Raw genomic sequence first — 56,871 nt, 5'->3', positions numbered from 1 at the left:
CATCGCTAATTTAATCATATCCCATTGTTCTTCATCCACTGCATCTTTCAATCTATAGTCTATCCATTCTTTATCCATCTGTTTACCGATTTTTTCACCATTTTTTTTGAGATAACTTAGGCGACTGGTGCCGTATTTGGCTTCGGCGATAATGTAGGCGGGGTGAGCGTTGGGATTATAATAAATGCCATCTATGCCTAGATGTGTTTTATCATCTAGAGTTAAAACCATGTCTTTACTTATGCGTTCATACCCCATTTGTCGATAAATTTCATCTTGACTCATTTCTCCGTAATTACCTTTATTTAAGTTATTGATTAAAAATCGTCTTCGTTCATTAACGTCTATGACAATCTCTCTTTGATTATCAATCATTTCTTTAGTATGTATTTTTTCATAAACGGGATGATAATTTCTTGTTAATGCACGCTCATGCCATTCTTCCTTAGTAAAATATTCAATATAATTGTTTCTTTGAACTACTTTATCAATCGTTTTATTTTCTAAGTTTTTCAAATATAAACTTGCTTGATCTAATTGATTCAATTCATATTCATTTGAAACCAGTGCATTTTCTGGTGTTGTGACAATTGGATCATTTAATGACAAAGATTTAATAAATGCATTAGTTTTGTCTACAACTACTTTAGTTTTGTGAGATGTATCAATAATTGCTTCATCTATAAAATTATTGACATGACCTTTAAATGCTTCTGTTTGTTTTACTAAATGTTGATTAATATTTTGTAAACTTTCCTTTGATTGTTCTCCTAATCGTTTAAGATTTTGAGAAGTACTCTCGTTTAATACTTTAAAATTCAATTGATCAAAACTGCTTTTATTTAATAAAACTTGTTCTGATTTGGCTAAATATTTAGCAACAGGTAAAACATCAATAACACTTAAGCTAGCTCTTATAACACGTTCTGTATCATCTAATTCTCTACCTGTTGTCCAGTCTTGACCAGATAAAGATGAAGTCAACTCTAGACCTATAATAGTCGTACCTAATACTGCACCTGCTGGGGGACAAAAGACAGTTAATATAACAACACCTGCTGTTAAAACAATGTCTCGCCACATTTCTAATTCTTGTTGTTCATCTGTGTGCGAATGATAAACAAACGCATGGCTCAATAAACTTGAATGTAAATAATCTTGTTCTGATAACTTCTCACCAGTTACTTTTTTATACATTTGATAATTCATTTTTAATTGCTTTTGATATGGATTATCTAAATAGTAAATATCTTTTACCGTGATTGTTTCAGGACGTACTTTTCTAGTCATACCTGTGCCAGCAGAATAAACAACTTCAGTACGTTGATAACCAATTGTATTTTTAACAGTAAAATTGTTAATATTTAAAGCTTCTAATTTATCACCTACTTTATCCATAGCTTCTTTAAATGGTCTATCTATTTTATTGTCAACATACTGTTCTACATTAACTGCATAATGTTGTAATTTCCCTAATTTGTTTTGTAAGTCATTGGCGTAGGACACTTCATCATTCACACGATAATCACAAACGCCATCTGTATCTTCTGATTTTATGAGTGATTGAATTTCTTGTGACATTGTCACAATTTCATTAATACGATAAACATAATTAGGATAACTGATCACATGACTTAAAGCTTCATTTGCTTTACGCCATTTACTTGTATTCAAATCAACATTTTTCCCCATCATCTACCTCCTAACCATTACCTCTGTCTTAATTTTTGTAAATTGTTAATCAATGGACTAGTTGTCGTTAAACTACGATAAAATGTTTGTGCTAATTGTTGATCTTGTTCTAACCAACTTGTCATCACCACATAAATTTGATCACATGCTCGATGATACAATTCTCCTATTTCAGTCATCTTATTAAGTATTAGAGGATATTGTTCTAATGCTTTACCACCTTCTCCACCTTCATAATATCTAATTTGACCTAATTCATTCAAAGCAGGTGTAATAATTGTATCAAAAATAACATATAGATTGGTCATTTTGGTCATTAATTGTTCTAGTTCATTGACATTAATAAGAATTTCATTTGACATTAAAATGTGCCTCCTCAAAAGGAATATGTAACCAAGTATATACTTGTTTTAAAAAATAATGTTGACTGAATTGGTATAATTGATCATTTTTCACATCTTCACCTAACAATGTGCCCTTGTAATTAAAAAATAACCAACTATCATAATCTGATTTATCCCTATCATAATGATGAATTGCTGCAACTAAATTTACTTCATCCAATTGAGATTGAGAAGTCTGCTTTTTTAAAAAAGTCGTTTCATTCGTATCAGCTTGTCTAAGAAATAACTCTGGAAATTGTCGATTCATTAAATTTAATAATGCTAAAGGTAACAATCTGAATAACATATACTTATCATCAACTGTTGTCGCGATAACAATAGCTTCTTTATTAGTAAAAGCAATATTAAAATTATTAATAACTGTTAATTCTTTAGATAGATAATAAGCTTTTAATAATTCTATAACTACGTAACCATCGTAATTTAAATCACCGTTTTCATCTATTAAACCTTTAGCTAATAGTTCTTGAAATGCCTCTTGCCATATATCTGATGAAGGAATTTTCAAATCTTCTAAAGAAGGTAAACCTACTAAAATTTTACCATCAAAAGTACTTGCTAAAAAATATAATTCATAAATAGTAAATGTTTTTGTCATGTTATAATCCCCTGATTTCTTCTATTTCTGAAGAATTATTATAATTATCAATATTATTCTTTAAAGTGTCTAATGCTTCATTGTGTTGTTTCATAATATCATTAAATTGTTGATGATATTGTACAATTAATGATAAATAAGCTTGAAATGATTCTTTTGTTTGACCTTTCCATTGACTACTATTTAACATAGCTTGTAAATCTTGTGCTTCTTGTAATGCCTGTTCTAAATTATGATAAATAGTATTTGATAAGGTTATTGCTTGTGTCAATTCATTATTTTTAATTCTTAAGTCACCCATCTTAATTATCCTCCATCTCACGTTTTTTACGTGCTTCTAATGCTTTCATTTTGGTATCTTCTTCTACTTTATGACAATAATATAAATATCTATCATAAGCAGCCTCTTTCGCACAATTAATTTGACGATAATCAGATTTTTGATGATCAAGTATTGTTTCTAATTGAACTCTAACATGACGCTCACTTGATATAAAAATATCTTCTGGTATTACTGTGCCATCAAACATTGGCATACTATTACCATATGCTTCTAATGTTTCTTCTAATTTTTTTAACTCACTTTTAAACATATCTTGTTTTTCTTGTAATTGATCATAAAGTTGTTTATATCTCATCTTTTGTTGTTCATGATGTGTCGCCATTAAAGTTTCAAACATAACTAATACCTCTATATAATTTAAATATCTAATTATATATATTATAACTCAAAATACTTTGTTTGGGTGATATTTTGAGTTATAAAATACAAATATTTATCAATAATTAAAGAAAGAGAATGCCTAAGCATTCTCTTTTAATGTAAAAATTATAATTTATTATTAAAGTTATTTTTTCTGACCGTAATAAGCATTGGCACCATGTTTACGATAATAGTGTTTATCTAAAATGTATTGTGGTAATGGTGTTGCTTGTGGTGAGACTTGTTCAGTCACTAAAGCCATATGACAAATTTCGTCTAATACTAAACTGTTTTCAATTGCTTTTTGTGGTGTTGTACCCCATGTGAATGGGCCATGACCATGAACTAAGACACCTGGTACTGCTAACGGATCTAAGTTTTTCTCGTTGAATAATTCAACAATGACTTCACCCGTATTCACTTCATAAGCTTTGTCTACTTCTTCATTTGTTAAATAACGTGCTAATGGCACTGGTCCATAAAATGTATCTGCATGTGTTGTACCATATACTGGTAATTCTCTACCAGCCTGTGACCAACATACAGCATATTTACTATGTGTATGTACCACAGAATTAACATCTTTAAATTCACGATATAATACAACATGTGTTGGTAAATCTGATGATGGACGATATTCAGAATCAATTGGGTTACCTTCTAAATCTGTAACGACCATTTGATCAGCTGTCATCACACTATAATCTACACCACTAGGTTTAATAACAATCACACCTAGTTCACGATTAATTTCACTAACATTACCCCAAGTCAACTGTACTAATCCCCATTTAGGTAATTGTATATTTGCTTGGTAAACACGTTCTTTCATTTCTTGAATAATTTGTTCACGTGACATTAATAGCCCGCCTCCTTCAATATTGGTTGTAAGAATGCTTGTGCCTCTTTAATACGTTCTAACGGCTCAGCATCTACTTCACTCCACATTTCGATTAAGAAAGTACCTTCATAACCTAATCGTTTTAATGTTTTCAAACAACCTAAGAAATCGACATCACCTTCGCCAAAAGGTACATTTTTAAATTGACCAGCAAAAGTATCTGTTACATTTTTAGTATCTTTAATATGTACAGCAACAATATTTTCAATACCTAATTCTAATTCATATCCTGGATTATTTTCTGGCCATGCAGATAAATTACCTAAATCTGGATAAGCTTGTAACCATGGTGAAGGAATTTGTGACTTAATTTCTCTAAATTTTGTTAATGAATTAATGAATGGATCATCCATAATTTCAATTGATAACATAATTTGTTTTGCCGCTGCCATTTGTACAGCTAATTTTAAGTTTTCGATAAATCTTTCACGTGATAATACTGTTTTATCTTCATAGTAAACATCATATCCCGCTAATTGAATATTTCTTACACCTAATTTTTCTGCTAAATTAATAGCTTTTTGCATCATTTCTAAAGCAATTTGACGTTTTTCTGGATCTTTTGAACCGAATGGGTAACGTCTATGACCACTTAAACAAATTGAATAAATTCTAACGCCCGTTGTTTCCATCGTACGATTAACTTGAGCAATTTCTTCGTTTGTCCAATCTAATCGACTTAAACGTTCGTCTGTTTCATCAATTGACATTTCCACAAATTGAAAACCTAATTGTTGTGCATATTCTAAACGTTGTTGCCATGAAATATCTTTAGGTAGTGCTTTTTCATATATTCCAAAATTGACCATGTGCTTATCCCCATATTTCTCGAATTTTATCTTTAAACGCTCTTGCAGCTAATGCTGGATTTTCTGCTTCTGTAATACCACGACCTGCGATAAATGTATAAACATCAATACCTTTAAATAATTCTAATGTATCTACATCTAAACCACCTGTTACAGATACTCTGAAGCCCATTTCCACTAATTTTTTAACTTTAGCTAAATCTTTTTCGCCCCATGTTTCACCTGCTAACAGTGCATCACGACTTTGGTGATAAATCGCTTGGCTAATACCTGCATCTAACCATTGTTGTGCGTGTTCGTAAGTCCAGTCACCGTATAATTCTACTTGAATTTCTTCAACTTCTTTAGCAGCAACTTTCATTGTTGCAATTGTTGCTGAACAAATACATGTCATCCAGTTAGCACCACGTTGTGCACAGTTTTTTGCTACTGTACCACCTGCATCAGCACATTTTGTATCTGCTACGATAATTTTATCAGGAAATAGTCGACGTAATGTTGTTACAACTTCGCCACCTACTTCTAATAATAAAACTGTTCCAGCTTCGATAATATCAACTTCGTTACCTACTGATACAGCAGCTGCTACTGCATCAGGTGCATTAGAATGGTCTAATGCAACTTGTAAATTTGGAATACCCATGACACTAAGTCCTCCTATTGAATACCGTTTTCTGCTAATTTTTCTGTAATTTCTTTTTCTGATAATAAGTTTTGTAAACCAATTACTTTTGTATTTGGTAAATCTAAACCACTAAATACGTCTAATAATGATACTGAACAAAAAACAACGTCATAGCTTTTTGCTAATGATTTTGCTTCAGAAACTGCACAGTGGTGAATTTCTAATGGCACACCGATTTTTCTAAATACATTTGTAATTTTCATTTTAATAATTTGGCTTGAACCCATTCCGCTACCACATGCTGCTAATACTTTCATTATTGTTCTCCTTTTTTTATGTCATTTATAATTTGATTATACTATTAATTTGCATTTTTCGCTTCTAAATAAGCTTCATAATCTTCTGCTATTGTGAAATAATGTTGTTTATTTTTACGATATTGTAATTGTGGGATAATTAATAATGATACAAAGATAATCCCTAAACCAAGGTAACCTGCATGTTTCATTAATAAACCATAACCTACCCATAATGTATCCCAGTCAAAGTTACCGTGCCATCCACCGTAAGCTGCTAATCCGAATAGGAAAGCTGCTAAGGCACCACCTAATACTTGAATTACACCTGAGGCAAATGTTAATACTGTTGCTGCTCTTAAACCACCACGGTGATTTGCATAAACTGCGAATGTTGCATTATCGAAGAATACTGGTACGAAACCTGTAATAATTAATACTGGACTCTTGAATACTAATAACCCAATAATAGCCACAACTTGACCAAGTACCCCGAATAAGAAACCGATTGTTACAGCATTAGCTGGACCAAAACCATAAACGGCAGCACAGTCAATCGCTGGCATAGACCCTGGTAATAATTTATTAGAAATTCCATGGAATGATTCAGATAATTCTGATACGAACATTCTAATACCTAATTGTAAAATTTGGACATACACTGTAAATGTTAGTGCCACTTTTAAAATATAGAAGAAGAAATCATCTGTTTCTTTTAACGTTGCCATTTTAAGTGTTTTAATACCATTACCAATTTCTTGACCGTCAATTGATACTAAATAATCTTTACCTAATACAAATAGGATAATACCAAAGAAAACAACCATTAAAATAGATGTCGCAACGATACTTTCTTTGAAAATTGATAAGAAACCTGGTAATTCTAATTCTTCAATTTTTTTAGCTTTTTTACTAGAGAATTTACCTGCTAATTTATCAACAATCCATATACCAAACATTTGTTGGTGACCGATCGCAAAACCACCACCTTGTGTTAAATCTTGTGTCACTTCTACTGTTAAGTTAGATGCTACAGCCCAATATAGACCTAATAACACACCTAAAATTAATAAGAATAATGTATCTGCCATATTTGGTAATGTAAAAGCTAATAACCAAGTTGCTGTAGCAGATTGTTGTACCATGATGTGCCCCGTAATAAACACTGTTCTAACTTTAGTGTATTTGCGTAAAATAACTAAAAGTAAATTAGTTAAGAAAGCAACTAATAATACCATTAATGTTAAACTCGTTGCACGACCAGCATCTTTCAATGCTGCCTCAGCAGCTGCTTGACCAAAATAAGGGTCAATAACTGTTGCTGATAGTTTAAATCTATCACCTAAAGCAAATAGAATGGGACGAAAGTTATTTACTAATCCACCCGCTGCAACATTTAAAATCATATAACCTACAACTGCTTTTGTAAAACCAGCTAAAGCATCATACCATTTTTTACCTAATAGCAAGTAACCAATTAATACTAAGAAACCTACGAAAAATTCTGGTTTTGTTAAAATATTAGCTTGGAAAAATTGCCACACGCTAAGAATAAAACTCATAATATTAGTTACCTATTCCTTCCTGGATTTTTTCTAAATCCGCTTTACTGCGTGCATTAATAAATGCTTCTACAGTTTCTTCTGATTCGATTAATCCAACCAGTTCTGATAAGTTTACTAAATGTTTTTCGTTATCAGTTGATGCTAATACGAAAAACAAATGTGGTTGATATTCAGTTCCTGGACCAAAATCAACGGCTACTTCACAATTCATGAAACCAACAGCTGTTTCTTTTACCCCTTTACCTTCTTGTGCATGAGGGATACAAATTTCTGGTGCAATAACAATGTAAGGACCAAATTCATGAACATTGTTAATAATATATTGTGGATAGTCTGGTTCAATAATTCCTTTGTCTAATAATGGTTGACAAGCTTCACGAATAGCATCTTCCCAACTATCGAACTTCGTTTGAAAACTAAATAATTCTCTATCAATAATTTGTTTTAACATCGCTCTTCTCCTGTGATTAAATATTATAGGAATGATGGGAATGGTACATCATTTTCTTTACTAAATGCATCTTCAAAACCGCGATAGAAGTTAAATTCTAATTTGTTCGTATCTTGAGGATAGTTGTATTGACCACCTACTTGCCAAATAAATGGACGGAAGCCATATTGTAAACGATCTTTTTTCATTTTCCATAATTCAATAATTTCATCAGTATCTGCCATAAAGTTTGTCCAGATATCGTGGTGAACTGGAATAACTACTTTAGCATTTAAGCATTCAGCCATACGTAAAATATCTACTGATGTCATTTTATCTGTAATACCACGTGGGTTTTCACCAAATGCACCTAAACATACATCAATTTTATGTTCATTACCGTGTTTAGCAAACATATTTGAGAAGTGTGAATCACCTGCATGGTAAATGTTACCACCTGATGTTTTGAATAAGTAGTTTACTGCGATATCATCCATATCTTGTGGCATTTTACCTTTTAATTCGTACTCTGGGTCACCTTCCCAAGTGACTAATGCCGTACGGTCAAATGCTTCTAATGCAAGCACTTCAATATCTTTAATTTTAACACTTTCATTAGGACATAAAATAACTGTTTTATCTTCTGGCACACCCCATTTTAACCATGTTTCAACAACTGCTTTTGGCCCTACAAATTTTGCATCTGGACAATTTTTATATACTGCTGCTGCTGTGTTAATGTCTAAGTGGTCTGAGTGAATGTGTGTTACAACTAAAGCATCTACATTTTTAATTTCAAACGGATCTAATACAAAGGGTTGATTACGTAAGTTAGGTTGCATTTTATTTACACCACTCATACGCATCATTTGATGTCCTTGTTTCATATTACCACTACCATGTGTTCGTTTTCCAGTACCTGTCCATAAATCACATAAAATATTTGTATTTTGATCTGATTTAAGCCAAATACCTGTACAACCTAACCACCACATCGCAAAAGAATTTGATTCAACTTTTGCATCACGAATTTCTTCGTTTAACCAAGTTCCCCATTCTGGAAAAGTTTCTTTTAACCATGTATCTTTTGTTACATCTTCAATTGTTCTCATTTGATCTCCTCCTGATAAGTAATTTAAAATAATTACACTTATATCATATCTTACTTTTGTATCGCTTACAATACCGTTATACGTTCGTTTATTTAGTTTTTTATATTTTAAGTGCGTTTAATTTTCTATTGAAAAGTTTATACGGTCGTTTTATAATAAAAAGAACATATATAAGGAGTATTAAAAATGAAGCGTTCTATGCAAGAAGTCGAAAATCGTCGCCATAAAATTGTAATTTTATTAGATAATGCTTTAAACAAGCAATTATGCGTAGCTGATTTAGCATCAGCATTAAATGTATCCGTGATGACGATGCGTCGTGATCTAACACGTTTAGATCGCATGGGTATAATAGAAAGACTACACGGCAAAGCACGATTAATTAGTCAACCTAAAAATGAAGGTGACACAAATAACTATCATTTAGAACAGATTAAATATGCTATCGCTAAAAAGGCAGCAACTTTCATCAAATCAGATATGACTGTTTTTATGAACACAGGTAGCACCGCCTTAAACACCGTAGATTTTTTAAAAGAACTACCCGTGACCGTTATTACAAATAATTTAAATATGAGTCATAAACCGATGCATCCACGCTCAACAATTATTTTACTCGGTGGTGAAATACTATTTCCAAAAGCCGCCCTAGTCGGTGAACTCGCAGCCGAATCATTAAAACATATTCAAGCTAATATTTGTATTATGAGTTGTTCTGGTTTAAGTGTTCATGAAGGCATTACTACAGGTGATTTTCGAGAATCAAAAATCAATCGTTTAATGATTGAACGTTGTAGCGGACTAGTTATCGTCGTTGCCGATTATCGAAAAATAGGTACCAATGCTAATTTCTCCATTGCCGCCTTAAACGCCATCGACATACTCATTACAGATGTTTATGCCGATCCACAAATCATCAAACAAATAGAAAAACAAGGCATTAAAGTTATCCAAGTAGATTATCAAATGTAAAACACGCCCCCTGCCAAATACGGCAAGGGGCGTGTTGAATATGGGGAGTAGTTTGAATCTTTGACAAAGAGTGTTGATGAATAAAATTCGATAAGGTTTAGACATAATACATCATTTCTTTTAAATCTTCCAACAATTCGACATCTCCTGATATGCTATCTTCATATTTTTCAATAAAATAAGGATATTTATCTTTAGCTGTCTTCAATAAGTTTATTATAGCTTCTTTGTCTCTATCCTTTGATTTAAACATTGCTTTTAATAAACTATAATTTAAAATAGTTTCTTTTTTAAAATCTTCTGAATCTAATAATTTTAAAATATTATTTAAATCGTTTGACTCTAAATCATCCAAATTCAAATTCAAATCGAAATATAATTTTTTTCCATCATTCAAGATATTATTAATAAAGATTTCTTTATTACTAATTACATCACGATAGGATATATCACATTTATATTTTTCTTCCTGTATATATCCATAATCCATCAATTTATTTAATAACCTCATATTTTTATCCTTCGTATTTTCACTAATCATATATTCTTGAGCTGATTTATTATTTATTCTTATACTTTCTTCATAAAAATATTCTTCTAACTCCTGTTGTTCTTCAGAAGAATCTCTTTTAGATACATGATCACTTGTGTCATTTTCCGCATCGTAAATTTGTTTCTCACGTTCTTTTCTTTCTTCATTAATTCTTTCAAATTCTTGAATNTCTAACTCCTGTTGTTCTTCAGAAGAATCTCTTTTAGATACATGATCACTTGTGTCATTTTCCGCATCGTAAATTTGTTTCTCACGTTCTTTTCTTTCTTCATTAATTCTTTCAAATTCTTGAATTCTTTCTTCATTAATTCTTTCAAATTCTTGAATTCTTTTTTCATTAATTCTTTCAAATTCTTGATCAATCATTTCAATAAGTCTATCTATGGACTTATTAAAAATATGTTTTAAAGCAATTAAAGAAAATAAATTATTATTATCAAAATATTCATTTCTATAATTTACTGTAATTAATTGTTTTTTGTATACACAATATTCATTATATATATTATATATTGTTCTCATATCATCTATATATACACTAATTAAACGCAACAATTTTTTATCTATTAAATCTGATTCATTACTTTCTTGCTCTTCATGTACCATTTGATTTTCATTATTTGATTTATTAAACAATTCTTCAAATAAATCATAAGAATTTGATGCTGTTGCATGTGATATTACTGGTATAATTATATCAAAAAATTTAATTCGCTCTTTAGTACTTTCAAATAAATCATCGTGAATACAATAAATAAATTTAAAGTGTGTATTTTTTCTAGAAAGTTTATAGTTTAATTTAATATTTAATTCACGTAATTTATTAAATATATCTAATCGTTCAAATCTATCTAAATCCTCTATAATTAAAATTTCTTTTTGTGATTTTTCTAATAAGTAAATAACTTCATCTGCATATTTTTCAAATATTTCATCATTTTCATTATTTATTTCAGCTTCAATATTATTAGATTTTAAAGTAATTTTTGTAAACCTTACATATTTTAAAAAATAATATATACTGAAGAGAAAGGTAGAAAACATAACAAATAACGTACAAAAAAACATTGGTTTTACAAAGTTCATAATTTTTATTTTTTGTATTAAACTTATAAAGTATTGTATCGTAGAATTTACAAAATCTTCGTTTTTAAACAAAAAATATAAGATTATCATTGTAATTGTCACAAATATATTAGCCATTATATATTTTTCAAACCAAAAAAACTCTTTCTTTGTTTTAAAGTTTGTTAATGGAACCTTTTTTTCGTCAATTTGATACAAAATTTGATTGATAATATTCCGTTCGATATCAACTAAATCTTCTTTATTTTCTTCTATGCTTTTATTCGATTGTTTAAAATTCGCTAGTGAAACATATAAAACTTTATCTTTATAATCACATTTATCATGTTTAAAATATGTTTCTATAATAGAACTCTTCCCACTCCCATAACCACCTGATAAAGCAATATTTTTAATATTTTTATTTGATAAAGCTTGATCTAAAAATTCTCTATAATAAAATTTTTCATCTTTTATAATTATAGGTGATAAAGGATACAATTTTGATATAGTATTAGACATAAAAACCCCCAAAAGTATTTCAATAGTTATTTTAATAATCACTATAATATATTATGTTAAGATGTTCAATATAATAAACAAAAATAAAATAAATAATGATCTAAACCTTATCAAATTTTGTTCATCAACACGCTTTGACAAAGAACCATTAAAAGCACCTATGAATGTTTACCATTCATAGGTGCTTTTTACTTACTCTTCTTCTTGTTGTAAAATCTCTTGTGTGGCATTATCCACAGTGACTTCTTTTGTTTCTGTTGGGGTTTGTATAGTGATAAATGTTTGATCATTGCCACTGACTGCTGTCATATACCATTTAGTAATCTTGGCATTTTTATCATTTTCTATGGCTACTTCTTGTATGTGTTTTGAATTGTATATTGATGTGTCGTCTAGTGGGATGTAATATTCACCTTCCGCCACTGCTGCTTCTGATTCTTGTGTTAATTTTTGTGTGTGACTATCATAAATTAAATGATAAACCATTGTGTTATCAGAGGCTTCTATTTTATAAATTGGTTTTGTGATGTCATCTACTGCGATTTCACTAATGAATGCTGTGGGATAATTTTGTTGAAATACTTCTAATAAATTCTCCAATGTATGTTCATGTGCTTCATGCTGAGATGAAGTAACTTGTTGTACTTTTGAAGTGGGTTCTTTAGTCGCTTCACTATCAAATTTTATTGTTGAACAACCGACTAATGTTGTTGATAAAATGATAGATGCTGTAAGAATTAATGATTTTTTCATAGTTTCTCCTTTACAAATGTTGTAATAAAAAATCTGCAACTTGAATTTTAATATCTTGTTTGACGCGATGTCCTCGACCTGCTGTTTTATTAAATGTAATATCTATTTGTGAATTAACCTTTTGAATAAATTCTGCTGTTAAGTGATAAGGTACGACACGATCAAGACGATCATGCCAGAAAAATAATGACTTATGGCTAATCATCTCTAGATGTTGTGATAAATCGTATTTAGTAAGTTGGTACGTTAATTGTGTTAATAGCGTGTCTGGTAAAGTCGCCAATTGTTCGGCATTCGCTTTATCTATTAAATAATGTGAAAAGTTAACGAGTTGTGGTGAACCCATTAATATGGCGGCTGTTTTTATCCAATCATATTGTGTTAATGCGGCACAAGTAATAATGCCACCCATAGACATACCCGTAACAGCTATTCTATTTAAATCAATTAATTGTTGCTCATTTAAATAATCGACTAATTGTGGTAATTCTTGGACGGTTTGAATAACAATATCAAAAAAATCCTGTTCTGTAATTTGTGTTTCTTGACGTTCACCATGTCCAGTAACATCTGGTACAATCACACGATAACCTTTTTTAGCGATTTCATAAGCATCTATTAATTGCTCTTCTTTACTATTTTGCCAACCGTGATAAACAAAAACAGTCGGTAATTTATCTTGTATTAATGTATCATCTACGACTGTTAAATAAGGTATATTAGCTAAGCGATCATGTTTTATTATAATACCCATATTAACTCCTTCATACTTAATCTATTTCTTTAATTGACCATGCTGATAATTTGTGAGTGTTGGTCATAAATTGTCCGAAACCTTCATCATCAATAACAACTTCTTGTTCTACATGACCTAAATAATCAGCAAATAATTGTCCAGCATATTGTGTTCCTACAAACATACGCTTACTTGCTGTATCTGCTGTACTTATTAAAGCTACTAAAGGTTGTGAATGTGCTTCATCACCATGACGTACCCAACCGATACACTGGGCATCATCAAAATAGTCATCTTGTTGACCATAAGCATAATGAAGACGTAAGTATAATAATTTATCTAAAATAGTTTTAAAACTTTGTTGATAAAACTCACCTTCTATGCCAAAATAATCACCATAAAAAACACATGGTAAACCTTCTTCTCTTAATAAAATCAAGCTATAAGCAAGTGGTTTAAACCATTCTTCTACTGTTGATTGTAACGCCTGACCTCTTTGGGTATCATGATTGTCTACAAAAGTTACAGCACTAAGCGGTTGCGTTTGCATTAATGAACCATCCAAAATTTTACGTAAATCATAGTTATCTTGTTGACTTGCTGCAAAGAAATTATGATGTAGTACCACATCCACTAGATCAAATTGATAATTAGTGGCTTCTAAATATTGATCATTGGCGATTTCATCAGATTTCCAAAATTCACCAAATACATAAAATTCATCACCTTGTTGCTCACGAATATATTTAACAAATTCTTTAGTAAATTGTGAATCAATATGTTTAACGGCATCTAAACGAAAACCACAAATTTGTGTTGTTTCAATAAACCATTTTGCCCATGTATAAATATTTTCAACCACTTCTGGATGACGATAATCAATGTCTGCATACATTAAATAGTCATAATTACCGTTTTCACTGTCTACATTTTCATTATTAGCCCAACCTTTATTGTCACCTACAATCATGTAGATACCATTTTCATTGTTCGTTGCATCAAAATCAACACCTGTAAAATGATACCAATGCCAGACAAAATCATTATATTTACCTTGTCTACCTGGAAAATCAAATTTGGTCCAACTTTCGATTTCATACGGTTCTGATAAAGGTTGTTGACGATGATTAGGATCCATTTTTATTACCGTAAATGTTTCTTTATCATCCGCTCCACCTTTATGATTTAAAACAACATCTGCAATTGCATCAATTCCATGTGTTTTTAAAGTGTTGATTAACTCTAAATATTGTTGCTTAGTACCATATTTCGTTCTTACTGTCCCTTTTTGGTCAAATTCTCCGAGATCAAATAAATCATAAATGCCATAACCTACATCATTTGCACTGGTTCCCTTTGTTGCGGGAGGCAACCAGACTTTAGTAATACCTAATTGTGCAAGTTGTGGCGCGAGTGCGGTTAAATTTTGCCAGTGCGTACCATCATTTGGTAAATACCATTCAAAACATTGCATCAAACATTCATTTGTCATATTACACCTCTTTATTAATTAGTCCAAATTGATTCATCAGGGCCCATTGGCACAATTGCTTGTGCATCACTACCTAAATAATAACCACGTTTAATACTATCAAAATCAGTGGTACTACCGAAACCAGGAATGTGATATAAACGCTTAATATAAGCGAACAAATGTGGATAATCTATTAAACGTTTATAATTTGCTTTGTATAAAACATAATAAACCGCATCAAATCGAATTAATGTCGTATATAAACGAATATCTGTTTCTGTTAATTGTTCACCATGGAAAAATTGACGTGTTTGCATACGTTCATCTAATAATGCCATCATATCAAAAAATATTTGACAAGCTTGTTCGTAGTCTTGTTGTGTTTTAGCAAAACCAATACGATAAATACCATCATTAATAGCATAAGCAATACGTTCATTCCATTCATCAATTTCTTGATGTAATGCTGATGGATATAAATCAGGTGCTTGTGCTTTATGAAATGGTTTAAAAATCGTTGAAAAAGCTCTTAAAATGTCTGCTGATTCTTTATTCACAATTTTATTTGTTGTTGTATCTACTAAAACTGGTACAGAATATGGACCTTGATAATTGTTATCTGTTAATAAATAACTGTCTTTTAAATAAGAAACTTTTAATATTGGGTCAACACCTTCTTGATCTAAAGAAAATTCCCAACCATGTTCACTACGAACAGGATCAGTTGCTCCTACAGAAATAATGTCTTGTAAACCTAATAATTCATGACCGATTTTGGCACGATGTGCATAAGGACATACTGCTCCCCAAATTAAACGATATCTATTCGCTTCTGCTACTAAATTTTGTGGATGTGTAAAAGTTGACATAGTTAATACCTCCATGACAAACAGTGCCGTTTATTAATAATTGGCAATAAATTGTGAGATTTCTTGTAAATCTGATGAAAATAGTATATTTTGGCGATCAGTTAGGGATAAAAATCCACTTGTTACCATTTGATCATACATTAAACTTAATGGTTGATAATAATTAGCCACATTAAATAGAATACATGGACCTTCATTTTGGCCTACACGTGTCCATGAAATCATATCTGCAATTTCTTCTAATGTTCCTGGTCCGCCAGGTAAAGCAATAAAAACATCACCTAATTGTGCCATTTTATCTTTACGCTGTGACATCGTTTCTACAACAATTAATTCCGAAAGTTGTTGATGCGCTAATTCTCTATCTATTAAAAATTGAGGCATAACACCTATAACTTTACCACCATTAGCAAGCACTGTATCTGCAACTGTTCCCATTAAACCAACACTACCACCACCATAAACAAGTTCATGACCTTGGTCTACTATCCATTGCCCTAATTGTTTTGCAGCTTGTTGATATGCTTGATTATTCCCTAAACTCGCACCACAATAGATTGTAATTTTCATCGCTTACCTCCTAGTTATCAATACTCATACTTATTTTTACATTTTTATTAGCTTCTTCTATTAAAGTATTAACTTTCTGTTCTAAACCTCTAATTGCACCATAACCTAAGTATAGGCGTGTCGGAATATCTTCCATTGATGGTAAATCAACCAACACTTTTGCAACTAATTTTGGATCTCCTGATTGATTATGATTTAATTGTGATAAACTATCCATCGTTTGGTTAACAACATGATAGGCGCCTGATTCTTTTTCTGGACGTTTCATTGAACGATCATCTAAGAAATCTGTACGAATACCACCAGGACAAATAGCAGTTACATGAATATTAAATGAAGCGACTTCATAAGCTAATGCTTCACTCATCATGATTACAGCTGCTTTTGTTGCTGAATAAATACCTTGAGAAGGACCTGTTACTGTACCTGATATAGAAGCAATATTTGTAATTTGACCTGTACGTTGTTGACGCATATGTGGTAATACCGCTTGTGTCATCATTAATAAACCAAAGACATTGACATTGAAATTAGCATGTACTTCTGTCATTGACATCTCTTCTAATGGTCCTAAAATCGCATAACCTGCATTATTAACTAAAACATCGATACGACCAAATTTAGTGACAATTGCATCAACTGCATGATGGATACTTTCTTCATCAAAATTCATACTAATAGCCATAAATTTATCCATTAATTGAGGTACTTTTGTTGCTACTAGTTCTGTTAATTGATCAGCATTTCTTGACGTTCCTACAACATTATAACCACGTTGCAATGCTTCGATGACTGTGTCAAAACCTATCCCTTTTGATGCACCTGTCACAACAAATACTTTTTCATTTAAATTTAACATATAATAATCTCCTTCTCAATATAAATTATCATATCATAAATACTTAAATAGACACTATTAATAAGCCTTAATAAAAAAAGAAAGTACGTATACGTACTTTCTTTTTTTATTATCTTAAGGTAAAACGATTGTTTGACCTGCTTGAATTTCAGTTGAACTTAAACCATTTGCTTTCATGATTGCTTCCATGTAACGACCAGAACCATAAGCATTAACTGCAATTCGGTATAAATTCTCACCTTGTTGTACAACATGTGATTCATTACCTAAAGCTACAGAACTATCAATTGGTGTATCTGTATATGTACCCGATGCTGAACCATCTGTAGTTGTTGATGTTGTGTCTGCATTTGATGCTGATGACGTTGCTGATGCATCATCAGTGTTTGTTGCATTCGCTGCTACACCAGTATTTGAATCTGTTAACTTACTGTCAGATGTTTTTTCATTTGAAGTTTTTTCAGATGATGTTTTTTCTTTATTAGCTGATGTTACTTCTTTTTTACCTGATGTTGTTTCTACAGATTTTTTAACAACTGTTGCTTTAGCAGATGATGTTTTTTCATTTGAAGCTACTTGTGTTGTTGGTGCAACATTTGCAACTTTATTATTAGCCATACCATTACCTATTTTAAGACCAATAGTCACAACTAAAGGAATTAAACAAAGTAATAATAAGATTAAAATCGCATACATCCACGGTTTACGAGAAGCTGGTTCTTCTTCATCCTCGTATTCATCATCATAATATTCTTCTTCAACGAATTCTTCTTCGAATAATTCTTCATCGTAATCTTTTTTTGCCATTTTATCCACCTCTAATATTTATAGTTAAACTTACTATAATCTTAACATAGCACTCTTAATAAATGCAATATAATTATCTTTGTTTAATCATAATATTATCTATTTATTTTTATAAATTATACTGTAAAATGCTCTAACTTATCTTATATCTATTATAAAATATCTATGTCAATTTTTCACATTCGCACTATATTTTATGATAGAATAAGCATGACATTAACTACTAATTTTAGGAGGAGCTATGACACATACTGTTTTTACTGCGGACACACAATTACAACAACGTATTATGACACATTATCAATCCCATGCTATCTCACCTATGCAACACGCAAAATTCACCGCTCAATTACCTCATTGTAAAATTATTGTGTACAATTCTGGTAAAGTGATGTTACAAGGTAAGGGACATCAACAAGAAGCACAACTTTGGCAAACTACTGGAGAGAATGCTGTTCATGAAACCACACATCATCAATACAATCAAATGGCTCATATTGGTAGCGACGAGGCTGGATCAGGTGATTATTTTGGTCCATTAACTGCTGCAGCTGTTTTTATCAAACCACAACAAATCGCTTGGTTAAAAGAACTAGGTGTCAATGATTCTAAAAAAATAACCGATATTAAAATTAAAGAACTTGCACCTTTATTAATGCAAACCTTACCTTACAGTTTACTGATTCTTGATAATCCAAAATATAATACATTAGAGCAACAACAATGGACACAAGGTAAAATGAAAGTCATGTTACACTATCATACGATTCAAAATGTCATAAAAAAAATAAATGGTAATTATGAAGGTATCTTAATCGATCAATTTAGTGTTGAAAGCTCGTTCAATAAACATTTACGCTCTGAAAATTTAACACCTCATCCTAAAACTTATTTTGAAACAAAAGCTGAAAGTAAAAGTTTGGCTGTTGCTTGTGCGAGTATAATTAGTCGTTATGCTTTTATAGAAAAAATTCAACAACTTAGTACACATTATAAAATGGACATCAAAAAAGGTGCTGGACATCAAGTCGATATTGAAGCTGCAAAATTTGTTAAACGCTATGGTATCAACGAACTTGATCAAATTACGAAAAAACATTTTGCTAATCGTCAAAAAGTATTAAATTTATTAAAATAAACAATGCCTCAATTTCACAAAACAGAAATTGAGGCGGTTTATCTTTAATCAATTAAACGTTTAATTGTACTAATTAAGTGATCAATATCTTCAGTTGTCACTTGTAAACTAAAACTAATTCTAAAACTATGTGCTGCTCGATTCGTATCATACATCTCTGTAATAACATGTGAAGGTTCAACATTACCTGCTGTGCATGCAGAACCACTTGATAAAGCAATACCTGCTAAATCAAATTGAATTAAGGCTACATCGACTGTCAAATTTGGTAAATATAAATTGACAATATTTGGTGTATGGAAAGCTTGTGACCCATTAATTTCAAAAGTGATATTAGCTTGTGTTAATTGTGTTAGTAAATAGTCTTTTAACAATTGACAATGTTCAAAATGTGTTGCTTGCTCTGTTACAGCTTGTTGTAAGGCATAGGCTGTAGCATAAATAGCTGCTGTATTTTCTGTCCCTGCACGTTGTTTATTTTGTTGTTCTCCACCGACAAGTAAAGGGGTAAAAGCTGTACCTTGTTGAACATATAAAATACCTACGCCTCTTAAGCCACCGAATTTATGTCCTGAAAAAGTCATAAAGTTAACTTGCCAATCACGAATATCAATTGGAATTTTTCCTAATGCTTGAACTGCATCAACATGAAATAAAATGTGTGGATGATGTTCATTTAACCATTGTCCAATAGCTTTAATTGGCTGTACTGTGCCAACTTCATTATTAACTGCCATAATTGATACTAATACAGTTGTTGAAGTGATGGCTTGTTGTAAATCAATTAAAGAAACAACACCATTCTGGTCAACAGGTAAGTAAGTGACTTGATAACCCTCTTGTTCTAAACATTGACAAAGATGTAAAATCGAAGGATGTTCTATTGCCGAGGTAATAATATGACTACCTTTAGGAAACTGATATGCTTGATAAATAACTGTATTATTTGCTTCCGTAGCACTACCAGTAAAAATAATTTCATTAGTTGATACGTCCAAACTTTGTGCCACTTTTTGATGTGCTTGTGATAAATATTTTGAAGCTTGTTGTCCAATACGATGTATACTAGATGGATTGCCATAGGCTTCTGTTGTTAATTCTAAAAATAATTTTAATGCTTGTGGATGTGCCGGTGCTGTTGCAGCGTAATCAAAATAAATCATAATTCCTCCATTGAATTAAATATAAAACATATAATCATTTAATACTGTATGTTGTTCATCAATTAAATCTTGTAAAGTTGTACTGTCTAATACTTCTTTAATTACTTGTGTCATACGTTGCCATAAAATTTGTTGTTCGATAGGTTCATTTTCTAGTTGTGTCACAACTGCTATAGGTCCTTCTAATAGTCGAATAACTTGACCAACTGTAATTTCGTTAGCTGGTTTAGCCAATTTATAACCACCATGAGCGCCTCTAACGCTGACGACTAAGCCAGCATTTCTTAATGGACCAACTAATTGCTCTAAATATTGATCAGATAAATGATTGTCTTGTGCTATACTTTTTAATGAAATATAGCGTGCTTCTGAATATTTTTTAGATAAATGTAACATTAAAGTTAAACCATAACGTCCTCTTGTCCCTACTTTCATACGCATAACCTTTCTATATCTTTTACTCTATTATAGCTTTAAAAAATAAAAATTGCGAGATAGAATAGTCCATTCCTATTCTGTCTCGCATGAATCATTATTTTCTTTTAAAGAAATGATTTTAGAAATATCATCAACTTCAAGTGCATTAGCAATTTTTTCAATATGTTCTATATAGATACTTTCACGTTGACCATTAGCTAATTTATTTAATTTAGATGGGTCAATGGCTGCTTTTCTTGCTAATTCTCTCATTGATATATCATAATTTTCTGTGAGTTCTTTAATGTTTATTTTCACTTTATATGTTTTATAGTCCATTTTTATTAAAACCCCTATTGATTTTTATTCCAAAAAAGGGTATTATAATGATGTGGTGACCTTAAAGGCTACAATCGTGTGTAACATTATTAATTTTCTTTTGATTATCTTTTATAAAATCATTAAATATAAAATTATTAAATAAGCGTATTATTATAATATTAGGGGATATAGTAATACGACTATTCAAACATTACCAAATAAACTTAAATTAAGGGTTAAATTATCTCGTTTTGGTCTGTCTCGTCAATAGACCTTTATACTTAAACATTTAAACATTACATGACCATATTGTAGCTTTAGGGAACCACATTATTCATTTATTAACTAAATTATACCCAAAGATTTAGAGCTTCACTTTATTCTATACTATTTAAATTATGTAATCAATAGCCAACTAGGTGAATTCCACCTAGTATTTTTTATGCTTACAAACATTAAGTTAAATTTAAAGTGTTCATGACTTTTAGTCATCAACACTTTAAATCAGGTAACTGCTTAACCTACTGCGCCTTCCATTTCGAACGAAATTAAGCGGTTCATTTCTACAGCATATTCCATTGGTAATTCTTTTGTAAATGGTTCAATGAATCCCATAACAATCATACCTGTTGCTTCTTCTTCTGATAAACCACGGCTCATTAAATAAAATAATTGTTCTTCTGATACTTTTGAAACTTTTGCTTCATGTTCTAATGATACATGTGAATTTAATACTTCGTTGTATGGAATTGTATCAGATGTTGATAAATTATCCATAATTAATGTATCACATTCAATATTAGAACGTGCGCCAAATGCTTCTTTACCAAAATGTACTAAGCCACGATAGTTAACTTTACCACCATGTTTCGAAATTGATTTCGATACAATTGTTGATGAAGTATTTGGTGCTAAGTGAATCATTTTAGAACCAGCATCTTGTACTTGACCACGACTTGCTAAAGCGATTGATAAAGTCATACCACGTGCACCTTCACCACGTAAAATACATGCTGGATATTTCATTGTTAATTTAGAACCAATATTTCCATCGATCCACTCCATTGTACCACCTGCATCAACCATTGTACGTTTTGTTACTAAGTTATATACATTGTTTGACCAGTTTTGTACAGTTGTGTAACGACAATAAGCATCTTTTTTAACAAAGATTTCTACGACCGCTGAGTGTAATGAACTTGCACTATAAGTTGGTGCTGTACATCCTTCTACATAATGAATTGATGAACCTTCATCACAAATAATTAATGTACGTTCAAATTGACCCATTCTTTCTGAGTTAATACGGAAATAAGCTTGTAATGGTGTTTCTAATTTTACATTTGGTGGACAGTAAATAAATGATCCACCTGACCATACTGCTGAGTTTAATGCAGCAAATTTATTATCATTAGCTGGTACAGCTTGTGCCCAGTATTCTTTAAATAATGCTTCATTTTCTCTTAATGCTGAATCTGTATCTTTAAAAATAATACCCATTTCTTCGATATCAGCTTGCATATTATGATATACAACTTCTGATTCATATTGTGCTGATACACCAGCTAAGAATTTTTGTTCTGCTTCTGGAATACCTAAGCGTTCAAATGTTGCTTTAATTTCTTCAGGTACTTCATCCCATGAACGTTCTGTATTTTCTGATGGTTTAACATAGTAAACAATTTCATCAAAATCTAATTCTGATAAATCCCCGCCCCAAACTGGCATTGGCATTTTATAAAATTGTTCTAGTGATTGCAAACGAAAATCTAACATCCATTGTGGTTCATTTTTCATTTTTGAAATTGTTTCTACAATTTTAGGTGTTAGACCGCGTTCTGTTTTAAAGATAGAAACATCTTTATCGTGAAAACCATATTCATAGGTTTCACCTACTTGTTTTGCTACTTCATTAGCCACAGTAATTTTCCCCCTTTTGCTGTTTCTTTATTTATTATCACAATGATTAACTTGCATAGTTGCTTGTCCATTTTGCTTAACGCCTTTTTCTAAGGCTTTCCAAGCTAATGTGGCACATTTAATACGTGCTGGAAATTTAGCTACACCTTCCAAAGCTTGTGCATCACCTAATACTTCATAATCATGTTCATGACTTAACATCATGTCTGAAAAAAGTTGACTCATTGCAAGTGCTTCATCGATTTTTTTACCTTTGATTTCTTGTGTCATCATTGAAGCAGATGACATTGAAATTGAACAGCCTTCGCCATCAAATTTTGCATCTTTAATAATATCATTCTCAATGACTAAGGCAATATTTAATTTATCACCACATGATGGATTATTTAATTCTACAATAACATTATTCGTCGTTGATATACCACGATTACGTGGTGTTTTATAATGATCCATGATCACCTGGCGATATAATTGTTCTAAATTAGAATGGGACATCTTCAAAAAATTCCTTTGCATATTTAATTTGAGTGACTAAAGCATCAATTTCTTCTTTTGTATTATAAATATAAAAACTTGCACGTGCAGTCGAACCTTGTTGTAACCAACGCATTAATGGTTGAGCACAATGATGACCTGCTCGAATAGCAATACCTTTTGTATCTAATACAGTCGATAAATCATGTGGATGAATACCTTTCACATTAAAAGTAATTAACCCACCTCTTGGTTGATCTAATGGTGGTCCATAAATTTCTAAATCGTCAATTGTTGACAGCTGTTGGTAAGCATAAGCTGTTAATTCATCAATATACGCTTCAACATTTGCCATACCTATATCATTTAAATAATCAATAGCAGCACCTAGAGCAATGGCTTGCGCAATATTCGGTGTACCTGCTTCAAACTTAGTCGGTAATTCTGCCCAAGTTGATTGATCTAGTTCAACAATTTCAATCATATCGCCACCAAATTCAACAGGTGATAATCGTTCTAATAATTGTTTTTTACCGTATAACACACCGATACCTGTAGGTGCTAACATTTTATGACCACTAAAAGCTAGAAAATCGCAATCTAATTGTGTCACATTAACTACTTGATGTGGTACAGACTGTGCCGCATCAACAACGATATAAGCACCTACTGCATGTGCTTGTGCTGCTATTTGTTGAACATCATTAATCGTGCCTAGTACATTAGAAACATGTGCAATAGCAACTACTTTTGTACGCTCTGTCAATTGTGTTGCTATTGCTTCTGCTGTTAATTGACCATTTTCATCTAAATCAATATACTTTAATTTTGCACCTGTGCGTTTTGCTACTTCTTGCCATGGCACCGTATTCGCATGATGCTCCATTAAACTAATCACGATTTCATCATCTGCTTGTATTTCAGCTTCAAGCATTCTAGCTACCATATTTAAGGCAGTTGTTGTACTGCGTGTAAAAATAATTTCTTCACGATGTTGTGCATGGATAAATGCTTGAACTTTATCTCTTGCTGCTTCATAAGCTTCAGTCGATAAATTACCAAGCGTATGTACACCACGATGAATATTAGCATTATATTCACTATAAAACTTTATTAAACAATCAATGACCTGCTGTGGCTTTTGACTCGTTGCTGCTGAATCTAAATAGACCAGTGGATAATTATTGACTTGTTGAGTTAAAATAGGAAAATCTTGTCTGATATCATTGCTATTTAACATATTATGTCCTCCATACACATCACCATCTTATGCTTTTACTTTTAAATCAATAATTTGTGTTAATTGTTGTTGTACCGATTCAATTGGTAATGCTGTAACAACTGGTGCTAAGAAACCGTGAATAACTAAACGTTCTGCTTCACGACGACTTAAACCACGACTCATTAAATAAAATAATTGTAATGGATCTACACGACCTGCTGATGCAGCATGTCCTGCTGTTACGTCATTTTCATCGATAATTAAAATTGGGTTCGCATCTCCACGTGCTTTGTCTGATAACATTAAGACACGTGATTCTTGTTGTGCATCTGAACCGCACGCACCATTTTTAATATAACCTACACCATGGAAAATTGATTGTGCTTCTTCAGTCATTACACCATGTTTTAAAATATGTCCACGTGTTTTCAAACCGTACTGTACAATTTTTGATGTAAAGTTAATATGTTGATTACCACGACCTACTGTAACGATTTTAAGATCTGATTCTGAACCATCACCAATTAAATTCGTTAAGTTCTCATGAATCATATTACCTTCATCCATTAAACCTAATGCCCATTCAATATACGCACCATGTGCTGTAATTCCGCGATGATTAATATAACCATCAAAACCAACTGGTAAGAAATTAACTGCACCATACGTAATTTTAGCATTATCTTTTGGGAAAACTTCTGAAATAATATTGATTAAACCTTCACCTTTATCTAAAGATGATAAATAGTTTTCAACATAAGTCACTTTTGAATTTTCTTCAGCTAAGATTAATACATGATTAAATAATGATGTTTGAGCATCTGTTACATAAGTAATATATTGTACTACTTCTGATAACTCTACATTTCTTGGTACATATAAGAAAATCCCACCATTTAATAAGGCTGCATGTAAAGCCGTTAATTTATTTTCAGTTAAAGCCACTGCTTTAGTCATGAAATATTTTTCAACTAATTCACTATGTTCGCGCATTGCTGTAAAAATATCAGTAAAAATCACACCTTTTTGTTGTGCTTCTTGACTTAATTGAACATACACTGCATCATTATTGATTTGAACTAATAGTGTTGCATCTTCATTATTATCGATAATATCTAATACTTGTTGTGGCAATTGAGTACGTTCAGTTACTTTCTCTGCTGCTACATGATATTTAGGTATATCTGTAAAATTCCAATGTGCTATTTTTGTTTTATAAGCATCAGGTAATGGCAAACTTTCATATTGACGAAAACCTTCTTGTCGACGATCGAGTACCCATTGAGGTGCATTACCTAGATGACTTGCTATTACTTTATCAAATGTTTTTGATAATTCCATTGTCATACATTCTCCTCTTCGTTATTATTCAGTGATTTCGTCTTTAATCCAATCATAACCTTCCGCTTCTAAACGTTGGGCTAATTCTGCGCCACCAGATTTAACAACTTTACCATTCATCATCACATGAACGTAGTCTGGTGTAATATAGTTTAATAAACGTTGATAATGCGTAATAATTAAGCAACCGAAGTTTTCTCCACGCATTTTATTAATACCTTTAGATACTACTTTTAATGCGTCAATATCTAAACCAGAATCGATTTCATCTAAAATAGAAAATTTTGGTTCTAACATCATTAATTGTAAAATCTCATTACGTTTCTTTTCACCACCTGAAAATCCTTCATTTAAATAACGCTGTGCCATATTTAAATCCATTTCAAGGAATTCCATGTTTTTATCTAATTTCTTAATAAAAGGCATTAAACCAATTTCATCGCCTTCTTCACGTTGTGCATTAATTGCTGAACGTAAAAAATCAGCATTTGTCACACCAGCGATTTCAGATGGATATTGCATTGCTAAAAATAAACCAGCTTTTGCACGCTCGTCTACTTCCATTTCTAATACATTTTCACCATCTAATAATACTTCACCTTGTGTTACTTCATATTTAGGGTGTCCCATAATTGCAGAAGAAAGTGTTGATTTCCCTGTTCCATTAGGCCCCATAATTGCATGAATTTCATTTGTTTTAATTGTTAAATTCACACCTTTTAAAATTTCTTTATCATCAATTGATACATGTAAGTCTTTAATCTCTAAGACAGATACCATGTTGTAACCTCCTAAAAAATTGTTTAGTTGTATACATAAAATGTTTACGATTTACTACCGTACTAGTTTATATTAATTTTAAACTAGAAATCAAGAAAAAAATACTAAATCCAACAAATTTATGACATATTTATTATAAATAATGATAAACTAATTCTTGTTTATCTAAATCAAAATCTACTTCTAGATCATGCCCGTCAAAATACCATTCATCTTTTTCATTAATATAAAATTTAATGCCATCTATTTCTTCAATCACAATAGGTGATAACGGTGCTTGTAAAGTAATACCTAATGAGAAGCCTTGTTGAACTGGACTACATCCCCCATAACGCCCCATAAAACCTACTTCTGCGCCTGCTTGTAAATCCCAATTTCCTTTAAAATGTTGTAATGCTTTATCTGTAATAATTAATTTCATTTTGTCCTCCATATTCGATAATAATAACTATACATCAAACCTATACAATAAATAATCACTTGTAAAAAACATAGCATAAAAAATTGTTCGGGTAATGCCAAAATAATTCTATCGGCTACTACATCAAATTGCCAGTAGCTACCTTGAAACAATATTTCGTGAAAAATAATAAACACACGATTAAAATTAACGACAATCATAACACCAAGTAATAACAGTAACATCACAATGACTTTTAAAGTATTTTTAATGACGATTACATTTTGTCGTTGAATATATTGCCGAATCAAATAACAAATGCTACCTGTGACTATCATTATTACATTATTAATTGTCAGCCATACTTTAACATCATAAAAATGTTGTACGGCAGATTTTGAAATATCAAAATAACTTAAATGAAATGTTTGCGTTGGTAATAATAAAAATTTTAATAATTCTAAATACGTTACAATCAATTCAGAATTAGATAGTACTGTAATATTAAACAAATAAATTGATAATATGTAAACGGGTATATTAATTAAAGTTAATAAAATACTACAACTTAAACAAAATAAAAATGTGATAATAGTTAGTGTACTCGTAATGATTATTTTCATGCTTTCTCCTATGTTATTTATTGATATTATCGTATGAGTTTATTATATGTTATTTATTGACTATAAGCGATAATATTGATTGCATAAAAAATCTCATCAGCCTAGGCTGACGAGATCTTTTATTATGTGCCGGTACTCGTATAACGTTTTAAATAATGTTGCCATAGTACACAACTTAGGCCAAAGAAAACTAAAGCGCTAATACTCGTTTGCCCTAACATTTTTATGATTTTCCATTGATTACCTGCAATTAATATTTTACTTGGAATAAAACTTACCCATGCAATCGGCACGACAAATGTTAAGATTGCTGTCATCCATGTACCGTATAATGTAATTGGGTATTTAATTAATTCATATAATAAATAAGGTAAATCTGAAAAATCACTCACACCTACTGTGCGTAATGATATGATTGAGCCTAAAATAGATATACTAGCAAAAATCAAACTCGCAAAAAGTGAAATCAATAAAGCGCAAGCTAAATTAAGCCAAGATAAATCTAATGTGATAATACAAATAATATTAATAATGATACCGATAATTAAATCGCCCCATGCATCATCATCAAAACCTTCCATAAAAATTTGAAATAATGGATTTAATGGTCGTATTAACATACTATCAAGTATACCTTTACGCACATAATAAGAAATATTTAATGTATTCATAAACAGACAACGCCACATTGCAAAACCCATAGTTGATAATGAGTACATATATAACAACTCATACATTGACCAACCATCTATTTGCGGCACTAAATTGTATAAGAAAAACAATGTAACTAAACTCGCTACATTTTTCAACATCATCGTTGCTACACCAATATAAAAATCATTACCATACGACTTTAAACCTTTAAGATTTAAAGTTAAAAATTTAAAAAATAATTGAATATATCTCATTTTCTCACCCTCCATTAATCGTTAATCGCTTAAAACCAATAGCTATCATCAATTTATATAATAAATAAATGACAACGATATAAATCATTTGTACGATAATAATTTGATAAAAAGAGGTATGTAAAATATAAAATTCTGATATTTTCCCAAAACTATAAGAAAACGGTAAATAATCAATTATATTTTTCAACCAAACTGGATATAAAAATATTGGAAATATAGCACCTGATAACATTGTATTTAATGCATTCTTTAATGAATCTATCCCCCAAATACTTTGCGTAAAGAAAGCTAAACTACCAAAAAATAATTCTAAAACAAAATTTAATAAATAACCTACTATTAGTAAGATTACAAATAAAAATAATGTCGCTACATCACAATGTTTTGAAAAATAAACAATAAATATTAAATTGATAATACTGATCGTACATACTCTCGTTACACTTGAACCAATACTCTCAAATAAATATTGCTTTTCTAATGATATAGGTTTACATAATCGATTAATAATATCACCATCTATAATTTCTTCACTCATCGTCATAGAAATATCTGTATAAAATATCGACATAAATTGATTAATAATAAAATAAAGCATTAAAATGGGTAATTTTTGTAATTGATGTTGATAACTTAAAATACTTGACCATAGCATATATTGAATATAAATATAAAATATATTTTTAATAACTGAAAACATTAAGTATTCACGATAAATAGAAATACGTTTACTTCCTATAATTATCATTCTAATGATTTGATTCATTGTTAACAACCTCCTCACTTAAAGTTGTTAGCAATGTTTCTAAATCACTCTCTTGTAGTTCAAAAACATCGATATGATTATGAGAAAACAACAGGCTTGTCAGCTGTGCCAATTCTTTTTTAGGCACTTTATGAATAATATATTCAACATCATTTACTTGTTGCACCTGATAATCAGTTAAACCATTCAAATTAATTTGTGTATGAGATAATGTTAAATGAATATTAACATAACCTATTTTTTCAGTAATATACGCTTTATCTTCATCTAAAATAATTTTTCCTTGATTTAAAATCACAAATCTATCACACAATTGATACACTTCTTGTAAATTATGTGACGTAAAAATAATCGTCATCTCTTTTTTTAATTCATTAATTAAATAGATGATTTTACGTTTACTCAACACATCTATCCCAATCGTCGGTTCATCTAAAATTAATACTTTAGGATGATGTAAAATACTCATTAATAATTCTGCACGCATTTTTTGACCTAAGCTCAATGTTCTAACTGGTCTTTGCCAAAATGTTTTAATGTCTAAAATCTCTGCATATTTATTTAGCCTTGTATTAAAATCATGATCATCTATTTTATATAAAGCTTTATTTAATAAATAACTATCTAATGGTGAAACATCCCATTTCAACTGACTTCTTTGACCAAAAACAACACCGACTTGCATCATATTTTGTTGTCTATACGTCACTGCATCCTTGCCTAATAAAGTCACTTCACCGCTATCCGGCTTCAAAATACCTAATATAACTTTTAATAATGTTGATTTTCCCGCACCATTTAAACCGATTAAACCAACTGTTTCATGCTGATTAATTGTTAAATTAATATTGATCAGTGCTTCTACAATTTTTGTTGTTCTTTTAATAAAACCCGTTTTTAAAACATATTTCTTTGTTAATTTGTTAATTCGTATCATGCTGTACTCCTTTTATACTGTGCTTAAGACATTACAATAATGTGCTTAAGTCAGCTATCTCAAGGCAATACTTAACTCTAGTTTCATGACACCGTATTAAATAATGTTAATATTTGCCACCTCTTAAATTTAATACTGATTGAGATACGCTTAACATTAAGCACTTGTTATATACTGTTCTTACCTGTCTCATGATAATCACTCCTTCTTTATATTTGATTTTATAGTAACATTTTTTTGTAATCGCAATCAATATTAAATCAAAATAAAGAGGCTATATTTAGCCTCTTAGTGTTGGATATTATATATTTCAAAATATCTTTCTTTTTGTAATTCTAATAAATATTGTGGATTTAATGATTCTCCTGTTGCTGCTACAATTAAATCATTTGGCTTTTTAGAAGCACCGTATTGATGAATATGTGCTGTTAGCCACTCTCTTATTTGACGATAATTATCTTGTGCTAATGCTGCCTCTAAATCTATGTCTTTTAACATCGCTGTACGTAATTGGGCGGCATACATGTAACCTAATGCATATGAAGGGAAATAACCGAAACTACCACCACTCCAATGCACATCTTGTAAAATACCTTCTAAATCATTTTCTGGTGTAATACCTAAATATTCTTGATATTTATCATTCCAAATACGTGGTAACTCATTTAAATCTATCTCTTCGTTAAAAATCATTTTTTCGATTTCATAACGAATAATAATATGCAGTGGATACGTTAAACTATCCGCATCTACACGAATTAATGATGATTGTGTTTGATTTAATGCACGATAAAAATCATCTAATGAGACATGATCAAAAGCACCTTCAGTAATTTCTTGGAACAAAGCATAATTATTTTGCCAGAATAATTTGTCGCCACCTAAAATTAATTCATAAAATAATGATTGTGATTCGTGAATACCCATTGATGTCCCATTAATTAATGGCGTATAAGCATATTTCGAATCAACATTTTGCTCATAAATGGCATGTCCCGTTTCGTGAATTACGCCAAAAACAGCTGTTTTAAAATCATTTTCATACCAACGTGTCGTAATACGCGCATCATTATGATTAATGTCAGTCATAAATGGATGGACTGTATCATCTAAACGACCACGATTAAAATCAAAATCTAATTTTTTAGCAATTTCAGTAACAAAACGATGTTGTTGTGCTTTAGGTACTTTAATTGATAAAATTTCTACTGAAGAAGGTGTGCCCTTACTAGCAATTTCTTGACGTAAAGCTGTAATACCTTCTCTTAGTTCAGTAAATACCTTATCTAAAATTTCCACTGTCATGCCAGGTTCATATTGATTTAACAACACGTCATAAGCTGTTGCTTCATTTTTTCGCCATAATGGAATGAATGTCTTTAAAGTTTCAATAATTTTTTCTAATGATGGTTTAAATATACTATAATCTTTTGCCTCGCGTGCTTGCTCCCAAGCTGTATTTGATAAAGATAATAATTTAACATAAGCTTCAAATTTATCTTTTGGAATTTTACTATCTAAGTCATATGCTTCTTGCACTTTATCTAAAATTAATTTACCATCAGCTGTTAATTCTTCTGGATGTGCTTTAAAATATGTTAAAAAGTCTTCCATTTGTTTGCCTGTTGATAATTCATGCGATTTACCTGCAATATAACCTTCAACTTCTGCACGTTCTTGACTTGCACCTTTTGGCATACCTGTTAATGCATCCCATCCTAATAAATTTGCGACTTCATTTAAAAGACTAATTTCTTTTAACAATGCTCTAAATTGTTGTTCTTTTTGTTTCATCTAAATTCCTCGATTCTGTATAAAGTTATCTCTATTATACACATTTCACTTCAATTTACAAAGTAATATTCTGATTATTTAGATATTTTTTTAACTTATTAAATTAAAAGCAATATTTCTTCAATTGTGTTATGATATGATTGATTATAACACAAAGGAGTTAGTTTATGATGTCATCACTTGGATTTAGATTAGTTTTAATCAGTAGCTTACTCTGCTTTGCTTGCGTGCTTATTTTAGCTTTTTCATCTGTATTAGATGGTTTAGATAAATTAACACAAGCTGGTATTTTAGCTATTCCAATTTTTATTATGCTAATTAATAGTTTTGTTGTTTACGCTTTAATCATTAGAAAAATGAAAAAATAAGACAAGCCTCACGTGGCTTGTCTTTATTGATAACCTAAAATTACTAATGATTGGTAACCTGTTTGCATATTCGCAATATTTGGTAATCTACCAAATGGTTTAAATTGATATTTTTTTAACAATGCTAAACTTTTTTCATTAGCTTCAAAAACAAAGGCTAACAGAGTTGTCATTTGATAATGAGACATTTGTGAAATTAAAAACTGAATAATATAATGTCCTAAGCCTTGCCCTTGGTAAGCAAGATCAATATAAAAACTAATCTCCGTTGTCGCTTCATATGCTTTACGCCCATAAAACATCGAATAACTACACCATGCAACAATATTTTCTTCTCGTTCTAATACCCACAGCGGATATTTGTCACAATGTTTCACATGAAAATCAAACCATGCTTGTTTGTCTGCTACTGTCACGGATACCAAATCAGCTGTTATTTTTTTACTTTCGATATTTTGATTATATATTTCTACAATTTTTGCTAAATCTTTTTGTTCTGCTAATCTAAACATACTATTTCTCCAATTGTGTCATTACTTCTGAAATTTCCACTTTTTCAATATAACTTTGTCCTATTTGTTTCAATTTAATTAAATGTAATTGATGACCTAATATTTTTTTATCATTAACAATATAAGGTTTGATTAATGATAAGTCATCATCTGTATAGTTGACTGGTAAATAAAAATCTAATAATAATTTTTGTACACGTTGAATCGTTGATTGTGATAATTGTGGTGTTAAATCATTGATAATTTGCATACCAACAGCAATGGCCTGACCATGTGAATAATGTTGATAATGTGTTGCCGCTTCTAAAGCATGACCAAATGTATGACCATAATTTAATTTTAAACGTTCACCTTTATCTTTTTCATCTTGTTCAACAACTTGACGCTTCAAATCACAACAACGCCAAATAATATTATCTATTTGCGTCATTATTAATGATCGACTATTTAATTGCTCTAATTGTTCAAATAATTGTTGATCTAAAATACATCCATATTTAATGACTTCTGCCATGCCATCATTAAAATAATAATCAGGTAAAGTCGTTAACATTAGTGGATCGATTAATACGATCGATGGTTGATAAAAAGCACCGACTAAATTTTTACCTTGTGGTAAATCAATACCAACTTTACCACCCACACTACTATCAACCTGTGCTAATAGTGACGTAGGCATTTGAATAAATTGGATGCCACGCAAATAAGTTGCCGCAACAAAGCCAGCAATATCACCTACAACACCTCCACCCATTGCTAAAATAGCATCACTCCTTGTTAATTGAAAAGTCGTTAATTGTTGATAAATTGACAATAATTGTTGAAAATTTTTAGTCGTTTCACCAGCAGGTAAGACAATTTTTAAAACTTGATAATGTGATGATAATAGTTTAACTAATGGTTCACCATAATAACTATCTACATTGTTATCTGTCATCACGACTATTTTTTGCCCTGAACAATGAGGTACTAAATAATCTGTTACCTGATAAAATAAACCTTGTCCAATTAAAATATCATATTGATGATGACTGACATTGACATTTAATTTTTTCATAGTTTTCCTTTCTAAATTAAAGAGAGGTTAGTTAACTTTATCGTTACTAACCTAATTGTTTATTTTCAATTTTTAATAATGTTTTAATTACTAACATCATATCATGAAATTGCGCTGGTGTTAATGATTGTTGCCCATCAGATAAGGCGTTTTCTGGATCATGATGCACTTCTACTGTTAAACCATTGGCACCTGCCATAACACCTGCTTTAGCCATTGGCGGCACTAAATAAGTAAAGCCACCTGCATGACTTGGATCTAAAATAATAGGTAAATGCGACAATTTTTGAATAACTGGTACAGCTTGAATATCATAAACATTTCTTGTTGTCGTATCATAACTACGAATACCACGTTCACATAAAATAACTTGTTGATTCCCACCAGCCATAATATATTCGGCAGACATTAGCCATTCTTCATAACTAGCACTTAATCCACGTTTTAACAAAATAGGTTTATCGACTTGCCCCAATGCTTTTAATAAATCAAAATTTTGCATATTTCTAGCACCTACTTGAATTACATCTACTGTATCCATAAAATCATCTAAATGTGCTACACCCATCAGTTCTGATACAACAGGTAAACCTGTTAATTGTTTAGCTTGTTGTAATAATTTTAAACCTTCTACACCTAAACCTTGAAAACTATAGGGCGATGTTCTTGGTTTATAAGCACCACCTCGTAACATTGTGGCACCTGCTTCTTTAACACTTTGTGCAATAGTTAATAATTGTTGCTCATTTTCTACTGAACATGGACCAGCAATCATCGCAAAATGATCACTGCCTACTCGTGTATTATCTATTTTAATAATTGTATCATGTGGATGTATGATCCGACTTGCCTGTTTGTAAGGTGCTTCAATTGGCATAGTATACTTCACATATTTTAATGATTCAATTGCTTTAGGTATTATATCTGTACGACCAATAATGCCTAAAATAATACTCTCTTGTCCCATATTAACTTGAACTTGGCAACCTGTGTCTTCGATTTGATGAACTAATTGATTTAATTCACGATCACTTATATTTTTTTCAATTACTACAATCACAAAAAATTGCCTCCGTTTCGATTATTGATAACATTCTTTGCACCTTCAATTCATTATATGGTACAATTTTATAACTATCTATGTCAACTAATTTAGAAAGGTGATAACGATGTTACACAATGCACTACAATTTAGTCATGCTTTATTAAGACAATTTATTAAAAATGGTGATACTGTCATTGATGCAACCATGGGTAATGGTAATGACACTTTATTGTTATCCGAACTTGTTGGTAAAGAAGGCTATGTTTATAGTTTCGACATACAAGAAGCTGCTTTAATCGCTACCGAACAAAGATTAAAACAACAAGCCCGATTTAATAATACAAAATTAATTTTGGATTGTCACAGTCATACAGAACGCTATGTTCATTCACCAATTTCATCAGCTATTTTTAATCTAGGTTATTTACCTAAAGGTGACCATCATATTACGACTACATTCTCAACTACTCAGTTAGCAATCCAACAAATGTTAAATTTACTCTTACCTAAAGGCATTATCATTTTAGTACTTTATAGCGGTCACGATAATGGTGCTGAAGCACAAGCAATCTTAAATTTCACACAACAACTAGATCAACAATTTTATAATGTATTACATTATCATTTTATTAATCAACGTAATTGCCCACCACAAGTCATTGTTATCGAAAAAAAAGAGGTCAAACATGAAACAAAATATTGAAATAGAATATAAAAATTTATTAACTACTGCTCAATATCAAGCTATCTATAATATTTATCAACTTAATGATGAAACAGCCATTGATCAAACTAATTATTATTTTGATACACCTGATTTTTTATTAAAACAACATCATAGTGCTTTACGTATTCGTCATTATTTAGATCATTATGAATTAACTTTAAAATCTCCAGTAGCCGTTGGTAAATTAGAACAAACGATTTTACTACAAGCAGAGCAGGCACAGCTTATTTTAACCGATGCTCAATTGCTACCTGAAGCAATGCACGAGTTATTAACCAATATGAATATTAACGTACAAGATTTGCAATGTTTTGGTAGTTTGCGTACCATTCGTTATGAAAAACAATTATCTACTGGTCTATTAGTACTTGATCATAGCTTTTATGAAGGTATCGAAGATTATGAATTAGAATTTGAAGTAACTGATGCACAGCAAGGTTTACAAGATTTTAAAGCTATTTTAGCTCAATTTCAAATTAAGTCACAACCAACACCAAACAAAATCAAACGCTTAATCACACATATTGAAAATAAACAATCAAAATAGTTGTCTTATTTCCTTATTCCTATTAAACTGAAATTATAAATTTCAATAAGGAGTTGGAAATTTTGGCTACATTATATGAAACCGTAGGTAGTGAAAATATTGACAAAATTGTTAATGAACTCTATGATATTATTTCAAAAGATACACGAATTAATGATTTATTTAAAAATATTGATGAAACAAAACGACGTCAAAAGCAATTTTTAACACAATTTTTAGGTGGTCCTATTGATTATAGTAATGAACATGGCGATCCAAAATTACGTCGAGTTCATCAAGCAATACCATTATCACGTCAAGAAGCCATTGCTTGGCTAGAAGATATAAAATTAGCAATTAGTCATACAGATATTTCTCCAACTATTCAACATTTAATTTTAGAGAAATTGTCTACGATGGCTCAGCATTTTATTAATAAATACTAAATAAAAAATAAGGAGAGTATATGCTATTTGGAAAACAACAGCTTATTCCAAAAACTTGCTCTTCTGGCAAGTTTTTAGAACTTTATGCTTTTTTTAACCCCTTCGATATGACGGGATGGAAAATAGAACCAATTTTAAAACGTTTAGCTTTCGATTTTGGTAAAACATTAACTATAAGACGTGTCATTCACTTACCACTATCACAATGCAACGAACAGACATTAGCAACACAATTTTTAGTTTCTGCTTATAAGGCTGCACAAATGCAAGGATTAAAAGCAGCAACATCATTTTTATATCATTGCCAAGCTAATATATTATTAGGTTACGATATAACACAAGCACAAATTATCTTTGATTGTGCAAAAAAATCTAATTTAGATATGATAGAATTCCATTCAGATTTAAATTCGCCTCGTGTTCATGACTTAATGCGTAAAGATTTATTAATCGCTAGAGAAATGTCAATTACCGATACACCTACTTTTGTATTTTTCGGTAGTGATGAACAAGACGAAGGTATCAAAGTAGATGGTTTACAAAATTATGATATTTATCGTATGATTTTACAAGAATTACTTCATGAAGATAACTTGCCATTACATACCCCATTAAGTATTATTGATTTTATCAAACAATATCATACAGTATCTGAATATGAAATGATGATTATTTTTGATATTTCTCGCCAAGAATTACAACATCAATTAAAAAAATTCCAATTACAAAGACTAATTGAACCTTTTCAATGTGATACAAGTAATGACATTATTTGGCAATATAAAACATCACTATCTGTTTAATTCAAATAAGCCACCATTTGTCGGTGGCTTATTTGAGTTAAAGCAATTAAATATGCTATACTTCATATCATAATGGAGGTTTCAAAATGATAAAATTTACTAAGGTTGATCGAGACTTATGTATTGCTTGTGGTGCTTGTAATATTGTAGCACCTGACATTTTTGACTATACTTTAGATGGCTTAGCTTATGCAACTTTAGACAATAATGTTGGTCAAACAGCAATTACTCATCACGATTTATTACTACAATTACAAGAAGCAGATAGTGTTTGTCCAACAGATGCCATTATGGTGCAAAACACAGTTTTTGAAGATGATGGAAGCATTAATATTTAGCAATAAAGCATCGAAAAGATTGTTTTAACAATCTCTTCGATGCTTATATAATATCGGATAAACTTTATAATACGCTAGTGAAAAAGTTAATATTGAAATTACACCTTTAATCAAATTAAAGGGTACAATACCTGCTGAAATAATCACTTTCATATTATCAGTTAAATTGCTTAAATTAGTAATCATACTGTACATCGGTAATAAAACAAAATAATTCATTAATACCATCACTAATACTAAACTACTAATCGTTGCAATAGATAATAGTATATATTGACCTTTGTTCTTACTCATTTTAATTGTATAGTAAAAACCTAAAGTTAAAATAATGCTTGCTAAGAAACTCGCTACGACGCCTACTGGCTCATGCGAGATAAGCATAAAATACAAGCTACTTTTTAATAAGCTTGTTGCAAGTGCTGCCATTGGTCCAAAAATAAGTGCAATAATTACCACTGGTACATCACTAAAATCTAATTTTAAAAATGGTGGTAAAAATGGTAATGGAAAATCAAAAACCATTAAAATAAATGCCATTGTACTTAAAATTGAAATAATTAACAATCTCCTTGTTTTTAACATAAAAAATACCCTCTTTCTTAATTATCTTACAGAAAAAGAGTTTATATTTGCATAGCAAAAAAACTTACTATGTAATGAATATAAGTAACTCTATCTTCTTCCATCCAGACTATAACTGTCGACTTTGGAATTACACCAAATCAATCTTTATAACTATAAAGACTCGCGGGTTGTTACCGCCGATTGGGAATTTCACCCTACCCCGAAGATAATTATTTTATTACTTATACTATATAATTTTTATTCTTTAAAGTCAACGTTATCGCTTATTCACAATATACAGGTAAAGCAAAAGTAAATCTTGTACCTTCACATGTATCACTAGTGACTTTTATATAACCTTTATGTGCTTGAACAAAACTTTGCGCAATAGCTAAACCTAATCCAGTCCCATTTTTTTCTCTTGTTCTTGCTTTATCTACTTTATAAAATCGATTGAAAACATAAGGTAAATCTTCTTGTGGAATGCCTTTACCATTATCTGCAACCGCTACTTCTATATGATCTTTATTCGACGATAATTTTATCGTCACGGTAACTTTATTGTTAGTATAACGCATGGCATTATCTAATAAATTATGTAATACTTGTTCAATTCTGTCGCTATCAAAGACGACCGTATATTGTTCACCTACATAAGAACGAATTGATAAATCAATATTTTCATTAATAGCTGTTTGCTTAAATTTATATGTTACTTTATGTATAAAATTAATGATATCTTGTTCTTCACGATGTAATCTAAATGTACCACTTTCCACTTTACTTAAATCTAATAACTCATTAATTAAACGTGTCATACGATGCGCTTCATCATTAATTATGTGTACAAATTCTTGTGTTTCAGCTTCATTGCTAAAGCCATCTAAAATTGCTTCACTATACCCTTGAATCATACCAATTGGCGAACGCAATTCATGAGATACATTAGATAAAAAGTCATTTCTTAAAATAATACTTTTTTGTTCTTCTGACAAGTCTTGCATCACTAATGCTAAATTCTCACCTGTTGCTATTTTAGAAATTTGTTGTGCTAAAATAACACAGTTATAATCTTTACTTTTTAATACAATAGGTTCAATTGGTTTTGACAGTATCATAGATTTTTTAATATATTCTGATAAAGTATGTCGATCTGATTCGTTTAATAAAGCCATTAAATTATTAGCACGCTTATTGACATAAGTCGATATTGTTTCTCTTATCAACATAATACCCATTGGTAAATTACCAACAATAGTAACAAATTTCTGATTAGATTGCTCGATTGTTTTTACTTGTTGCTGTAATAACTCTTGCATACGATTAAAATCATCTGATAATTGTGCTACTTCATCTTCACCCACAACAGGTAAACGCATTGAAAAATTACCTTCTCCAACACTTTGAACTGCTTGTTGTAATTGTAATAAAGGCGCTGTAATACGTTTAGATAAATACCATGCAAAAATTGTTGTGACTAGACTGACCACAACTAACATTAACATAAAACTAATAATGACATAAGATGAAATCGTCGCTGTCGTTTCTATTTTAAATTTATTAAACACGCCTAAAAAAATAAAATAAACGATAGCTAAAACAATACCTATTAACGACATAATCGTTAGCCATAACTTGATAACAATACTACTAGATATTTTATGATATAAATGACTGTGTTTCATATTATTTTTGTCTACCTATGGGATCAATTAATAAAGAATTTGGTGTAGAGAATTTATAACCCACGCCCCATACAGTCGCTATTAACGCTGAAGCTTCTTCAGATACTTTACCTAACTTTTCTCTTAAACGTTTAATATGTGTATCTACGGTACGTAAATCTCCAAAAAATTCATAATGCCAAACTTCTTTTAATAATTCTTCACGTTCATAGACTTTTTCTGGTGTACGAGCTAAAAATAATAATAATTCATATTCTTTAGGTGTTAAAACTAATTCTTGTCCATCGCAAATCACTTTATGTGCATCAATATCGATAATTAAAAAATCATAGACTAATATATCCTTAGCGTAAGCTTCTGGAGTAAATTTTTGTGTTTTTAATGAACGTCGTAAAATCGCTTTAACACGCAAAACAACTTCTCTCGGGCTAAATGGTTTCACGATATAATCATCTGCACCCAATTCAAAACCTTCTACTCGGTTGTGTTCTTCTCCTTTAGCTGTTAATAAAATAATAGGTGTTGCTTTCATTTTACGTACTTCACTTAAAACAACTAATCCTTCTAATTTAGGCAACATAATATCTAACAAAATACAGTCATAGTCGTTTTTCAAAGCTTTTTCTAAAGCTTCTTCACCTTCTTCTGCTTCATCAATTGTATAGCCTTCTCTCTCTAAATACATTGTTAATAAACGACGAATACGTGCTTCATCATCTACAATTAAAATCTTTTCTCCTGCCATCATTCTTCCTCCATCATTTCTTAATTATTTACCAGAAAGTGCTAAAGAACGTAATTTTTTCACTTCATGCGGCGTTAATTCACGAATATCACCGGCATTTAATCCTTTTAAAGTTAAATTACCAACTGATTCACGTCTTAATTTCAATACAAGATGTCCTACAGCTTCAAGCATTTTACGAACTTGACGATTTCTACCTTCATGAATCGTTAAAGAGATAATTGACGTATCCTTCTTTTTATCTAATGAAATTAGTTTAGCTTTAGCTGGCGCTGTTTTTTTATTGTCAATCATAACTCCTTTTTCTAATTTACGTAAAGTTAATTTTTCAGGAATACCCTTTATTTTAACGATATATGTTTTAGGAATTTTAAATTTAGGATGTGTAATTAAATTAGTGAATTCACCGTCATTTGTCATAATCAATAAACCAGAAGTATCATAATCTAATCGTCCAACCGGATAAACTCTATCTGAGAAATCAGTAAAATAATCTGTTACGCTTTTACGTCCACGATCATCTCCTACACTTGAAATAACACCTGTTGGTTTATATAAAATATAATACACTTTTTGTTGATTTTCTACCATTATATTGCCTACAATGATTTCATCACTAGCCTTAACTTTAATTCCTAATTCTGTAACAATTTGACCATTAACACGCACTTGACCTTCTAAAATTAATTGTTCAGCTTTTCGACGTGAAGTAATCCCGGCATTTGCTATGACTTTTTGTAATCTTTCCATTTATAATATCTCCAATATCTATGATTTATCATCATTTAAAAATAAGTCTAATTGCTGTGATAAATTATCTTCATAAGTAAGTTGTGGTAATTCTTCTAATGAAGTTAAATCAAAACAATTTAAAAATTCTGTTGTCGTTGTGAAAAGTCTTGGTCGCCCTATTTTATCAGAGCGTTTTTTAGATACAATTAAACCTTTTGTTAATAAAGTATTAATTGGTCCATCAGATGCTACACCTCTAATTTCATCAACTTCTAAGCGCGTAATAGGTTGTTTATAAGCAATAATCGACAAAGTTTCTAATGCTGCTGGACTTAAGCGATTAATATTTTTTCGATAAACTGCTTTTTCAATAATTTCTTGATATGCCGCCTGTGTCATTAATTTATATAAATCTCCATACTGTTTCACTTGTAATGCACTGGGTTGACGTTTATCATAAGCTCTCATAAATAAATCCATTTGTTGTCTTGTTGCTGCTTGACTTAAATTTAATAACTCTGCTAAGTCTGCTAATAATAATCCTTCGTCTCCATGAACATACAATAACGCTTCTATTTGTTCAAAATATTGCATGCATACCTCCATATTATTTGCTAATATATATTTCTTTGTTATGTTCTTCTACATTAATTTGATTTTGTTTTAATAATTCAAGCATCGCTAAAAATAATGTAATCATATAAGCACGAGAGCCATGCTGATAAACTAATTCATTAAATTTAATACGTGATTTGACTAATAATTTCTCTTGTAATTCTTGTATCACCACATCTATAGAAATTTCCTCACGATGCACTAATTTTTCAGAAGGGTAATGTAATAATTGTTTATTTAATACACGTTCAAAAGCTTGCACTAATAAATTTACTTCCATTTTTAAAGGTTCTGTATAGTGAATTTGCACTTCTACTTCTGTCGGTGCTTTACTAAATAACTGCTCTCTTTGTTGTTTTTTAAAGGACAATTGTGAAGCTGCTTGTTTAAATTGTTGATATTCCACTAATTGTTGTACTAAAGTTTCACGTGGATCATCATACACTTCATCAATCATCATTTCTTCATGTACCGGCAAAATCATTTTACTTTTAATTAATAATAACGTAGATGCCATGACTAAATATTCAGCCGCTATATTTAATTCTAATTGCTGCATACTATGTAAATAGTCTATATATTGTTCTGTCAATATTTTAATAGGAATATCAAAAATATCAATCTCCATTTTATTAATTAAATGGAGCAATAAATCTAATGGACCTTCAAATACATCTAATTTTACTTCGTAAACCATATTTTTACCTCAAAATGTTATCTGTCCCTTATTATAGTAGACCTGTTGTTAAAATACAAGGGGCGTCAGTCGATTATCAAAATGATAATAAGGCATGATAATAAACTATCATGCCTTATTTAAATAATATGCTATTGTTTTAACGTTTATTTATTTCAGTTAATAATAATTGATTAATTAATTGTGGGTTGGCTTGTCCACGTGAAGCTTTCATGATTTGACCTACTAAGAAGCCAATTGCACGATCTTTACCGTTTTTAAAGTCTTCAATTGATTGTGGATTATTATCTAATGCTTCTGTTACCCAAGCTAATAATTGTCCTTCATCAGATACTTGTACTAAACCTTTATCTTTTACGATTTGTTTGGCATCGCCACCATTTTCAATTAATTCCACGAATACTTTTTTAGCAATTTTACTTGAGATTGTACCATCAGTAATTAACTTAATCATTCCGGCTAAACCTTCAGGTGTTAATGCTGTTTGTGATAAATCTTTTTGTTCTTTATTTAAATAGGCATTAACATCACCCATTAAGTAATTAGATGCTAATTTAGCATCTGCGCCTTCAGCTACAACTGCTTCAAAGAAATCAGACATTTCTTTTGATAAAGTTAATACATGTGCATCATATGCTGGTAAACCTAAATCATCTTGATAGCGTACACGACGTGCATCTGGTAATTCAGGAATTTCAGATTGTACACGTGATAACCATGCATCATCAATAACAATATCTACTAAATCTGGTTCAGGGAAATAACGATAATCATCTGACCCTTCTTTAACACGCATTAATTTAGTTGTACCTGTTGCTTCATCAAAACGGCGTGTTTCTTGATCAATTACACCACCTGATAAAATCACTTGTTCTTGACGCTTTTCTTCAAATTCTAAACCTTTTCGTACGAAAGTAAATGAATTTAAGTTTTTCAGTTCTGTTTTAGTACCAAATTCTTTTTGCCCTACTGGACGAATAGAAATATTCGCATCACAACGCATTGAACCTTCTTCCATTTTGACGTCTGATACACCTGTATATTGAATAATAGAACGAATTTTTTCTAAATAAGCATAAGCTTCGGCAGGTGTTGAAATATCTGGTTCAGATACAATTTCAATTAATGGTGTTCCTTGACGATTCAAGTCAACTAAAGAATAACCTTGTTTATGTGATAATTTTCCAGCATCTTCTTCCATATGTAATCGTGTTATACCAATACGTTTAGTATACCCATCTACTTCGATGTCTAGCCATCCATTTTCTCCGATAGGTTTATCAAATTGTGAAATTTGATAAGCTTTTGGATTATCAGGATAAAAATAATTTTTTCTATCAAATTTTGTTTCTTGATTAATTGTCATGTTTAATGCTAAAGCTGCTCTCATTGCCCAATCTACTACTTGTTGGTTAACAACAGGTAATACGCCAGGATAACCTAAATCAATCACATTAGTATTTGTATTAGGTTCTGCACCAAAATGTGCAGGCGACGGAGAGAAAATTTTTGAGTTTGTTTTTAATTCTACATGGACTTCTAGTCCAATTACCGTTTCAAAATGCATTTTAATCCTCCTACTTAATGTCTAATACTTTATCGTGATGATGATAGTGTTGTTCATATGCATATGCAACATTATAAATTGTACTTTCTGCAAAAGGTTTACCTATAATTTGCAACCCAATTGGACGCCCATTTGCGACACCACATGGAATAGAAATGGCTGGTAATCCTGCTAAGTTAACTGGAATTGTTAAAATATCATTTGCATACATTGTTAATGGATCATTAATCATTGCACCTATATTAAAAGCAACTGTTGGTGCTGAAGGTCCTACGATAACATCATATTGTTCAAATACTTTATCAAAGTCTTGTTTAATTAGTGTACGTACTTTTTGTGCTTTTTTATAATAAGCATCATAGTAACCTGATGATAAAGCAAAAGTCCCTAACATAATACGACGTTTAACTTCATCTCCAAAACCTTCTTGACGTGTTAATTTATAAATTTCATCTAATGTTGTGGCATTTGGTGATTGATAACCATAACGAATACCATCAAAACGAGATAAGTTTGATGATGCTTCAGCTGAAGCTAGTAAATAATAAGTGGCTACTGCATATTTAGAATGTGGTAGCGCAACTTCATCTACAATAGCACCTCTTGCTTCTAATTCTTTAATTGCTGCTGTAACAGATTGTCTCACTTCTTCTGAAACACCTTCACCTAAATATTCTGTTGGTACAGCGATTTTTAAACCTTTAATATCGCCTGTTAATTGGCTAGCAAAATCAGGCACTTCAACTGGTGCTGATGTAGAATCATTAGCATCTACACCTGAAATAATAGATAAAATACGTGCATTATCTTCTACTGTACGTGTAATTGGTCCAATTTGATCTAATGATGATGCAAAAGCCACTAAACCAAAACGAGATACACGACCATAAGTAGGTTTTAATCCGACAACACCACAATAAGCGGCAGGTTGACGAATAGAACCACCTGTATCAGAACCTAAAGTAAATGGTACTTGTCCGGCTGCAACAGCTGCAGCACTACCACCTGATGAACCACCAGGTACAGCATTTAAATCCCAAGGGTTTCTCGTTAATTTATAATATGAGTTTTCAGTAGATCCACCCATTGCAAATTCATCCATGTTTAATTTACCGACCATAACTGGATTTTCTGCATATAATTTGTGCATAACTGTCGCATCATAGATTGGATTAAATCCTTCTAAAATTTTTGAAGCACATGTTGTTTCTACATTGTAAGTAATAATATTATCTTTAATTCCCATCGGAATCCCAAATAATTGACCTGTCATTTGGTCATTAGCTTGTAATTCATCTAATTTTAATGCTTGTAATTGTGCTTGTTCTTTACTTAAGGCTAAAAAAGCACCTACTTTATCGTCTGTTTGTTCAATTCTATTATAAGACGCTTCAACTAATTCAGAAGGTTTAACTTCTTTAGCACGTAATTTGTTAATTAATGTGGTTACTGAATAATCCATTAAAGACATTGTTCTTCCTCGTTTCTTAATATTAATCCATAATTGAAGGTACTTTAAATTGCCCCGCTTCTTTTTGAGGTGCATTTGCTAAAACTTCTTCTCTAGGTAAACCTGCTACAGCAACATCTTCTCTAAACACATTGTGTAAATTCAATACGTGGCTTGTTGGTTCAATGTTTGTCGTATCTAATTCATTTAATTGTTCAGCAAAATTAATAATTGCTTCTAATTGATTACGGAATTGATGTACTTCTTCGTCTGAAATAGCTAATTTTGCTAAATGTGCTACATGACGAACTTGTTCTTCACTAATTTTTGACATAGTAACCTCCATGTTATTAAGTATTTTCAACTAAATATTTTAACATTTTCATAAAATAGTAGCAAATCATTTATGCCACTTAAAAGAAAAACTTCTAAGATGATAAATCTTAGAAGTTTTTTCAACATTAACGTGAGTAGAACTCAACGATTAATTGTTCATTAATTTCAGCTGGTAATTCTGAACGTTCTGGTAAACGTACAAATGTACCTTCTTTTTTATCAGCATCAAATGTTAAATATTCTGGTACGAAATTGCTTGCATCAATTGCTTCAGCAATAATTGCTAAGTTAGCAGATTTTTCACGTACTGAAATTACTTGACCTGGTTTAACTGAGTATGATGGAATATCAACACGTTTGCCATCTACTAAAATGTGACCGTGGTTAACTAATTGACGTGATTGACGACGTGTTGTTGCTAAACCTAATGAGTAAACAACTGCGTCTAAACGACTAGCTAATAATTTCATAAAGTTTTCACCATGTAAACCTTGTAATTTACCAGCTTTATCAAATAATTTACGGAATTGTTTTTCATTCATACCGAATAAGAAACGTAAACGTTGTTTCTCTTGTAATTGTAAACCGTATTCTGATAATTTTTTACGTTGTGTAGGACCGTGTTGACCTGGTACATAAGGGCGTTTAGCCAATTCTTTACCAGTACCACTTAATGAGATACCTAAACGACGAGATTTTTTCCAAGTTGAACCTGTAAAACGAGCCATGTATATGCTCCTCCTCTTTTTGTTTTTATTTTGTTGTAAAACAAAAAGCTATAAGTGATCTTAGTTGTGTATATTATGAATAGTATTTTCACTAAGCAGCGTTAGTTACCAATACACCTATTTGGCACAATATAGAGGCAACGTCAATCACTTCGCTGCTATTATTTTACATAATTGTAATTGTATCTTGTCAAAGTATTAATGTCAATAGTCTGGAGCATATTTTTAAACAATTTTATTTAACACGATAATAAAACTCACTATTATTTGATGGTATGCCTTGACCCATCCAAATTCTATTTTGAGTTACGTCAGAAGGATCTTCAAAATTATGTTGATTATTTTCAAATGAATTCAAACTAATACCAGCAGGTAAAAATATGACTAGTGCTCCACCCACAGGACTATTTATTGGCTGCATAGCCGTTTGCAAACCACCGTTTAAACTTTTGCCACTTTGAATGTTCATTTTAATGACATCTGAGACAACACCATTACTATCAAATGTTACTTCTCTACCTATACCATCACGCCAAGTGCCAATAATTGATGAATAATCTCCTGCAAACAAAGCATTAACATCAATATCACTTGTTGTGACAGCTTGCTTTTGTTCAGTTAATTCTGTTTCCGCTTCTTGCGATTCAGTTGATAACTTAGTATTAAATGTATGCCAATTAAATACTTTCTCATCTAATAAGTTAGCTTCAATATCAAGGGCTTCTTTCTCTTTGTTATCTCCTGGTTTGTCAATTGTATATTCAAATTGATATTTTAATGTGATTAATTTATCGTTTTCTATTTTATACATAGAAACAAGTCGCTCTGAACGGCTTGATAGCCAATCATTTGTAACTATTGTGCCATCTTCATAAATGTTTAATGAAGAACGCGTACCACCATATGGTGCCACCACGCCACCAGCTACTGCAAATTGTGGTCTACCATCTTTCAAATAATAAATCGCTTGATTCATGCCTGATACTCTTCCGATAATTAATTCTTTTACACCATCATGGTTTATATCTAAAAAATCATACGCTAATTCTGAATCAACAGCCGAATCATAGAAATGCATCATCACAAAATTTTCACTATTACCATCATTACTCTGTGGAAATATACGATTTAATTCTGCCATATAATCATCACTATTTTTTGCTTTTTTTAAACGATTTAATTCACTATATTTATCAATAATTTCTTTATAAGCCTCATCATAATTAATATCAACTACTTTTTGTGCAACATCAGTTGTTTGTTCATTTTTTTTAGTTTTTAACTGTTTTTTCTTTGTAGATGTTTTTTCTTTGACTACTTCTTTACTCACTATTTCTTGAGAAGTTTCTGCTATAGTATTTTTCTGTTCACCACATCCAACTAATAATGTACCTATAGAACAAAATATGGCTAACTTCATTAATTTTTTCATTATTTATCTCCTTCTTAATCTACTTTATAATAAAATTCATCGTCTCCTAAAGGTATGCGTTGCCCCATCCATATTCTATCTTTAGTTATGTCAGAAGGGTCAATAAAACTCTCAATCTTTTCTTGCATCTCAGTTTCATCCATATAATTTATATAAGTTGCATACGGATGAAACTTCACACCTGCTGGAATAAATGTTAAACCTTGACTACCTGGTGCTGGATTATTAGGTGCCATTAAAGATTGTAAAAAACCATTCGTTTTTATATTAGATATATCTAATGCAACGTGCTGACCTTCATTTAATGTGCCATTATTATCAAAAGTAATTTTCTGACCTGTTGATCTTTGCCAAGTACCGGCAACACTTGAAAAATCACCTTCACTAATCGCATCAATATTCATAGTAGTAGATTGAATATCAGTTGCTTTCACCTCTTTCACTTCAGGTAATGGTTTCCAAGTAAATTGAGATAAATCAACTTTTAGTGCTGTTACACCCACTGCTGCTTTGATATGATCTTCATCATCATTTTCTATTGTTTCTTCTCTTTGTTTTTCTAAATTATGACTTGTTAATTGATAAGACTCAACATTGACACCGGGTATATTCGTTACGATAATTGTGCCATCTTGATAAATACTTAAATTAATACGTGTACCCCCACGTGTCGCTGCTACGCCACCAGCTACTGCAAATTGTGGATAATTATTGCCCATACTAGCTATATCATCAGTTAAATAATAAATCGCAAAGATTGTGCCTTCATTACCGATAATCAATTCTTTCTTACCATCATGATTAATATCAACATAATCATACTTCATTAAAAAATCTGCAGACGACTCATAAAAATGCATTAACATAAAATTTTCTTTTTTTTCTGCTGTCTTTATTGCTTCTAAATATTTTTTTAAGTTCCCTTCATTTTTTAATTTCATATAATGTGCATAACGATTCAAAATATCTTTATAAACTCCATCATAATCAATGCCTACTTCTTCTGATTTTTTCATACTTACAATTTCTTGTTTTTTAGATTGTTCAATACTTACTTTTGGCTTTTTAGTAACGCTCATCGATTCATGCGTTTTTGATACTGGTTCATTATTTTCTTTGTGTTGCATACATCCAATCAACAATACACCACTCAAAGAAATTATCATTGATTTTATTACTTTTTTCATTATAAAACTCCTTTGTTAAAGATAATTGAAACAATAAAAATATTATCTATGTTATTATACAAAATATATCATTTTTCTACCTATGAATCAAATTGAATACTATTTAATGCTCCTATTTATTTTAACAATATCTTTATACTAATATTTAGCTTTTAACTAGCTTTATGGTAAGATAATTGATAAGATGATTTTATACTTACAAATGAAGGAGTTATTATGGCAACCATCACATTTATCATTGATTTTATTTTACATATTGATGAACATCTATCAGATATTTTATCTAATTATGGACCTCAAACATATATGATTTTATTTACTATTATTTTTTGTGAAACTGGTTTAGTTTTTATGCCTTTTTTACCTGGTGATTCTTTATTATTTGCATCCGGTGCATTATGGGCAACTAATCAACTAAATATTTTTGCATTAGTCGCTATTATTTTTTCTGCAGCAGTGATTGGTGATTTTGTTAATTATAATATTGGTCGCTTATTTGGTGGTAAACTGTTAAAACAAGCTTGGTTTATTAAATTAATTAGACAACAAAATATTGATAAATCTTATGATTTTATTGCTAAACATGGTGGTAAAGCAATTTTCTTAGCTAGATTTTTCCCAATTATTCGTACGATTGTACCTTTTATTGTTGGTGCAGGTAAAATGGACTATGCTAAATTTCAAATATTTAGTATACTTGGTTCATTACTATGGGTACCTTTATTTACTTTTGCTGGTTATTTTTTCGGTAACATCCCAATAATAAAAAATAATTTTACATTAGTCGTTTTTGGAATTATCGGCATTAGTTTATTACCTATGATTATTTCAGCCATTAAAAGTAGACGTTAAATTTTATTATTTAATCGTAATTATATGACAATTTTCATGTTATTCATTTAACATTGAGAATTGTTTTTTTTTATAAATATCAATTATTTCTTTATTCTTTTCATACTTTTTATTTTATGATACATTTAATAAATAAAGGAGGAATCTATGCTAATTCAAAAACAAACTCAACATTATATGAAAGTATGGTTACCTAGAATCATATTAATTACACTCGGTGCAATTATCATGGCAGTGGCATTAGAATTATTTTTAATACCTAACTCATTATTAGATGGTGGTATTGTTGGTATTTCTATTATCTTGTCAAAAATTACAAATATGCAGTTAGGAATTTTCATTTTTATTCTTAACATCCCATTCTTTTATTTAGGTTATAAACAGATCGGTTTAACATTCGCCTTATCTACGGCTTATGGTATTACCGTTCTATCTATTGCAACAAGCCAACTACATACTGTCAAAGCCTTTGTTAATGAACCTTTCTTAGCCACAATTTTTGGTGGTTTAATTTTAGGAATAGGTGTTGGTTTAGTTATTCGTGTCGGTGGTTCTTTAGATGGTAGTGAAATTTTTTCAATTGTGGTAACAAAATATTTACCTTTCTCAGTTGGTGAAATTGTCATGATGATTAATTTAGTAATTTTTACAGTCGCTGGTTTTGTGTTCACATGGACATCGGCTATGTATTCAATTATTGCTTATTTCATTGCTTATAAAACAATGGATGTAGTTATTTTAGGTATTGATGAATCAAAATCTGTTTTCATCATCACTGAAGAATATGAAGAAATTAGTCAAGCAATTATGCACCGTCTTGGACGTGGTGTTACTTATTTAAACGGACAAGGTGCTTATACTAATGAAGAAAAGAAAGTAATTTTCACAGTTATTACTCGTTTAGAAGAAGCAAAATTAAAATCATTAGTACATGAAAAAGATATTAATGCATTTGTAGCTATAGGTAATGTATCTGAGGTACATGGTGGTAACTTTAAAAAACGAGATATCCACTAAAAATTAACAAAAATTTAACAATTGTAAACAGTTACATAAAAATCACCTTGATTTGAACTTTTGATTTTATCTATTTTATTGTATACTATTGATATCAAATTTTAACCTTAGGAGGTTTTTTTATGGAACGTACAATGAATCGTGTAGCATTAATAGGTACAGGTGCAGTAGGATCAAGTTATGCTTTTGCTTTAATTAACCAAAATCTATGTGATGAATTAGTATTAATTGATGTTAATACTGAAAAAGCACATGGTGATGCTTTAGACTTAGTTCATGGTGTACCATCTGGTGATGGTCATACAAAAGTATTTGCGGGTAGTTATGCAGATTGTAAATCAGCAGATATCGTATGTATTTGTGCTGGTATTGGTCAAAAACCTGGTCAAACACGTCTAGATTTAATTGACACTAACATTAAAGTGTTTAAATCTATTGTTGAAAGTGTTGTTGCTGAAGGATTTAACGGTATTTTCTTAGTAGCTACAAATCCAGTTGATATTTTAACTTATGCTACTTGGAAGTTTTCAGGTTTCCCTAAACATCGTGTAATTGGTTCAGGTACAACATTAGATACAGCTCGTTTACGTCATAATTTAAGTCAATATTTTAATATTTCTCCAAAAAGTATCCATGCGAATATCATCGGTGAACATGGTGATTCAGAAATTGCTGCATGGTCATCAGCTACAATTTCAGGTACACCAATTTTAAGTTTATTAGACGAAGAACATTACAAATTAGAAGATTTAAACAATATCTATTTACAAACACGTGATGCCGCTTATGAAATCATTAATGCTAAAGGTGCAACATTCTATGGTATCGCTATGGCTTTAACTCGAATTACTAAAGCAATTCTTAGCGACTCTAATCAAGTATTAACTGTTTCAGCACCACTTGATGGTGAATATGGTTTTGATGATGTTTATGTAGGTGTCCCAACAGTTATTAATCGCGAAGGTATTGCACGTGTATTAGTTCAACCATTAAATGATGAAGAAAAAATAAACTTCGAAAAATCTGTACAAACATTAAAAGATACACAATCACCATTCTTCAAATAGATTAGCATTCGCTAATCTATTTTTTTATAAATAGTCCTTAAGACTTATAGCTATTAATATAAAAATATAGTAAAATAAATTTATTATAAGAAAAGAGGTTACATCATTATGTTTTTAACATTCTTACTAATTGTTATTGGATTAGTTATTCTAATTGCATTTTGGTTTATCAATACAAAAAATAAATTTGTAATTTTAAATAATCGTATTGATTCTGCATGGGCTGAAATAGATAATGTTTCCATTAATCGTCGTGAAACAATTCCTAACTTAGTTAACATTGTTCAAGGTTATACTAAACATGAAAAAGAAACATTAACAGAAATTGTTGAATTAAGAAATAAAATTCAACAAGTACCTGACAGTGCTCACAATGATCAATTACATTTAGAAGATCAAATGACTAAAGGCTTATCACGTGTTATTGCATTATCTGAAGCTTATCCTGAATTAAAAGCTGATAGTACTTTTGTAAGATTAATGAGCGAAATTACAGCAGCAAATGATAAAATTACTTATGCAAGACGTTTATACATTAATACTATTGCTGAATTTAATAATGCTGTTGAAATGTTCCCATCTAGTTACATTGCTAATGCTAATGGTTACACGAAAAAAGCACAATTTGAAGCACGTCCAGAAGAACGTGAAAATGTAGAAGTGAAATTTTAATTTAACAATTATTAGTGAGAAGACGAAGTCAGTTTCTTTAGATATCGTTTTCTCATTTTTATTATTCTAGGAGGTTTAATATGACAGTTTTTACACAAATTAGTAGTAATAAAAGAAAAACAATTTTAATTCTTTTATTATTTATGTTACTAATTATTGCTGTTGCTTGGGCAATATCTTACTTATCCAATGCTAATTTTTTTATAGTTTTAGCTGTTGCTTTAAGTGTTGGTGTTATTTATGCATTTATTTCTATTAAATATGCAACCTCTTTTACAATGAGTAGAAATCATGCTATAAAAGTAGAAAATCGTAACGAGTATTTAGATTTAATTAGTGCTGTAGAAAATGTTGCTTTAATTGCTAAATTACCTGTTCCAGAAATTTATATTATACAATCCTCTGCATTAAATGCATTTGCTACTGGTATGAGCCCTCAAAATGCTGCTGTTGCGGTAACAAAAGGATTAGTTGATACTTTAGAACGTGATGAGTTAGAAGCTGTTATTGCTCATGAAATTGCGCATATTAAAGGCTATGATGTTCGTTTAGCCACTGTCGCAATCATTGTTGTTACATTATTAAGTTTCATTCCAGATATGTTGCGTCCAATGATGTGGTCAAATCATAGTCATCAGAAAAAAGAAAATAAAGATAGTCATCCAATTATGATGTTGCTTGCAATAGTAATTATCATTGCTTCACCTATTATCGCAACCTTTTTACAATTAGCTTTAAGTAGACAAAGAGAATTTTTAGCTGATGCACAAGCTGTTTATATTACCCGACATCCACAAGCTTTAATTCGTGCATTAGAAAAAGTAAAATATAATTCTAATGTCAATGATATTAATGAACATGATGCTAATATCTATTTTAATACACCTATGAAACATCTATCTGGTTTTATGAATACTCATCCTTCAATTGATGATCGTATTACGGCACTTAAAAATATGTAGATAATTTAATAAGGGCTAGAAAACTTTATCGTTTTCTAGCCCTTAAATTTATTTTAGTTAGCTATCATTGCCTTAATTTCTTCAATAGACATACTTGAATCACATCGAACATTCACTTTACCATCATTCGCATGTAAAAAACCAGGTACAGTTACTATATTATATTTTTCTCTAAATTTTTGTAATTCATCAGACACTTCTTCACTATTAACGAAATACATTTTCTCTTCAATATTAACTAACTTTTTAGCAAATTTTTGACAATATGGACATGATGCGCGTCCTACAAAAACAGTAATTTCTTCATTATTTAAAATCATTTCTTCTACATCTGTTACAGACGTATGTATTAATTTTTCAATATCTTTTAAAAATGTATTATTAAACATGTTAAATTTCTCCTATTTAATAAATTCCACACCTACTTGGTGTTTAACTACTTTATTACCAATAATAATACTTTTAATATCATCATTTTTTGTACGTACATTTTTATGAGCTTGTTTAAAAACATCTGATTTTAACCAAGTATTAAATGCTTCCTCATCTTTCCAAAAAGTGAATACATTAATTCTATCATGTTCACTATCTAAGCCTTCTACTTTGGTAACATACATCTTAATAAAGCCATCAATTGTTTCAATACCTTGCCTTAAAGTAAAACGCTCAATCACTTCATCACAATGACCTGGAACTATATATACAATATTTTGTGCTAAAAACATCAATATTTACCTCTCTATTTATAGATTTACATATAAAATTATATTATATCTGATCACAATTGCAAAGAATATCATATCATTTTATACTTTATTTTATCACAATCTCGTGAATATTAGTAATCATTATTAAAAAAGCATAGACATTGTCTATGCTAATTAAGGCGGCAACCGGATTTGAACCGGTGATCAGGGTTTTGCAGACCCATGCCTTACCACTTGGCTATGCCGCCATGGCTGGGATACCTGGATTCGAACCAGGGGAATGACGGAGTCAAAGTCCGTTGCCTTACCGCTTGGCTATATCCCAAAATTTAAAAATGGGGCGGATAATGGGAATCGAACCCACGAATGTCGGAACCACAATCCGATGCGTTAACCACTTCGCCATATCCGCCAAAATAAAAAAACAAAGGCAGGGGCAGTAGGAATCGAACCCACACCAAAGGTTTTGGAGACCTCTATACTACCGTTGTACTATGCCCCTATAATGGTGGAGAGAACTGGATTCGAACCAGTGAACCCGAAGGAGCGGAGTTACAGTCCGCCGCGTTTAGCCTCTTCGCTATCTCTCCAAATTAGAATGGTGCCGGCCAGAGGACTTGAACCCCCGACCTACTGATTACAAGTCAGTTGCTCTACCAACTGAGCTAGGCCGGCATAACAGATGCCTCGAGACAGAGTCGAACTGCCGACACATGGAGCTTCAATCCATTGCTCTACCAACTGAGCTATCGAGGCATATAAAATTAATAATGGCGGTCCCGACGGGAATCGAACCCGCGATCTCCTCCGTGACAGGGAGGCGTGATAACCGCTACACTACGGGACCTTTTTAAAATTGCGGGAGGTGGATTTGAACCACCGACCTTCGGGTTATGAGCCCGACGAGCTACCGAACTGCTCCATCCCGCGATAATATAATAATGGAGGAGGAAAGGGGATTCGAACCCCTGCAAGCTTTTACACTCCTGTCGGTTTTCAAGACCGATCCCTTCAGCCGGACTTGGGTATTCCTCCAACATAATGGTGGACCTTGCAGGACTCGAACCTGCGACCGGACGGTTATGAGCCGTCTGCTCTAACCAACTGAGCTAAAGGTCCAATGTTCAAAAATAATGGCGGTAGAGGGGATCGAACCCCCGACCTTACGGGTATGAACCGTACGCTCTAGCCAGCTGAGCTACACCGCCGTATCCTGAAGATATCCAATTAATCTAATGGTGGAGCCTAGCGGGATCGAACCGCTGACCTCCTGCGTGCAAAGCAGGCGCTCTCCCAGCTGAGCTAAGGCCCCATAATTACTTTAAATGGTCGGGAAGACAGGATTCGAACCTGCGACCCCTTGGTCCCAAACCAAGTGCTCTACCAAGCTGAGCTACTTCCCGAAAAATGGCGCGCCCGAGAGGAGTCGAACCCCTAACCTTTTGATCCGTAGTCAAACGCTCTATCCAATTGAGCTACGGGCGCATAAATGGTGCCGAGGACCGGAATCGA

64 protein-coding genes, 15 tRNA genes and 1 riboswitch (1 of these 80 only partly in view) are annotated in these 56,871 nt (G+C 31.1%); of the genes, 13 read left to right on the top strand and 66 right to left on the bottom strand.

What is annotated here, in order from left to right; translation table 11 throughout:
• From AC5EAH_RS00840 to ulaG, 12 genes are all read right to left on the bottom strand, one after another.
• Window positions 1-1,692, bottom strand: partial view of a hypothetical protein gene (locus tag AC5EAH_RS00840; protein WP_493492847.1) — the 5' portion only. It extends 99 nt beyond the left edge of the window; only the first 1,692 of its 1,791 coding nucleotides appear in the window; its start codon is at window positions 1,690-1,692; the stop codon falls past the left edge of the window.
• Between the two features lie 17 nt (window positions 1,693-1,709).
• A complete protein-coding gene (locus AC5EAH_RS00835; protein WP_493492846.1) occupies window positions 1,710-2,054 on the bottom strand; it encodes a hypothetical protein in 345 nt (114 codons plus the stop codon).
• Window positions 2,044-2,694 carry a DUF5081 family protein gene (locus AC5EAH_RS00830; protein ID WP_493492845.1) on the bottom strand — a complete coding sequence of 217 codons (651 nt, stop codon included), beginning with the start codon at window positions 2,692-2,694 and terminating at the stop codon, window positions 2,044-2,046. The genes AC5EAH_RS00835 and AC5EAH_RS00830 overlap by 11 nt, the downstream gene beginning before the upstream one ends.
• A 1-nt stretch (window position 2,695) precedes the next feature.
• Window positions 2,696-2,995, bottom strand: a complete 300-nt coding sequence (locus AC5EAH_RS00825) for a WXG100 family type VII secretion target (RefSeq protein WP_493492844.1) — start codon at window positions 2,993-2,995, stop codon at window positions 2,696-2,698.
• A 1-nt stretch (window position 2,996) separates the two neighbouring features.
• Complete coding sequence (locus AC5EAH_RS00820; protein WP_493492843.1) at window positions 2,997-3,374, bottom strand: hypothetical protein; 378 nt, start codon at window positions 3,372-3,374, stop codon at window positions 2,997-2,999.
• A 168-nt stretch (window positions 3,375-3,542) separates the two neighbouring features.
• Window positions 3,543-4,241: an L-ribulose-5-phosphate 4-epimerase gene (locus AC5EAH_RS00815; protein WP_493492882.1), complete on the bottom strand. Its 699-nt coding sequence runs from the start codon at window positions 4,239-4,241 to the stop codon at window positions 3,543-3,545.
• A gap of 14 nt (window positions 4,242-4,255) precedes the next feature.
• Window positions 4,256-5,107 carry an L-ribulose-5-phosphate 3-epimerase gene (locus AC5EAH_RS00810; RefSeq protein ID WP_493492842.1) on the bottom strand — a complete coding sequence of 284 codons (852 nt, stop codon included), beginning with the start codon at window positions 5,105-5,107 and terminating at the stop codon, window positions 4,256-4,258.
• 4 nt (window positions 5,108-5,111) lie between these two features.
• The gene (locus AC5EAH_RS00805; protein ID WP_493492841.1) at window positions 5,112-5,750 is read right to left on the bottom strand and encodes a 3-keto-L-gulonate-6-phosphate decarboxylase UlaD; all 639 of its coding nucleotides are present in this window, start codon (window positions 5,748-5,750) and stop codon (window positions 5,112-5,114) included.
• A 14-nt stretch (window positions 5,751-5,764) separates the two neighbouring features.
• Window positions 5,765-6,049 carry a PTS sugar transporter subunit IIB gene (locus tag AC5EAH_RS00800; protein WP_493492840.1) on the bottom strand — a complete coding sequence of 95 codons (285 nt, stop codon included), beginning with the start codon at window positions 6,047-6,049 and terminating at the stop codon, window positions 5,765-5,767.
• A gap of 44 nt (window positions 6,050-6,093) precedes the next feature.
• Window positions 6,094-7,590, bottom strand: a complete 1,497-nt coding sequence (locus tag AC5EAH_RS00795) for a PTS sugar transporter subunit IIC (protein ID WP_493492839.1) — start codon at window positions 7,588-7,590, stop codon at window positions 6,094-6,096.
• 4 nt (window positions 7,591-7,594) lie between these two features.
• Entirely contained in the window at window positions 7,595-8,044 is a 450-nt protein-coding gene (locus AC5EAH_RS00790; protein WP_493492838.1) for a PTS sugar transporter subunit IIA, read from the bottom strand.
• A gap of 23 nt (window positions 8,045-8,067) precedes the next feature.
• On the bottom strand, window positions 8,068-9,135 hold the full coding sequence (gene ulaG, locus AC5EAH_RS00785) for an L-ascorbate 6-phosphate lactonase (RefSeq protein ID WP_493492837.1): 1,068 nt from the start codon (window positions 9,133-9,135) through the stop codon (window positions 8,068-8,070).
• Between the two features lie 186 nt (window positions 9,136-9,321).
• Between ulaG and AC5EAH_RS00780 the strand changes: the two genes are divergently transcribed.
• Window positions 9,322-10,107, top strand: coding sequence for a DeoR/GlpR family DNA-binding transcription regulator (locus AC5EAH_RS00780; RefSeq protein WP_493492836.1), 786 nt, complete (start codon window positions 9,322-9,324; stop codon window positions 10,105-10,107).
• Window positions 10,108-10,204: 97 nt separating this feature from the next.
• Here the strand turns inward: AC5EAH_RS00780 and AC5EAH_RS00775 are convergent, their stop codons facing one another.
• The 8 genes from AC5EAH_RS00775 to AC5EAH_RS00740 form a co-directional block, all read right to left on the bottom strand.
• Window positions 10,205-12,247: a YobI family P-loop NTPase gene (locus AC5EAH_RS00775; RefSeq protein WP_493492835.1), complete on the bottom strand. Its 2,043-nt coding sequence runs from the start codon at window positions 12,245-12,247 to the stop codon at window positions 10,205-10,207.
• 192 nt (window positions 12,248-12,439) lie between these two features.
• Window positions 12,440-13,000: a hypothetical protein gene (locus AC5EAH_RS00770; RefSeq protein WP_493492834.1), complete on the bottom strand. Its 561-nt coding sequence runs from the start codon at window positions 12,998-13,000 to the stop codon at window positions 12,440-12,442.
• Between the two features lie 10 nt (window positions 13,001-13,010).
• Complete coding sequence (locus tag AC5EAH_RS00765; RefSeq protein WP_493492833.1) at window positions 13,011-13,754, bottom strand: alpha/beta fold hydrolase; 744 nt, start codon at window positions 13,752-13,754, stop codon at window positions 13,011-13,013.
• Window positions 13,755-13,770: 16 nt separating this feature from the next.
• Complete coding sequence (locus AC5EAH_RS00760; protein WP_493492832.1) at window positions 13,771-15,228, bottom strand: alpha-amylase; 1,458 nt, start codon at window positions 15,226-15,228, stop codon at window positions 13,771-13,773.
• A 14-nt stretch (window positions 15,229-15,242) separates the two neighbouring features.
• Window positions 15,243-16,079 carry a glutathione S-transferase C-terminal domain-containing protein gene (locus AC5EAH_RS00755; protein WP_493492831.1) on the bottom strand — a complete coding sequence of 279 codons (837 nt, stop codon included), beginning with the start codon at window positions 16,077-16,079 and terminating at the stop codon, window positions 15,243-15,245.
• Window positions 16,080-16,112: 33 nt separating this feature from the next.
• Entirely contained in the window at window positions 16,113-16,649 is a 537-nt protein-coding gene (locus AC5EAH_RS00750; protein WP_493492830.1) for an LOG family protein, read from the bottom strand.
• A gap of 10 nt (window positions 16,650-16,659) precedes the next feature.
• The gene (locus AC5EAH_RS00745; protein ID WP_493492829.1) at window positions 16,660-17,508 is read right to left on the bottom strand and encodes an SDR family oxidoreductase; all 849 of its coding nucleotides are present in this window, start codon (window positions 17,506-17,508) and stop codon (window positions 16,660-16,662) included.
• A 114-nt stretch (window positions 17,509-17,622) separates the two neighbouring features.
• Window positions 17,623-18,315: a LysM peptidoglycan-binding domain-containing protein gene (locus AC5EAH_RS00740; protein ID WP_493492828.1), complete on the bottom strand. Its 693-nt coding sequence runs from the start codon at window positions 18,313-18,315 to the stop codon at window positions 17,623-17,625.
• Between the two features lie 241 nt (window positions 18,316-18,556).
• Between AC5EAH_RS00740 and rnhC the strand changes: the two genes are divergently transcribed.
• A complete protein-coding gene (gene rnhC / locus AC5EAH_RS00735; protein ID WP_493492827.1) occupies window positions 18,557-19,453 on the top strand; it encodes a ribonuclease HIII in 897 nt (298 codons plus the stop codon).
• Between the two features lie 44 nt (window positions 19,454-19,497).
• On the opposite strand, the gene AC5EAH_RS00730 is transcribed toward rnhC, so the two are convergent.
• The 14 genes from AC5EAH_RS00730 to AC5EAH_RS00665 form a co-directional block, all read right to left on the bottom strand.
• Window positions 19,498-20,616: a cysteine desulfurase family protein gene (locus tag AC5EAH_RS00730; RefSeq protein WP_493492826.1), complete on the bottom strand. Its 1,119-nt coding sequence runs from the start codon at window positions 20,614-20,616 to the stop codon at window positions 19,498-19,500.
• Between the two features lie 15 nt (window positions 20,617-20,631).
• Window positions 20,632-21,051 carry an RrF2 family transcriptional regulator gene (locus AC5EAH_RS00725; RefSeq protein WP_493492825.1) on the bottom strand — a complete coding sequence of 140 codons (420 nt, stop codon included), beginning with the start codon at window positions 21,049-21,051 and terminating at the stop codon, window positions 20,632-20,634.
• 75 nt (window positions 21,052-21,126) lie between these two features.
• Window positions 21,127-21,372: a helix-turn-helix domain-containing protein gene (locus AC5EAH_RS00720; RefSeq protein WP_493492824.1), complete on the bottom strand. Its 246-nt coding sequence runs from the start codon at window positions 21,370-21,372 to the stop codon at window positions 21,127-21,129.
• Window positions 21,373-21,870: 498 nt separating this feature from the next.
• Complete coding sequence (gene sufB, locus AC5EAH_RS00715) at window positions 21,871-23,274, bottom strand: Fe-S cluster assembly protein SufB (protein WP_493492823.1); 1,404 nt, start codon at window positions 23,272-23,274, stop codon at window positions 21,871-21,873.
• Between the two features lie 27 nt (window positions 23,275-23,301).
• Window positions 23,302-23,769, bottom strand: a complete 468-nt coding sequence (sufU, locus tag AC5EAH_RS00710) for a Fe-S cluster assembly sulfur transfer protein SufU (RefSeq protein WP_493492822.1) — start codon at window positions 23,767-23,769, stop codon at window positions 23,302-23,304.
• A complete protein-coding gene (locus tag AC5EAH_RS00705) occupies window positions 23,756-24,988 on the bottom strand; it encodes an aminotransferase class V-fold PLP-dependent enzyme (RefSeq protein ID WP_493492821.1) in 1,233 nt (410 codons plus the stop codon). The genes sufU and AC5EAH_RS00705 overlap by 14 nt, the downstream gene beginning before the upstream one ends.
• Before the next feature lie 27 nt (window positions 24,989-25,015).
• Window positions 25,016-26,317: a Fe-S cluster assembly protein SufD gene (sufD, locus tag AC5EAH_RS00700; protein WP_493492820.1), complete on the bottom strand. Its 1,302-nt coding sequence runs from the start codon at window positions 26,315-26,317 to the stop codon at window positions 25,016-25,018.
• Window positions 26,318-26,335: 18 nt separating this feature from the next.
• Entirely contained in the window at window positions 26,336-27,091 is a 756-nt protein-coding gene (gene sufC, locus AC5EAH_RS00695; RefSeq protein WP_493492819.1) for a Fe-S cluster assembly ATPase SufC, read from the bottom strand.
• A 133-nt stretch (window positions 27,092-27,224) separates the two neighbouring features.
• Window positions 27,225-27,512: a HesB/YadR/YfhF family protein gene (locus AC5EAH_RS00690; protein WP_493492818.1), complete on the bottom strand. Its 288-nt coding sequence runs from the start codon at window positions 27,510-27,512 to the stop codon at window positions 27,225-27,227.
• Window positions 27,509-28,114: a TIGR01906 family membrane protein gene (locus tag AC5EAH_RS00685; RefSeq protein WP_493492817.1), complete on the bottom strand. Its 606-nt coding sequence runs from the start codon at window positions 28,112-28,114 to the stop codon at window positions 27,509-27,511. The genes AC5EAH_RS00690 and AC5EAH_RS00685 overlap by 4 nt, the downstream gene beginning before the upstream one ends.
• 122 nt (window positions 28,115-28,236) lie before the next feature.
• On the bottom strand, window positions 28,237-29,022 hold the full coding sequence (locus AC5EAH_RS00680; RefSeq protein WP_493492816.1) for an ABC transporter permease: 786 nt from the start codon (window positions 29,020-29,022) through the stop codon (window positions 28,237-28,239).
• A gap of 4 nt (window positions 29,023-29,026) precedes the next feature.
• Window positions 29,027-29,791, bottom strand: coding sequence for an ABC transporter permease (locus tag AC5EAH_RS00675; protein ID WP_493492815.1), 765 nt, complete (start codon window positions 29,789-29,791; stop codon window positions 29,027-29,029).
• On the bottom strand, window positions 29,775-30,728 hold the full coding sequence (locus tag AC5EAH_RS00670) for an ATP-binding cassette domain-containing protein (protein ID WP_493492814.1): 954 nt from the start codon (window positions 30,726-30,728) through the stop codon (window positions 29,775-29,777). The genes AC5EAH_RS00675 and AC5EAH_RS00670 overlap by 17 nt, the downstream gene beginning before the upstream one ends.
• A gap of 288 nt (window positions 30,729-31,016) precedes the next feature.
• A complete protein-coding gene (locus AC5EAH_RS00665; protein WP_493492813.1) occupies window positions 31,017-32,522 on the bottom strand; it encodes a carboxypeptidase M32 in 1,506 nt (501 codons plus the stop codon).
• A 167-nt stretch (window positions 32,523-32,689) separates the two neighbouring features.
• Between AC5EAH_RS00665 and AC5EAH_RS00660 the strand changes: the two genes are divergently transcribed.
• Window positions 32,690-32,890 (top strand): hypothetical protein, encoded by a 201-nt coding sequence (locus AC5EAH_RS00660; protein WP_493492812.1) that lies wholly within the window; start codon window positions 32,690-32,692, stop codon window positions 32,888-32,890.
• A 23-nt stretch (window positions 32,891-32,913) separates the two neighbouring features.
• Here the strand turns inward: AC5EAH_RS00660 and AC5EAH_RS00655 are convergent, their stop codons facing one another.
• From AC5EAH_RS00655 to aroF, 3 genes are read right to left on the bottom strand one after another with little or no spacing between them, the layout of a single operon-like run.
• Window positions 32,914-33,402, bottom strand: coding sequence for a GNAT family N-acetyltransferase (locus tag AC5EAH_RS00655; RefSeq protein ID WP_493492811.1), 489 nt, complete (start codon window positions 33,400-33,402; stop codon window positions 32,914-32,916).
• Window position 33,403: 1 nt separating this feature from the next.
• On the bottom strand, window positions 33,404-34,459 hold the full coding sequence (gene aroB / locus AC5EAH_RS00650; RefSeq protein ID WP_493492810.1) for a 3-dehydroquinate synthase: 1,056 nt from the start codon (window positions 34,457-34,459) through the stop codon (window positions 33,404-33,406).
• 46 nt (window positions 34,460-34,505) lie between these two features.
• Window positions 34,506-35,519: a 3-deoxy-7-phosphoheptulonate synthase gene (gene aroF / locus AC5EAH_RS00645; protein WP_493492809.1), complete on the bottom strand. Its 1,014-nt coding sequence runs from the start codon at window positions 35,517-35,519 to the stop codon at window positions 34,506-34,508.
• Between the two features lie 109 nt (window positions 35,520-35,628).
• On the opposite strand from aroF, the gene mnmM reads away from it, so the two are divergent.
• The 5 genes from mnmM (at window position 35,629) to AC5EAH_RS00620 (ending at window position 38,344) form a co-directional block, all read left to right on the top strand.
• Window positions 35,629-36,207: a tRNA 5-(aminomethyl)-2-thiouridylate-methyltransferase MnmM gene (mnmM, locus tag AC5EAH_RS00640; RefSeq protein ID WP_493492808.1), complete on the top strand. Its 579-nt coding sequence runs from the start codon at window positions 35,629-35,631 to the stop codon at window positions 36,205-36,207.
• Window positions 36,191-36,778, top strand: coding sequence for a CYTH domain-containing protein (locus AC5EAH_RS00635; RefSeq protein WP_493492807.1), 588 nt, complete (start codon window positions 36,191-36,193; stop codon window positions 36,776-36,778). Before mnmM ends, AC5EAH_RS00635 begins: the two co-directional genes overlap by 17 nt.
• 62 nt (window positions 36,779-36,840) lie before the next feature.
• Entirely contained in the window at window positions 36,841-37,203 is a 363-nt protein-coding gene (locus AC5EAH_RS00630) for a globin domain-containing protein (RefSeq protein ID WP_493492806.1), read from the top strand.
• A 20-nt stretch (window positions 37,204-37,223) separates the two neighbouring features.
• A complete protein-coding gene (locus AC5EAH_RS00625; protein ID WP_493492805.1) occupies window positions 37,224-38,006 on the top strand; it encodes a DsbA family protein in 783 nt (260 codons plus the stop codon).
• 86 nt (window positions 38,007-38,092) lie between these two features.
• A complete protein-coding gene (locus tag AC5EAH_RS00620) occupies window positions 38,093-38,344 on the top strand; it encodes a ferredoxin (protein WP_493492804.1) in 252 nt (83 codons plus the stop codon).
• A 24-nt stretch (window positions 38,345-38,368) separates the two neighbouring features.
• Here the strand turns inward: AC5EAH_RS00620 and AC5EAH_RS00615 are convergent, their stop codons facing one another.
• From AC5EAH_RS00615 to AC5EAH_RS00560, 12 genes are all read right to left on the bottom strand, one after another.
• Window positions 38,369-38,926 carry an ECF transporter S component gene (locus AC5EAH_RS00615; protein WP_493492803.1) on the bottom strand — a complete coding sequence of 186 codons (558 nt, stop codon included), beginning with the start codon at window positions 38,924-38,926 and terminating at the stop codon, window positions 38,369-38,371.
• 88 nt (window positions 38,927-39,014) lie between these two features.
• Window positions 39,015-39,140, bottom strand: a riboswitch (FMN riboswitch).
• Window positions 39,141-39,192: 52 nt separating this feature from the next.
• Window positions 39,193-40,593 (bottom strand): sensor histidine kinase, encoded by a 1,401-nt coding sequence (locus tag AC5EAH_RS00610; protein WP_493492802.1) that lies wholly within the window; start codon window positions 40,591-40,593, stop codon window positions 39,193-39,195.
• A gap of 1 nt (window position 40,594) precedes the next feature.
• A complete protein-coding gene (locus AC5EAH_RS00605; protein ID WP_493492801.1) occupies window positions 40,595-41,338 on the bottom strand; it encodes a response regulator transcription factor in 744 nt (247 codons plus the stop codon).
• A gap of 24 nt (window positions 41,339-41,362) precedes the next feature.
• Window positions 41,363-42,088: a pseudouridine synthase gene (locus tag AC5EAH_RS00600; RefSeq protein WP_493492800.1), complete on the bottom strand. Its 726-nt coding sequence runs from the start codon at window positions 42,086-42,088 to the stop codon at window positions 41,363-41,365.
• A gap of 18 nt (window positions 42,089-42,106) precedes the next feature.
• Complete coding sequence (scpB, locus tag AC5EAH_RS00595; RefSeq protein ID WP_493492799.1) at window positions 42,107-42,664, bottom strand: SMC-Scp complex subunit ScpB; 558 nt, start codon at window positions 42,662-42,664, stop codon at window positions 42,107-42,109.
• 13 nt (window positions 42,665-42,677) lie between these two features.
• Window positions 42,678-43,382 carry a segregation and condensation protein A gene (locus AC5EAH_RS00590; protein ID WP_493492798.1) on the bottom strand — a complete coding sequence of 235 codons (705 nt, stop codon included), beginning with the start codon at window positions 43,380-43,382 and terminating at the stop codon, window positions 42,678-42,680.
• A gap of 139 nt (window positions 43,383-43,521) precedes the next feature.
• Window positions 43,522-44,949 (bottom strand): Asp-tRNA(Asn)/Glu-tRNA(Gln) amidotransferase subunit GatB, encoded by a 1,428-nt coding sequence (gene gatB / locus AC5EAH_RS00585; protein ID WP_493492797.1) that lies wholly within the window; start codon window positions 44,947-44,949, stop codon window positions 43,522-43,524.
• Between the two features lie 10 nt (window positions 44,950-44,959).
• Window positions 44,960-46,420: an Asp-tRNA(Asn)/Glu-tRNA(Gln) amidotransferase subunit GatA gene (gene gatA, locus AC5EAH_RS00580; protein ID WP_493492796.1), complete on the bottom strand. Its 1,461-nt coding sequence runs from the start codon at window positions 46,418-46,420 to the stop codon at window positions 44,960-44,962.
• 22 nt (window positions 46,421-46,442) lie between these two features.
• Window positions 46,443-46,733: an Asp-tRNA(Asn)/Glu-tRNA(Gln) amidotransferase subunit GatC gene (gatC, locus tag AC5EAH_RS00575; RefSeq protein WP_493492795.1), complete on the bottom strand. Its 291-nt coding sequence runs from the start codon at window positions 46,731-46,733 to the stop codon at window positions 46,443-46,445.
• Window positions 46,734-46,860: 127 nt separating this feature from the next.
• A complete protein-coding gene (rpsD, locus tag AC5EAH_RS00570) occupies window positions 46,861-47,463 on the bottom strand; it encodes a 30S ribosomal protein S4 (RefSeq protein ID WP_493492794.1) in 603 nt (200 codons plus the stop codon).
• Window positions 47,464-47,698: 235 nt separating this feature from the next.
• Complete coding sequence (locus AC5EAH_RS00565; RefSeq protein WP_493492793.1) at window positions 47,699-48,895, bottom strand: DUF6287 domain-containing protein; 1,197 nt, start codon at window positions 48,893-48,895, stop codon at window positions 47,699-47,701.
• Between the two features lie 14 nt (window positions 48,896-48,909).
• Window positions 48,910-50,082 carry a DUF6287 domain-containing protein gene (locus AC5EAH_RS00560; protein WP_493492792.1) on the bottom strand — a complete coding sequence of 391 codons (1,173 nt, stop codon included), beginning with the start codon at window positions 50,080-50,082 and terminating at the stop codon, window positions 48,910-48,912.
• A 216-nt stretch (window positions 50,083-50,298) separates the two neighbouring features.
• Between AC5EAH_RS00560 and AC5EAH_RS00555 the strand changes: the two genes are divergently transcribed.
• The 5 genes from AC5EAH_RS00555 (at window position 50,299) to AC5EAH_RS00535 (ending at window position 54,652) form a co-directional block, all read left to right on the top strand.
• The gene (locus AC5EAH_RS00555; protein ID WP_493492791.1) at window positions 50,299-50,934 is read left to right on the top strand and encodes a DedA family protein; all 636 of its coding nucleotides are present in this window, start codon (window positions 50,299-50,301) and stop codon (window positions 50,932-50,934) included.
• 147 nt (window positions 50,935-51,081) lie between these two features.
• Window positions 51,082-51,951: a YitT family protein gene (locus AC5EAH_RS00550; RefSeq protein WP_493492790.1), complete on the top strand. Its 870-nt coding sequence runs from the start codon at window positions 51,082-51,084 to the stop codon at window positions 51,949-51,951.
• Window positions 51,952-52,073: 122 nt separating this feature from the next.
• Window positions 52,074-53,018: an L-lactate dehydrogenase gene (locus tag AC5EAH_RS00545; protein WP_493492789.1), complete on the top strand. Its 945-nt coding sequence runs from the start codon at window positions 52,074-52,076 to the stop codon at window positions 53,016-53,018.
• Window positions 53,019-53,126: 108 nt separating this feature from the next.
• Window positions 53,127-53,690 (top strand): LemA family protein, encoded by a 564-nt coding sequence (locus AC5EAH_RS00540; protein WP_493492788.1) that lies wholly within the window; start codon window positions 53,127-53,129, stop codon window positions 53,688-53,690.
• 80 nt (window positions 53,691-53,770) lie between these two features.
• Window positions 53,771-54,652 (top strand): M48 family metalloprotease, encoded by an 882-nt coding sequence (locus AC5EAH_RS00535; protein WP_493492787.1) that lies wholly within the window; start codon window positions 53,771-53,773, stop codon window positions 54,650-54,652.
• A gap of 53 nt (window positions 54,653-54,705) precedes the next feature.
• Here AC5EAH_RS00535 and AC5EAH_RS00530 read toward each other — a convergent pair whose 3' ends face one another.
• The 17 genes from AC5EAH_RS00530 to AC5EAH_RS00450 form a co-directional block, all read right to left on the bottom strand.
• Window positions 54,706-55,041 carry a DUF6568 family protein gene (locus tag AC5EAH_RS00530; protein ID WP_493492786.1) on the bottom strand — a complete coding sequence of 112 codons (336 nt, stop codon included), beginning with the start codon at window positions 55,039-55,041 and terminating at the stop codon, window positions 54,706-54,708.
• A gap of 12 nt (window positions 55,042-55,053) precedes the next feature.
• On the bottom strand, window positions 55,054-55,377 hold the full coding sequence (locus AC5EAH_RS00525; protein ID WP_493492785.1) for an antibiotic biosynthesis monooxygenase: 324 nt from the start codon (window positions 55,375-55,377) through the stop codon (window positions 55,054-55,056).
• Window positions 55,378-55,536: 159 nt separating this feature from the next.
• Window positions 55,537-55,607 (bottom strand) — tRNA-Cys (locus AC5EAH_RS00520).
• 1 nt (window position 55,608) lies between these two features.
• Window positions 55,609-55,684, bottom strand: a tRNA-Gln gene (locus tag AC5EAH_RS00515).
• A gap of 11 nt (window positions 55,685-55,695) precedes the next feature.
• Window positions 55,696-55,771, bottom strand: a tRNA-His gene (locus AC5EAH_RS00510).
• A 19-nt stretch (window positions 55,772-55,790) separates the two neighbouring features.
• A tRNA-Trp gene (locus AC5EAH_RS00505) sits at window positions 55,791-55,861 on the bottom strand.
• Window positions 55,862-55,865: 4 nt separating this feature from the next.
• Window positions 55,866-55,949: transfer RNA gene (locus AC5EAH_RS00500), tRNA-Tyr, on the bottom strand.
• 9 nt (window positions 55,950-55,958) lie between these two features.
• Window positions 55,959-56,034 (bottom strand) — tRNA-Thr (locus AC5EAH_RS00495).
• 8 nt (window positions 56,035-56,042) lie between these two features.
• A tRNA-Phe gene (locus tag AC5EAH_RS00490) sits at window positions 56,043-56,115 on the bottom strand.
• Between the two features lie 15 nt (window positions 56,116-56,130).
• A tRNA-Asp gene (locus AC5EAH_RS00485) sits at window positions 56,131-56,206 on the bottom strand.
• Window positions 56,207-56,215: 9 nt separating this feature from the next.
• Window positions 56,216-56,289 (bottom strand) — tRNA-Met (locus AC5EAH_RS00480).
• 12 nt (window positions 56,290-56,301) lie between these two features.
• A tRNA-Ser gene (locus tag AC5EAH_RS00475) sits at window positions 56,302-56,394 on the bottom strand.
• A gap of 7 nt (window positions 56,395-56,401) precedes the next feature.
• Window positions 56,402-56,478 (bottom strand) — tRNA-Ile (locus tag AC5EAH_RS00470).
• A gap of 15 nt (window positions 56,479-56,493) precedes the next feature.
• Window positions 56,494-56,567, bottom strand: a tRNA-Met gene (locus tag AC5EAH_RS00465).
• Window positions 56,568-56,595: 28 nt separating this feature from the next.
• Window positions 56,596-56,671, bottom strand: a tRNA-Ala gene (locus AC5EAH_RS00460).
• 14 nt (window positions 56,672-56,685) lie between these two features.
• Window positions 56,686-56,762: transfer RNA gene (locus tag AC5EAH_RS00455), tRNA-Pro, on the bottom strand.
• A gap of 5 nt (window positions 56,763-56,767) precedes the next feature.
• Window positions 56,768-56,844, bottom strand: a tRNA-Arg gene (locus tag AC5EAH_RS00450).
• Window positions 56,845-56,871 lie beyond the last annotated feature (27 nt).

Source organism: Staphylococcus sp. B1(2026), assembly GCF_058895785.1.
The sequence above is the reverse complement of the archived record's forward strand: the minus strand, read 5'-3'. Positions and strand labels throughout refer to the sequence as shown.

What these genes read in the sequence shown, in the direction of transcription:
- AC5EAH_RS00835 (WP_493492846.1), bottom strand. Translation starts at nt 2,054, where the DNA reads ATGTCAAATGAAATTCTTATTAATGTCAATGAACTAGAACAATTAATG.
- AC5EAH_RS00830 (WP_493492845.1), bottom strand. Translation starts at nt 2,694, where the DNA reads ATGACAAAAACATTTACTATTTATGAATTATATTTTTTAGCAAGTACT.
- AC5EAH_RS00825 (WP_493492844.1), bottom strand. Translation starts at nt 2,995, where the DNA reads ATGGGTGACTTAAGAATTAAAAATAATGAATTGACACAAGCAATAACC.
- AC5EAH_RS00820 (WP_493492843.1), bottom strand. Translation starts at nt 3,374, where the DNA reads ATGTTTGAAACTTTAATGGCGACACATCATGAACAACAAAAGATGAGA.
- AC5EAH_RS00810 (WP_493492842.1), bottom strand. Translation starts at nt 5,107, where the DNA reads ATGGTCAATTTTGGAATATATGAAAAAGCACTACCTAAAGATATTTCA.
- AC5EAH_RS00805 (WP_493492841.1), bottom strand. Translation starts at nt 5,750, where the DNA reads ATGGGTATTCCAAATTTACAAGTTGCATTAGACCATTCTAATGCACCT.
- AC5EAH_RS00800 (WP_493492840.1), bottom strand. Translation starts at nt 6,049, where the DNA reads ATGAAAGTATTAGCAGCATGTGGTAGCGGAATGGGTTCAAGCCAAATT.
- AC5EAH_RS00795 (WP_493492839.1), bottom strand. Translation starts at nt 7,590, where the DNA reads ATGAGTTTTATTCTTAGCGTGTGGCAATTTTTCCAAGCTAATATTTTA.
- AC5EAH_RS00790 (WP_493492838.1), bottom strand. Translation starts at nt 8,044, where the DNA reads ATGTTAAAACAAATTATTGATAGAGAATTATTTAGTTTTCAAACGAAG.
- ulaG (WP_493492837.1), bottom strand. Translation starts at nt 9,135, where the DNA reads ATGAGAACAATTGAAGATGTAACAAAAGATACATGGTTAAAAGAAACT.
- AC5EAH_RS00780 (WP_493492836.1), top strand. Translation starts at nt 9,322, where the DNA reads ATGAAGCGTTCTATGCAAGAAGTCGAAAATCGTCGCCATAAAATTGTA.
- AC5EAH_RS00770 (WP_493492834.1), bottom strand. Translation starts at nt 13,000, where the DNA reads ATGAAAAAATCATTAATTCTTACAGCATCTATCATTTTATCAACAACA.
- AC5EAH_RS00765 (WP_493492833.1), bottom strand. Translation starts at nt 13,754, where the DNA reads ATGGGTATTATAATAAAACATGATCGCTTAGCTAATATACCTTATTTA.
- AC5EAH_RS00760 (WP_493492832.1), bottom strand. Translation starts at nt 15,228, where the DNA reads ATGACAAATGAATGTTTGATGCAATGTTTTGAATGGTATTTACCAAAT.
- AC5EAH_RS00755 (WP_493492831.1), bottom strand. Translation starts at nt 16,079, where the DNA reads ATGTCAACTTTTACACATCCACAAAATTTAGTAGCAGAAGCGAATAGA.
- AC5EAH_RS00750 (WP_493492830.1), bottom strand. Translation starts at nt 16,649, where the DNA reads ATGAAAATTACAATCTATTGTGGTGCGAGTTTAGGGAATAATCAAGCA.
- AC5EAH_RS00745 (WP_493492829.1), bottom strand. Translation starts at nt 17,508, where the DNA reads ATGTTAAATTTAAATGAAAAAGTATTTGTTGTGACAGGTGCATCAAAA.
- AC5EAH_RS00740 (WP_493492828.1), bottom strand. Translation starts at nt 18,315, where the DNA reads ATGGCAAAAAAAGATTACGATGAAGAATTATTCGAAGAAGAATTCGTT.
- rnhC (WP_493492827.1), top strand. Translation starts at nt 18,557, where the DNA reads ATGACACATACTGTTTTTACTGCGGACACACAATTACAACAACGTATT.
- AC5EAH_RS00730 (WP_493492826.1), bottom strand. Translation starts at nt 20,616, where the DNA reads ATGATTTATTTTGATTACGCTGCAACAGCACCGGCACATCCACAAGCA.
- AC5EAH_RS00725 (WP_493492825.1), bottom strand. Translation starts at nt 21,051, where the DNA reads ATGAAAGTAGGGACAAGAGGACGTTATGGTTTAACTTTAATGTTACAT.
- AC5EAH_RS00720 (WP_493492824.1), bottom strand. Translation starts at nt 21,372, where the DNA reads ATGGACTATAAAACATATAAAGTGAAAATAAACATTAAAGAACTCACA.
- sufU (WP_493492822.1), bottom strand. Translation starts at nt 23,769, where the DNA reads ATGTCCCATTCTAATTTAGAACAATTATATCGCCAGGTGATCATGGAT.
- AC5EAH_RS00705 (WP_493492821.1), bottom strand. Translation starts at nt 24,988, where the DNA reads ATGTTAAATAGCAATGATATCAGACAAGATTTTCCTATTTTAACTCAA.
- sufD (WP_493492820.1), bottom strand. Translation starts at nt 26,317, where the DNA reads ATGACAATGGAATTATCAAAAACATTTGATAAAGTAATAGCAAGTCAT.
- sufC (WP_493492819.1), bottom strand. Translation starts at nt 27,091, where the DNA reads ATGGTATCTGTCTTAGAGATTAAAGACTTACATGTATCAATTGATGAT.
- AC5EAH_RS00690 (WP_493492818.1), bottom strand. Translation starts at nt 27,512, where the DNA reads ATGAAATTAATTATTACAGATAAAGCATTACAACATTTTAAAGGAAAT.
- AC5EAH_RS00685 (WP_493492817.1), bottom strand. Translation starts at nt 28,114, where the DNA reads ATGAAAATAATCATTACGAGTACACTAACTATTATCACATTTTTATTT.
- AC5EAH_RS00680 (WP_493492816.1), bottom strand. Translation starts at nt 29,022, where the DNA reads ATGAGATATATTCAATTATTTTTTAAATTTTTAACTTTAAATCTTAAA.
- AC5EAH_RS00675 (WP_493492815.1), bottom strand. Translation starts at nt 29,791, where the DNA reads ATGAATCAAATCATTAGAATGATAATTATAGGAAGTAAACGTATTTCT.
- AC5EAH_RS00670 (WP_493492814.1), bottom strand. Translation starts at nt 30,728, where the DNA reads ATGATACGAATTAACAAATTAACAAAGAAATATGTTTTAAAAACGGGT.
- AC5EAH_RS00665 (WP_493492813.1), bottom strand. Translation starts at nt 32,522, where the DNA reads ATGAAACAAAAAGAACAACAATTTAGAGCATTGTTAAAAGAAATTAGT.
- AC5EAH_RS00660 (WP_493492812.1), top strand. Translation starts at nt 32,690, where the DNA reads ATGATGTCATCACTTGGATTTAGATTAGTTTTAATCAGTAGCTTACTC.
- AC5EAH_RS00655 (WP_493492811.1), bottom strand. Translation starts at nt 33,402, where the DNA reads ATGTTTAGATTAGCAGAACAAAAAGATTTAGCAAAAATTGTAGAAATA.
- aroB (WP_493492810.1), bottom strand. Translation starts at nt 34,459, where the DNA reads ATGAAAAAATTAAATGTCAATGTCAGTCATCATCAATATGATATTTTA.
- mnmM (WP_493492808.1), top strand. Translation starts at nt 35,629, where the DNA reads ATGTTACACAATGCACTACAATTTAGTCATGCTTTATTAAGACAATTT.
- AC5EAH_RS00635 (WP_493492807.1), top strand. Translation starts at nt 36,191, where the DNA reads ATGAAACAAAATATTGAAATAGAATATAAAAATTTATTAACTACTGCT.
- AC5EAH_RS00625 (WP_493492805.1), top strand. Translation starts at nt 37,224, where the DNA reads ATGCTATTTGGAAAACAACAGCTTATTCCAAAAACTTGCTCTTCTGGC.
- AC5EAH_RS00620 (WP_493492804.1), top strand. Translation starts at nt 38,093, where the DNA reads ATGATAAAATTTACTAAGGTTGATCGAGACTTATGTATTGCTTGTGGT.
- AC5EAH_RS00615 (WP_493492803.1), bottom strand. Translation starts at nt 38,926, where the DNA reads ATGTTAAAAACAAGGAGATTGTTAATTATTTCAATTTTAAGTACAATG.
- AC5EAH_RS00610 (WP_493492802.1), bottom strand. Translation starts at nt 40,593, where the DNA reads ATGAAACACAGTCATTTATATCATAAAATATCTAGTAGTATTGTTATC.
- AC5EAH_RS00605 (WP_493492801.1), bottom strand. Translation starts at nt 41,338, where the DNA reads ATGGCAGGAGAAAAGATTTTAATTGTAGATGATGAAGCACGTATTCGT.
- AC5EAH_RS00600 (WP_493492800.1), bottom strand. Translation starts at nt 42,088, where the DNA reads ATGGAAAGATTACAAAAAGTCATAGCAAATGCCGGGATTACTTCACGT.
- scpB (WP_493492799.1), bottom strand. Translation starts at nt 42,664, where the DNA reads ATGCAATATTTTGAACAAATAGAAGCGTTATTGTATGTTCATGGAGAC.
- AC5EAH_RS00590 (WP_493492798.1), bottom strand. Translation starts at nt 43,382, where the DNA reads ATGGTTTACGAAGTAAAATTAGATGTATTTGAAGGTCCATTAGATTTA.
- gatB (WP_493492797.1), bottom strand. Translation starts at nt 44,949, where the DNA reads ATGCATTTTGAAACGGTAATTGGACTAGAAGTCCATGTAGAATTAAAA.
- gatA (WP_493492796.1), bottom strand. Translation starts at nt 46,420, where the DNA reads ATGTCTTTAATGGATTATTCAGTAACCACATTAATTAACAAATTACGT.
- gatC (WP_493492795.1), bottom strand. Translation starts at nt 46,733, where the DNA reads ATGTCAAAAATTAGTGAAGAACAAGTTCGTCATGTAGCACATTTAGCA.
- rpsD (WP_493492794.1), bottom strand. Translation starts at nt 47,463, where the DNA reads ATGGCTCGTTTTACAGGTTCAACTTGGAAAAAATCTCGTCGTTTAGGT.
- AC5EAH_RS00565 (WP_493492793.1), bottom strand. Translation starts at nt 48,895, where the DNA reads ATGAAAAAATTAATGAAGTTAGCCATATTTTGTTCTATAGGTACATTA.
- AC5EAH_RS00560 (WP_493492792.1), bottom strand. Translation starts at nt 50,082, where the DNA reads ATGAAAAAAGTAATAAAATCAATGATAATTTCTTTGAGTGGTGTATTG.
- AC5EAH_RS00555 (WP_493492791.1), top strand. Translation starts at nt 50,299, where the DNA reads ATGGCAACCATCACATTTATCATTGATTTTATTTTACATATTGATGAA.
- AC5EAH_RS00550 (WP_493492790.1), top strand. Translation starts at nt 51,082, where the DNA reads ATGCTAATTCAAAAACAAACTCAACATTATATGAAAGTATGGTTACCT.
- AC5EAH_RS00545 (WP_493492789.1), top strand. Translation starts at nt 52,074, where the DNA reads ATGGAACGTACAATGAATCGTGTAGCATTAATAGGTACAGGTGCAGTA.
- AC5EAH_RS00540 (WP_493492788.1), top strand. Translation starts at nt 53,127, where the DNA reads ATGTTTTTAACATTCTTACTAATTGTTATTGGATTAGTTATTCTAATT.
- AC5EAH_RS00535 (WP_493492787.1), top strand. Translation starts at nt 53,771, where the DNA reads ATGACAGTTTTTACACAAATTAGTAGTAATAAAAGAAAAACAATTTTA.
- AC5EAH_RS00530 (WP_493492786.1), bottom strand. Translation starts at nt 55,041, where the DNA reads ATGTTTAATAATACATTTTTAAAAGATATTGAAAAATTAATACATACG.
- AC5EAH_RS00525 (WP_493492785.1), bottom strand. Translation starts at nt 55,377, where the DNA reads ATGTTTTTAGCACAAAATATTGTATATATAGTTCCAGGTCATTGTGAT.